A 57671-nucleotide genomic window follows, 5' to 3' on the forward strand; every position below is an offset into this window, starting at 1 on the left:
AACGCTGTTTTAGGTTGTCCTGAGCCTGCTTTTCCGGAAAGTGCGAAAAAAATCGAACGGGTTTTGTTTTTCGTTCCCGAACAGGGAGCCCGCCCTGAAAACCGGAAAAAGCAGGCTCTTTCCCTATCAGGCGTAACGGTAATTTATATTTATAAAGTAAAGTCAATTGGCCGGTGTCGCGCAGTGACTAAGGGTGGTTATTTCAAGTCGTGATTTTTCAACCGATATTCAGCCATCTGCTCGTACTTCGTTCCCGGACGTCCGTAGTTGGTATACGGGTAAATACTGATGCCTCCTCGCGGCGTAAAGAATCCGGTCACCTCAATGTACTTCGGGTCCATCAGCCGGATCAAGTCCTTCATGATGACGTTCACACAGTCCTCGTGAAAGTCGCCATGATTCCGGAAACTGAAGAGGTAGAGCTTCAAACTCTTGCTCTCCACCATGCGCACGTCGGGGATATACTCTATACGTATCTCGGCAAAGTCGGGCTGTCCGGTGATGGGACAAAGCGAGGTGAACTCGGGACAGTTAAACCGTACCCAATAATCGTTCTCTTGGTGCTTGTTCTCGAATGCTTCGAGCACTTCGGGAGCATAGTTGACTTTATATTCGGTCTTCTTTCCAAGGACCTTCAGTTGTTCTTCTTTTCGTTCCATAGATTCATCATTTTTTCGGTTGCAAAGTTACACTTTATATTTTTTTTTTATTATCTTTGTAGTAAAGAATCAAAGGGGGGATAGTCAAGGAGACTGAGATTTCCGTAGCACCTGACAGAACTCGAATCCACGTAATATATATCATGACTAAGAAAGAACTCTACACGAAAGTATTGGCATACCTGAAAGAAGAAATACCGGAGGCACGTACGGAATTGCATTTCAAAGATTCGTTCCAACTGTTGGTGGCCGTCATTCTGAGCGCGCAATGTACCGATAAGCGGGTGAATATGATTACTCCCCCCCTCTATCGCGACTACCCCACTCCCGAAGCGATGGCAGCCACCACGCCCGAAGTGATATTCGGTTATATCCGCAGCGTAAGTTACCCGAACAGTAAGGCGAAGCATTTGGTGGAGATGGCAAAGTTGTTAGTGAACGAGTTCAACGGTGAGGTACCCGATAACATGGACGACCTGCTAAAGTTGCCGGGGGTAGGACGGAAAACGGCGAACGTGATGCTGAGCACCGTATTCCATCAGGCAGTGATAGCTGTCGACACCCATGTATTCCGAGTAAGTCATCGCGTCGGATTAGTTCCCGATAGTTGCGCCACTCCGCTGGCCACAGAGAAGTATTTAGAGAAATATATCCCTACGGAAGACATAGCCAAGGCACACCATTGGCTGTTGTTGCACGGACGGTATGTCTGTCAGAGCCGAAAACCTAAGTGTGGGGAGTGTGGACTAAACGGGGTGTGCAAGTACTCACTGACTCCACACGTCAAATAAATCAGATAGAGAGCGTCAGCCCGTCGTAGGCCAAATGAATATGGTCAGGCAACGCCTTGTCCACTTCGGCATGAAGTCCCATCTTATGACTCATGTGAATGAAATACGTCTCCTTGGCACCTATTCTCCGAGCATTCTCCAACGCCTGAGCTAAATTCTGGTGTGTAGGATGTTCCTTTATGTGGAGGGCATTCATCACCAATACATCCAGATTCTTCAACTTGTCGTAGTTCGCCTCGGGCATGGTCAGCATATCGGTTATCCAAGCCATTCTACCGATACGGAACCCGAGGATAGGCATTTGTCCGTGCATAATCCGCAACGGATAGATTGCTACCTTATCCCCTTGCAGATTACTCACCATAAAGGGTATATCGGGCTGAAGCTCGGTGAGCGTAATTCGGGGAACTCCCGGATACAGATTCTCGCCAAAGCAATAAGGCATCCGTTGCTTAAGATGCTCACACGTACGGTGGTCGGCATAGATGGGAATGGTACGGAACCGGCACCACGGACGAAGGTCGTCAATGCCTCCCACATGGTCATAATGCTCATGGGTAATCAGCACAGCGTCTATCGCCTTGAAGTCGTTCAGGCGTATCATCTGCTCACGAAAGTCGGGTCCGCAGTCGATAAGGATACGCGCCTTGTTCACATCGAGAATTCCCGAACAACGCAGTCGCTTGTCGTGCGGGTCGGTACTGGTACACACCGGTCCCGTACACCCTACCTCGGGCACTCCGCATGATGTTCCTGTTCCTAAGATGGTCATTTTCATAATCTCCTGTCAATCGCTCAAGTCGTCAAATTCAATCAGTCTCCACTGACCGTTCTTCCGCTTGAAGTATAATGCATTATTAAATCCGTTTCCGTTCCCTTTCAGCTCCAAGACACGAAGATTCGATTTCGATGGCATTACCTGTCCGTAGATTACATTCGTCAGCGTATCGGGAGGCAATATCGGCGCAAAGGCAAACCATTGTCCGTCCTCCAATGTAGTCTCCAGCATCCGGAACTCATCATCAGGATCGAAGGTAATGAACTTCAACGGGTTAGCCACTCGCTCTGTTTGAAAGACACTGTCGTTCGCAAAGCGGAAATAGAAATGATAGAAGTCCTCTCCCCCCACTATCGAGTCAGTCTCACTCAAGGCACTATACGCTATCTCATGAAGCCTCCAACGCCCCTGATGGCGATTAAAGCAATACTTCTTGACTTGCTTCTCCTTCAACAGAATCCACTCTAACTGAGCAGTGACGGCTATCGTATCTTCTTCCATATCGGCATCATTATCAATAGTATGGATAACCGTGTAGGTTTCCATGTGACTGAAGATAGGATCGAACTTCCACTCGTTAGCGTTGATATACGTTTTCTTGTTTGACTTAACGCAGGTGAGAGGAAAATCGATACGCGACTTCTGCATGAGGGCATCGCGCGAGAAAGTATAGATAAAGTCGGCAAAACTTCCATCAACCGAGGAAGGAATCTTTTCCTCTTCCTCCACCCGAAATCTCGCTATGGAATCATTACTTGTCGATGACTCGATAGAGTCGCCAAGAACACCTTCCGGCTCGTTTACTTTATTTATACCTTTACACGAGGCTGTTAGCGCAACCATCACCACGCCCCATAATAATTCTCTCATTTCCCTATAAAAAACTCTTCTAAGAAAAATACGGCACAAAATTACGAATTCTTTTATTCTTTTCTACAAATAATTCCGTTTAATTCCTTAAATTTGCAGACAATAAAAAATAAGAACTATGTTAACAGACAAAATAGAGCAGTTGCTCAACGAAGTAAAAGAAATTCAAGCAGCTAACGCAGAGGAATTAGAAGCACTTCGGATAAAGTATTTGAGTAAAAAAGGCGAGATCAATGCACTGATGGCGGATTTTCGTACGGTGGCAGCCGACCAAAAGCGCGAGATAGGCATAAAAATCAATGAGCTGAAGCAAACAGCTACAGAACGCATCAATAACCTGAAGAAGCAATTTGAAGCAGCCGATGATTCATCTGCCGGCATGGATTTAACCCGAAGTGCCTATCCTGTTGAATTCGGTACACGCCATCCGCTGAGCATTGTAAAGAATCAAATCATTGATATTTTCAATCACATGGGATTCACCATTGCCAACGGCCCGGAGATTGATGATGATAAGCACGTGTTCACAATGCTGAACTTCGCTGCCGATCATCCTGCGCGCGATATGCAAGATACATTCTTCATCGAGACGAATCCGAACGACGTTACAAAGAATATCATTCTACGCTCCCATACATCAGGCGATCAGTCGCATTACATGGAGACACATCAACCGCCGCTCAGAATTATTTGCCCTGGACGTGTTTACAGAAACGAAGCCATCAGTTACCGCGCGCACTGCTTTTTCCATCAGGTGGAAGGGCTATACGTCGACAAGAACGTCAGCTTTGCCGATTTGAAACAGGTACTGTTGACATTCGCTCAAGAGATGTTCGGAAAGGACACGAAGATACGTCTGCGCCCTTCCTACTTCCCGTTCACGGAACCAAGCGCGGAAATGGACATCAGTTGTAACATCTGCGGAGGGAAAGGTTGTGCCTTCTGTAAAGGCACCGGTTGGGTGGAGATTCTCGGGTGCGGCATGGTCGACCCTAACGTTCTTGAGGCTTGCGGCATAGACAGTAAAGTGTATTCGGGCTATGCTTTCGGAATGGGTGTGGAGCGTATTACCAACTTGAAATATCGTGTCAACGATTTACGACTTTTCTCGGAGAACGACACACGGTTCCTGAAAGAATTCCAAGCTGCTTATTAACAACATCACTTTTTATAGGTAAGCACGATAAGATTCGATAACCTGCCCTCCGACTCGGATATCTGCGAGGATAGAATGAAAGGACGGAAATGTTCCATATTCCTCAGCATATACCGCGAGAAATAAGGAGTGAAGCGAAGGGTATCGTCGGCTATGATATTTCCATCGGCAACCAATATGTAAGAGGCGTCGGGCGACAATGACTTGACACACTGCCCGAACAAGAGATGGTCGGCAAAACACTGTGGAACCTGGCTCATATACGTGCTAATGGAATCATGATCGGCCGACATAACCAAACGGTCTTCCAGCACATCAGGAACGCTCCTGAAGTAACTGTGAGCCTCGTCCAGAGCCTTCCGGCTGTCTTTCCAATAACTCTCACCGGTCAGATAAATCACATCGCTGTTAACCTTCACTTCAAAGAGGCTCCACCCTGTCAGTTCATTGGGTACGGGAGTGAATGGGCAACGGGTGTACAGGCGGACATAGTTGTGCAGCGTCTTTACCGTCGGAGTCTGCCGGAATACCGGATCGTTCATGACACTCTTTTTATCCAAATAAGCATCAATCACCTTCTCTATCAGATACTTCTCATAACTCATGACAAAGACCCCGTTGCCGGAGTAAGTGGATAAGAAGCCATGGGACTTCAACGGATAAATAACAATATCTTCGTGACGGTATTTCTCTTCCCTTTCATTACCTGCTAAGAAATCACTCCTCAATATGTCGGCCAGCATATTCTTCCCTTCACGCACCGTACGGAACAATACTACGTCATCGGTCGCCTCCAAGGTGTCGTAATAACACACTACCACTCCGTTTATCACATTACTTATATTATGCAGATGTTCCGACGATTCATTGATAAGGGTTTGAATGAAAAAGTCCATTAAACTGTTCGACTGGAAAGAACGCAATTCTTTCTGAAAACTGATTTCATCAAATTCCGAAATAATGGTATTGACATTATCGCTGGCAAGGAAGCTGTTACAATCGGAGGGAACAAGTTCAAAAAGATTCAGTTCACGGCTGTGCTCCGCGTCGTTCAGGCTCATATAGGCATAAACACCCATCGCCAAACAAAATAGAAGCACACACACAACAGCACCATATTTAGTCACTAACCTCAACCGCATCTTTTCGCACTTTTATTAAAACTTATTTGCAAATATACGATATTTTTTAAGAAAATAAAACATTTTAAGTGATTTTTTTATCTTTGCATGTTAAATTTCCGTATCGTATACGGTTTCTTTCCGCTAAGTGATAAGCAAATATGCCGAATTCATAAGGAGAAACGATAATATGATATGGATAATTGGAGAAGATAACACTTATGAGTTATTTAATGACGGCCATGTTTTTCATTGTTCGACCTCTTGGAAGAGTCCGGCCATAACAATTTTTTATCAGCCGAAAGCGCTTCTTTAGTTTCCTTGTCGCACACGTACCTCCAGTTGGTAAGCGACGGGATAACAACCGGCTCTTTCGATTCCTTGAAACAGTTGATGATACAAGTCCGGATATCCTGCTGGGTAATCAGCAGACACTTAGCTGCCAGCTCTTTCAAAGTCAGACCGGCTCCATCGGTGAGAATGCCTCCGCCTCCGCTACCTATATACGAATTGACCGCCACCCGATACTCCCTGTCGTAATCGAACGGTGTTCCATCGGTCATCCTCAGGATGCTTACCTTCTCTCCCATTGGTTTATTTAAATCCACTTCATATTCTATGCCAGCGGCTGTGATGAGGAACGGACTGAACGCTCCCAAATAGAAATTCTTATGCGAGAAAGTGATATAGAATACCTTCCCCACAGATCCTTCCGCCTCAACATCGGTCAGCAAGTCGTACGAACGCTCCAGTGCTCCCCGAATCTCCTTTCCGGTAAAACGGAACACCTCTATCAGATTTTCATAACGGTACAACTTAAATATATCTCTGATACGGACATCGCCGGGAGTCACCACCTCATCGTATGTCAGAGGAGCGGAAAGAGAAATATCGGCATCCCTGTCTTTCAGCTGAACCATGTGGAGCAGATCGCCTAATGCCGAAGGACCAAAGAAATAATCGGCCGCATTGATGGGGGTAACCAACTTACCTATCTTCTGAGAAACATAATGCTTCACTTCCTTTTTAAAGCCGGCGTAACGCTTGGCGAAAGCCAAATCCACCGGATAATCGACCACAGAAACCAACTGGCCACATTTATGTTCTACCTTTACGCCCTGATCCGAAACAAAGCACACCAGCTGCGCCTCGGCAACATGAAGAGTAGCACCGCCTGCATTCAACACTAACACCTTCCGGCCGTCTACCTTATTCTCCACCTCCTGCGCACAGGGACGATGGTCGTGACCGAAAAAAATGACATCGAAACCCGGAACGTCGGTCGCAATCTCCTCGGCAGCATTCTCATTAAAGCCATTCAACCCCTCTTCTTTCAGGCCGGTATGGAAAAGGCCGATCATCACATCGGGATGTTCCTCCTCCCTGATTTTCTCCACCCAATAACGAGCAGACGCGACAATATCGTCAAAGTGAATGCCCGACCAGAACTTATGAGGAAGCCACATGGGAACAGCAGGGGTGATGAGACCGAGAACGGCTATGCGTATCCCGTCTTTCTCCAGAACGGTATAAGGCTCAGTATACGATTGATGATTGTCATCACGAACGATATTCGCTCCCAGAACAGGGAAATTCACATTCGAAATCCATTTGTCATAAACCTCATGTCCTACTTCAAAGTCGTGATTACCCAAAGCAACAACATCGTATTCCATGAAATTCATCACGTCGGCAGCCAAATGACAAAGGCTCTTATCAACAAAGTTGGCATAATGGGCACAAGGCTGTCCCTCCAAGACATCTCCTCCGTCCATCAGAATACAGTGTTCCCTGCCCCAAAGTTTCCTCTGACGACGAACATAAGCATCCACCTTGCCCAAACCTCCCTGATAAGAATGATTATTGATAAAATCATATCCCATGAAGTTGCCGTGTACATCCGTTGTTTCAAAGAACTTCAGAACTACTCTGCGACTGATATTTTTCTCCTCTTTTTCCACCTTTATAAAAGTTCACCGACCGAACCGGTTTGCAAAGATAGTCGGATTTCCGTAATATATTCTCTTTTCCCATTACAACTTTTCAAACACGTTCTTTGCTACCTCATATCCCTCTTCGTAAAGGGTGGTTAACTTTTTCGTGTCCTTACAAATCCGATCTACTTCCAATGGTTTTTGCGGACGGATGACTATGATTCTCCCCTCGTCTTCCCATCTCTCCACCATCTTCAGCTGTCTGTTATAGCTCTCGCAACGATGGCTGAGCGCCACTCTTAACCGAGGATAATCCTTATAAACCATGCGCAAGCGAAAGTCTTTCTTTTTTTTTCTGAATCCTTTATTACGAGTCAAGACCACCACATTCCGTTGACAACCCTGACTCACAGCCCGCTCCAACGGAATGGAATCGACAATTCCTCCATCCAGCATCGGTTCTCCATCGACCAGCGCGACAGGACAGGCAAACGGTAAACTTGCCGATGCACGAACGATATCGATAATCCGTTTTCTGTCGTGCTTCTCTTCCAAATAAACGGCACGTCCCGTAACGCAGGATGTGGTCACCATCTCAAAACGAGCAGGATTCTCCTCATAAGCCTTGTAATCGTATGGAAGAATCTCTTCAGGGAAATGATTATACAACAAATCCATATTCATAATGCTATGCTGAGACCAAAGATATTTTATCCCCAGATAATGGTATCTGTCCAGCATGTCAATATTACTGAACTTAGCACGCCCACGCTGGCGCGACATATACGAAAGTCCGTTGCATGCTCCTGCCGAGACACCTATCGTATAGGGGAAATATATATTCTCGTCCAACAAATAATCGAGCACTCCACAAGTGAATACTCCACGCATGCCGCCACCTTCGAGCACTAATCCTGTTTTATCATCGATTAAAAACATCATTCTTCTTTTATGGCACAAATTTAAACTTTATAAACGAAAAAAGAGATTGAAGGGTATAAAATTGATTAAATTATATTACTTTTGCGAAACAGGTCAATAAACAAATAATATAAAACACATATACTATGTTTGATACTTCAATATACAAAAACCGTCGTGCAGCTCTTCGGAAGAAGATTCAAAGCGGTATTATCCTACTGTTGGGCAATAATGAAGCACCGGCAAATTATCCTGACAATACCTACGTATATCGTCAGGACAGTACATTCCTTTATTTCTTCGGACATTCTCTTCCGGGTTTGGCCGGCGTGATAGACGTAGACGCGAATAAAGATTATTTCTTTGGCGATGATGTCACCATGGACGATATCATCTGGATGGGACCTCAACCGAGCATCAAAGAGTTAGGGATGCAGGTAGGCGTCCGTAACAGCTATCCGTTGAAACAACTCCGCAAGATGATTGCCGAAGCGGTATCCAAAGGCAGAAAGATTCATTTCATTCCCCCATACCGTTTCGATCATTACCTAATGATAGAAGAGTTGACGGGAATTCGTTCGTCGGTAGTCAGACAATATGCCTCCGTAGAGCTTATAAAGGCCATTGTAGCCCTTCGTTCCGCCAAGGAGCCATGCGAGATAGAGGAGCTGGATAAAGCTGCTCACATCGGCTATCTGATGCATACCACAGCCATGAAAATGTGTAAGCCGGGCGTAAAAGAACAACTTATATCCGGTGCATTGGACGGCATCGCTTCGCAATACGGAAGCATGGTTTCATTCCTCACCATTCTTACTCAACATGGTGAGACCATGCATAACCACGGACATGAAGCACTGCTTGAAAAAGGTAAGCTGATGTTAGTAGACGCCGGCGCGGAATCGAATACCAACTACTGTTCCGACAACACCCGAACCATTCCTGTGGGAGGCAAATATACTCCTCGTCAGAAAGAAGTTTACGAATTGGTACTCGCTTGCCACGATCTTGCATTGGAGTTGGCCAAGCCGGGTATTACCTATCAATCGGTCCATTTAGCTGTTTGTAAAAGACTGGCTCTGGGATTGAAAGATATGGGATTGATGAAAGGAAACACTGATGACGCTGTAGCAGCAGGAGCGCATGCACTGTTCCTCCCTCACGGATTAGGTCACATGATGGGACTCGACGTTCACGACATGGAGAATTTAGGACAAACCTATGTTGGTTACGATGACGAAGTACGCCCGTCCGGTCAGTTTGGGTTAGCGTCCCTGCGCATGGGAAGAAAGTTACAGGAAGGTTTTGTCATCACCGATGAGCCGGGATGTTACTTTATCCCTGCCCTCATCGATAAATGGAGAGCAACCGGACTGCATAAAGATTTCCTAAACTATGATGCTATTGACCAATATAAAGACTTCGGAGGAATCCGCATCGAAGATGATATCCTCATTACCAAAAACGGCTCTCGCTTCTTAGGTACGGAACGTATTCCTGCCGGCGTAAGAGAAATAGAAGAATTTATGAAAAATAATTAATCAACATATAATCAATAAAGATGAAAAAATTAGTATTATTAGCTGCAGCCGGACTGATCAGTTTCAGTTCGTTTGCTCAAGACGACAAAGACACAAAAGATGAAGGATTCGTCTTCACAACCGTCAAGGCTAACCCTATCACTTCAGTAAAAAATCAGAACCGTGCCGGTACGTGCTGGTGCTATTCTTCCATGGGCTTCTTAGAGTCTGAATTGCTCCGTATGGGCAAAGGAACCTACGATTTGTCGGAGATGTACATCGTTGAGAAGACTTACATGGATCGTGCCGACGCTGCTGTCCGCATGCATGGTGACGTTTCTTTCTCACAGGGTGGCTCCTTCTATGATGTAATCTATGGCATGTCTCATTTCGGATTGGTTCCTGAAGAAGTGCTGCGTCCGGGCGTAATGTATGGTGACAGCTTAAGCGACCACTCTGAGCTTTCCGTTCTGACAGACGCCATGATCAATGGTATCAACAAGAGTAAGCTCCGCAAGTTACAGACCGATAAGGATGGTAATGCCCTATGGAAAAAAGCCGTAGAAGCTGTTCACGAAACTTACTTAGGCAAAGCTCCCGAATCTTTCACATACAAAGGAAAGACTTATACACCGAAATCATTCTATGAGTCGACAGGCTTAAATCCTAACGATTACATTTCATTGACATCGTTTACACATCATCCATTCTATGAGCCGTTTGTTATCGAGGTTCAAGACAACTGGCGTTGGGCAAAGTCATACAATTTACCTATTGATGAGTTAATGGAGGTTTTCGACAACGCCATTAATAACGGCTATACCATTGCTTGGGGTGCCGATGTTAGTGAACAGGGCTTCACACGCGACGGTGTTGCTGTTGTTCCCGATACAAAGAAAATGGCTGAAGCAGCCGGAACCGACATGGCACATTGGCTGAAATTACCTGCTGAGAAACGTCAGGTAACCACCAAACCGGGACCTGAGAAATGGGTCTCTCAACAAGATCGTCAGACAGCTTACGACAACTGGGAAACCACCGATGATCATGGTATGCAAATCTACGGCATTGCCAAAGATCAAAACGGTACCGAATATTATATGGTAAAGAACTCTTGGGGAGACAGCGGCAAATATAACGGAACTTGGTATGCGTCCAAGGCTTTCGTTCGTTACAAAACAATGAATATCCTTGTTAACAAAAAGGCTCTTCCGGCAGAAATTGCAAAGAAATTGGGTGTACAGCTTTAATAAGCATCCCTCTTTTTAAGTATATTATCGTCAATTCTATAAATTTTAATATAGAATTGGCGATTTTTAGTTGTTTTTTTCTAACTTTACGGTTTGATAGGTGTAGAAGTATTCTTTCGTTACAATCTAACCTATCTTTGAGAGCAAAAAAAGAAAAAACAATATATAAAATGAATTTCAAATGGAACTATCAACCTCCAACCCAAGAACAGATAGAAGCAGCTAAGGCACTTGCGAAAGAAGTGGGAATCAATCCCATCCTCGGCAAGCTCCTGTTGGAAAGAGGCATTACCTCTACCGCAGAGGCCAAACGATTCTTCCGCCCACAGCTAAGCGAACTGCACGACCCATTCCTTATGAAGGATATGAGCAAAGCCGTAGACCGCCTGAACCAAGCCATGGGAAAGAAAGAACGTATCTTAGTGTATGGAGATTATGATGTGGACGGAGTAACATCTGTGGCTCTTGTCTACAAATTTATTCTTCAGTTCTATTCTAACATTGACTACTATATCCCCGACCGCTATGAAGAGGGATACGGAGTGTCAAAGCAAGGAGTAGATTATGCTTACGAAACCGGTGTAAAACTGGTGATTGTTCTTGATTGTGGGATCAAGGCCGTAGATGCCATCGCATACGCTAAAAAGAAAGGCATCGACTTCATTATCTGTGATCATCATGTACCCGATGAAGCATTACCCGCAGCCGTGGCCATTCTAAATCCGAAACGCAAGGATGCCACTTATCCGTACGAACATCTGTCAGGGTGTGGCGTAGGCTTCAAATTCATGCAGGCATTCGCGCTAAACAACGGTATTGATTTTCATCAGCTCACACCGCTGCTCGACTTGGTTGCCGTAGCCATTGCGTCGGATATCGTACCTATCATGGGCGAAAATCGGGTACTGGCCTATCACGGACTGAAACAATTGAACTCAAATCCGAGTGTGGGACTGAAAGCTATCATCGATATCTGCGGACTGCAGAACAAAGAAATCATGATGAGCGATATCGTGTTTAAGATCGGTCCCCGTATCAATGCGTCCGGTCGTATACAGAACGGTAAAGAAGCGGTGGAACTGCTGATTGAGAAAGATTTCGCTGCCGCTGTAGAGAAAGCAAATCAAATCAATGAATACAACGAAACCCGTAAGGATCTTGACAAAACCATGACGGAAGAAGCTACCCAACTTGTTATAGATAAAGAGGGTATGGACAAACAACGATCTATTGTCATCTATAACGAAAATTGGCATAAAGGTTTGATAGGCATTGTCGCTTCCCGACTGACGGAAACATACTATCGACCGGCCGTCGTACTCACCAGAGCAGATGACATGGCTACCGGTTCTGCCCGGTCGGTAACGGGATTCGATGTATACAAAGCCATAGAAAGCTGTCGCGACCTGTTGGAAAACTTCGGAGGTCATACCTATGCCGCAGGACTGTCCATGAAAGTGGAAAATGTTCCCGATTTCAGTCGACGGTTTGAGGAATATGTAATGAATCATATCTCCGACGAACAAACATCTCCCATACTCGATATCGATGCGCTCATCGACTTTAAAGACATTACTCCCAAGTTCTTTGCCGACCTGAAAAAGTTCAACCCTTACGGACCGGACAACCATAAACCGTTGTTCTGCACACGCCATGTGTTCGATTATGGAACCAGCAAGGTGGTAGGACGAAATCAGGAACATATCAAATTGGAACTGGTGGACAACAAGTCGAGCGTTGTCATGAACGGCATTGCTTTCGGACAAAGTTCACAAGCACGCTACATCAAAACCAAAAGAGCGTTCGACATCATATACTCCATTGAGGAGAATACACATAAGCACGGAGAAGTACAATTGCAGATTGAAGACATCCGGCAGACGGAAACAGTATGACTTATCAAGAAATTTTAAAAGCATACTGGGGCTATGACAGCTTCCGAGGAATACAAGAGGAGATCATCAACAGCATCGGCTCCGGACACGATACGTTAGGATTGATGCCAACCGGTGGAGGAAAGTCCATCACCTTTCAAGTACCTGCTTTGGCCAAAGACGGCATCTGCATCGTCATAACACCGCTCATCGCTCTGATGAAAGATCAGACGCGCAATTTACGCGACCGTAACATCAAAGCTATAGCTGTCTACTCAGGCATGACGCATGAGGATATTGTAATCGCCTTGGATAATTGCGTCTATGGCGATTACAAGTTTCTTTATATCTCACCCGAACGCTTAGGTACCGATCTGTTCATCACCAAACTTCGCAGCATGAAGGTGAGCATGATTACAGTAGATGAATCGCACTGCATCTCACAGTGGGGGTACGACTTCCGCCCAGCTTATCTGAAGATTGCCGATATACGGGAACTTCTTCCCGATGTTCCTATCCTTGCACTTACCGCAACAGCTACCCCGCAGGTCGTTAAGGACATTCAGGAGAAGCTTCGGTTTCGTACCGACGGACAAGTGTTCCGCATGAGCTTCGAAAGAAAGAATCTGGCTTACGTGGTTCGCAAAACGGAAGATAAGCGCGAAGAGCTGCTTCACATTCTCTCCGCCATGAACGGATCTGCCATCGTCTATACCCGAAACCGAAAAAGAACGAAAGAAATCTCCGACTTGTTAAACCGACAAGGCATTACGACCACATTCTACCATGCAGGACTCAATAACGATGTGAAAGACAGTCGCCAGAAGGCTTGGGTTAACGATGAAATTCGAGTGATGGTGGCTACCAATGCTTTCGGTATGGGCATAGATAAACCCGATGTACGAATTGTCGTTCATGTCGACCTCCCCGATTCTCCCGAGGCTTACTTCCAAGAAGCGGGAAGAGCCGGACGGGACGGAAAGAAAGCATACGCCGTACTACTCTATGCCAAGAGCGATAAAAAAGCGCTGAGCAAACGTATCCCCGACACTTTCCCTGAGAAAGACTTCTGCCGAGATATCTATGAACATATCAACTACTACTTCGAAATGGCTATGGGAGACGGTGAAGGATGCACCTTTGCCTTCAACTTGGATGACTTTTGCCACAAGTTCAGGCATTACCCCGTTCAAACAGACAGTGCCTTGAAGATTCTTACCCGTACCGGCTATCTGGAATATACCGAGGAACAAGACAATGCCTCACAACTGATCTTTACGATACGAAGAGATGAATTGTATCTGTTGCACGATTCAGACGGAGAAACCGATAAGCTAATCAGTATTATCCTCCGATCTTATACGGGATTGTTCTCCGACTATGCTTATATCAATGAAGACTCTCTCGCCATTCGCAGCGGACTGGAGCGGGAACGGGTGTACCAAATCCTCATCAATCTGTCCAAGCGTCATATTGTTAACTATATACCTCACAAACGGACTCCTTTCATCATCTATACAAGGGATAGGGTGGAGAAAGAAAATCTGCCTATCACCAAAGAGGTGTACGAAGACCGAAAAGAGAGCTATGCCTCACGCATCCACGCGATGATTGAATATGCCGATTCCGATGACAAATGCCGTAGCAGAATGCTGTTGGAATACTTCGGAGAGAAGAACGATCACGACTGTGGCCTGTGCGATGTATGCATCGAAAAAAGAAAAGACATACCTTCCGACCGTTTCAAACAACTGGAAGCGCAAATAAAAGCATCTTTAAAAGAATCGCCATTAAGTGTCGAAGCACTGATGAAACACTTTACAAAGAATAAAGACGAAGCCCGACAAGTGATTCAACATCTGCTTTCGGAAGAGGAAATTCAGTTGAAAGGCGACACTCTTTCCTTGTAAATTATGGTAAATATACTAACTTTGCACCCATTAAAACAGAAACAGTATGAGCTTTTTAAAATCCTTGTTCGGTGGCGTCGATAAGTCTGCTCCCGAAGATAAAGAAAAAAACAATCAGAAGAACTTCGATATCTTGAAATACGATGGTATCCGTGCCCTCCACATACAGCGGGCCGACTATGCCATAGAATGTTTCAAGCGTGCCCTCGATATTCGTCCCGACAGGGAGGTGTACGATAACTTAGCGCATGCTTATGCCTCAACAGGGAAAACAGAGGATGCCCGACGGACACTGGCAACGTGGATTGAATTTGAGCCGCAAAACCCTCAGGCCTATACCTTTTTGGCCAATATCGACTTCTTATTGGAAGATTATGAATCGATGGAGGAGGCCTGTCAACATGCGTTGGAGTACGAAACGAACAATCCAATCCTCGATTATCTCACTGCCCGGGCAAAAATCGGACTGGGAAAAAACACCGAAGCCATCGAGTATTTAGATAAAGCCATCGTTCTGAAAGACGATTATCAGGACGCTTACCTGCTCCGTGCCCATCTGCTTATTAAAGCAGAGGATAAAAAAAGGGCGTTGTCCGACATCGACAGAATGCTGACCTTAGACCCTACACACGAGGAAGCTGCTCTGATGAAAGCAAACCTGATGATGAACGAAGGCAATAAGAAAGAGGCGGAAGAGAGCATCAAAGGCGTGATTGCCGCCAACCCGTTCAACAGAGACGCTTACTTGCAATTGGGCAGCTTGTATCAGGAAGAAAAGAACTACGAGAAAGCTATCGTCGTATATGACGAAGCCATCGAGGTACTGCCCGAGTTTGTTGATGCTTACGAGGAACGGAGTAAAGCTAAAGCGGCAGCAGGCGATGAAGCCGGAGCCGAAGAGGACAGAAGGAAAGCTCAAGAACTACATCCGGACGAACCAACCGATACCGCTCTTCCCGATTATGAAAAGATGAAACAGAATATTCCTTTCTAACAAGAAAGATATATGAACCGTAAAATACTTTTCTTACTACTCATTGCCGGACTCTTCAGTACGGCTTGCATCCGCGAAGAAGCGCTGAACGCAGAGGCAGACATCACCGCTTGTACGGTGAACGGAGCCACTGTGCTTACCACCGACATCGACTACTATCGCACGTTCGATGAAAGTCTGAACGCTTATCCTATTTATATAGAGGTGGACAACCATACCAACCTCTCCGCGCTGGCTCCTGTCTTTGAACTTACGCCGGGGGCTGCCATATCGCCCGAAAGCGGAACAACTCATAACTTCAACACTCCGGTTCGTTACACCGTTACATCGGAGGACGGCAATTGGCATCGCACCTATGCGCTCATCATTCGCCACCAGCAGACAAAGAGCATTCCTACCACTTACCATTTCGAGACTGCCGACACACAGAATAAGTATCACATCTTGTACGAAAAGGCTGACGGATACACTACCCTTACGTGGGCAAGCGGCAATCAAGGCTTCGCTTTAACCGGCGGAGGCAACCGACCATCCGACTTTCCTACTTTCCTCAGCGATGAGGGACGATCGGGTAATTGCGTGAAGTTGATCACACGCAGCACCGGAAGTTTGGGACAGATGGTGAACAAGCCTATCGCTGCCGGCAACCTGTTCATGGGAAAGTTTAATATGATTAATGCCCTGACCGACGCGTTAAACGCCACCAACTTCGGAACCACGTTCTATTATAAGCCTCTTACGCTGAGCGGCTACTATAAGTATAAGGCTGGAGAGAAATTCTACGATAAAGGAAAATATACCGACCGGAAAGACAACTTCGAGCTTTATGCCATCTTCTTCGAACAGACCGATTCCGTGAAATATATGGACGGACACTTGGCAGTGAACAACTTCCAACACAGCCAGATGGTAGCATTGGCACGAGTAACCGACCGGAAAGAGAGTAACGAATGGGTACATTTCAGTATCCCTTTCGATTACAACAGTTACGGTAAGGTTGTCGATGCCGACAAGCTGCGCAACGGGCAATACAGCATAGCGGTCATCATGTCGTCAAGTCAAGAAGGCGACCGTTTCCGAGGCGCGCCGGGAAGTACCCTCATGGTCGATGATTTGGAAATAACATACGAGCATCTTACTAATTATTAAGTTATGAAACAAACTATCATCAGTATATTGTTTTGTCTGCTCATCGCTCCTGTGGCAGCCCAACAGACCACTTTCGAAATTCGCGGAGGATTCAGTGTCGGAGGAACTTCTCCACTTCCCATGCCTAAGGAAATACGCCATATCGACGGCTTTAATCCTGATGTCAATCCAACGGTGGAACTGAATATCACTCATTGGGTTAAGCAACATTGGGGTATCACCTCGGGCATACGTTGCGAGGTAAAAGGCATGACCACCAAAGCGAGGGTGAAAAATTACAGCATGGAAATAGTCGGCAGCGACGGAAACCGGATGAAAGGTAACTGGACCGGCGGTAATCAAACTCGTGCGCGTAACATCTACGCTGCCGTTCCGTTGCTGGCCACCTATCGCCTCAGCGATCGGGTGAACGTCAGAGGAGGACTGTATGCCGCCTTTCTGATGAATGGAACGTTCAAAGGAAAAGTGTATGAGGGATACCTCAGAAAAGATAATCCTACGGGCGATAAGGTTAACTTCACCGATGAATCTATCGCTACTTACGACTTCAGCAACCATTTAAGCAAATTCTCATGGGGAGCAGAAGTAGGTGCCGGTTGGAAAGCTTCCCGTCGCTGGAACGTGTACTCCGAACTCACTTGGGGATTCAACAACATCTTCGAAAAAGACTTCGACACCATCACCTTTAACATGTATCCCATCTATTTGAATATAGGTGTGGGATATGACTTATAAGCCTCAACAGACAAAGTCATCAAACGAATCCGGTAACTCATGCGTATGAGTTGACCGGTTCATGCGTATGAGTTGAGCAGTTCATCCGCATGAGTTGAGCGATTCATCCGCATGAGTTGAGCGATTCATGCGGATCACTTTTCCTCCGTCTCTTTATGACCATATTAATGAATCAAACAAAAGGGAAAAATACCTCACCACCATACTATACGACCGTATTCTACCCCCGTACGTCCTACACAATCTCCCTGTTATTTCATCAAACTTATCAAAGTTACAAAAAATTATCACCCTTTTCTTGAATATAAACAAAATAGTTGTATATTTGCCTTTAATAATCAAATTTATCAATCTTTAAATTATCATCAAAATGAAACACAACGTGATCTATGAAGCACCTCGGGCGCAAGTATTGGAATTGGAACTTCAAAGTTCCGTGCTGGAAGCCAGTACCGGCGCAGGATTCGGCACTCCGGGTTTGGAAGAAGACGACTGATATCCTCCCTCATCCGCATACGCCGGACAAAGAAACTTAAATGACAAAACCAATTAACAAAACAAACATGAGAAGAATTTTCAGGACCCTACCAACGGGCATGCTGTTCTTTGCTGCCCTACTGATGTGCGCTGCTTCGTGCAGCAATCAAGATGATGTATCCATGCCACCTTCGCAATCCGAAGTAAAAGGCATTCCCTACAGTGTGACAGTGACCAAGAATGTCAACGCTCAAACTCGCGTGACGATAGCCGACGATAAAACTTATCGCTTTGAAGAGGGCGACAGCCTGTATATCTGTGTACCTAACTTTAAAAAGCCCAAACTATGGGGCACACTGACCGTGAGCAAATTAACGAATGGCGGTACCACTGCCACTTTCTCGGGCGAGTTAAAACCGATAAGCGCCACGAATCCTTACACACCCAAGCCCGACGACAGGATGGAAGCTCGATTGTTAAGCGCAAGCAACAAGGTGATTCAAGTACAAGCCACTCCGGGAAAACTGAAACACGATTATCAACATTGCATAGCCCCCTCCCTGAAAGAGGCGGTGGAGCAGTACAGCATTTTCACAGCGTTGGATCTCACTACCGGTTCCGGTCTCCCTACTTATGGTTCGAAAAACATCAAACTGTATAATCTGAGCATGGCATTCATGCAATTCCATGTGACGTTCAAGGACGGTACGCCTACCGATACTTCACTCGACATTAACATAGATAACCAGATTAATAATTCCAAACAAGAAATCAAGACCAAGACGCAAAACGACGGCAACGTAGTGGCAGACTTTGTGGCAGCCGCGTTCTTTTCATTCAACCCCAACGCTAAGCTGATTATCGGGCCTAAAGGTGGAGAAAGTAAAGAGGTAACGCTCTTCCCCGGAGAGAAATACGGCGTACAATTAGAATCGAACAAGCTCTACACCTATAACATGACAGTAGACAATTACGATGATATAAGCTCTTTAGGAACAGCAAACTGCTACATGGTAAACGCTCCCGGCAACTACAAGTTCAATGCCACGATAAAAGGTAACGGCGGCATCGACCCGTTGACGGGCACCACTGCCACCCGCATCAAGGGCATAGCGGACGTAAAAGTGCTGTGGGAACTAAAGGAACAAGGGCGTGCCATCAAGCATAACGGAACGGCTTACGACATCCGTTACGAAAACGGTTATGTATACTTCTCTACCCCCGACACCTTTAAGGAAGGCAATGCCTTGATAGCTGTTACCGACGCGGAAGGCAAGATACTCTGGAGCTGGCACATTTGGGCTACCGAGCCGGTAAGCAAGGAGACACACAACGGGCTTGACTTCATGGACCGTAACATCGGTGCCATGACTCACGAGACGGAGACCTTCTACAAAGGAGGCTTCAGTTACCAGTGGGGACGCAAAGACCCGTTCCCATCGGGCACCCAATATGCTTCTCCTACAGGGTATGTGTATGTTCCTGCCATAGCAGAGGCATTCAGCCCTTACGATGTAGGAACAGAAGGAATCAGTGTGGCAGAAGTCGCGGCTCGCCCCACAGAACTCTTTACTCCTTGGGATAAAAGAATGTGGGCAAAAGAAGACCTTGAGCTCTGGTGCTACGAAGGAAGAAAGACCATTTACGACCCGTCGCCTGCCGGTTGGAGAATTCCCACCAAAGAAGAGATGGACGACCTTATAGCCGATGGAAAAGATATGCTTTGGGGATCCGGATTCATTGGAACTTACGGCCCTTCGTTCGGTTACGGTAATGCAGGCAATCCCGGTAAAAGATACTATTGGACAAGTACCGGCACAAGCCGAGGAGCAGTATATTCATTATGTGAAGGTGTTGCTGCTTCAGATAACCATCAAATGTCCGGCATGCTTATCCGCTGTGTCAGCGAATAAAAGTCCATAGAATAGTCGTATAGGTATAGCATTATCATCGCACAGTAAAACAAATGGAGGCAGGTATAAGTCCTGCCCCCTTTTTTATTTGCATAGGGAAGCTCCCATAAGAAAACAGGATGTCGCTGAGATTCCGCGACATCCTGTACAGTTACCTTGGTAAGGAAAAAGTATTGATTACTCCTCCCATCCCGGTGTGGTTTGTTTCAACTCAGGATTAGCATTCAGCTGACGCTGAGGAATCGGGAAATAAGTCCGTTCCTTTCCATCACCGAACTTAGCGTCATCCTGTTTTGCCCACCATGCCTTACCGAACATTCCCCAGCGGATAAGGTCGGTACGACGGCGACGCTCACCAATGAACTCACGTCCCCACTCTTTCAACATCTCTGCGTCGGTCAGTCGTTCCGGATGGTTAGCGTAACTCTTGCTCGACCATACCTCCGGCGGGAAGTTACGCTCACGCACTGCGTCCAACAACTCGGCAGCCTTCGCGACATTTCCTTCTCGATAATAGCACTCGGCAAGCGAATAATATATCTCCGCCAAACGGATTTCAGGTGTACTTTGCGAACGGAACTGTCCGGTCACTTCCGGCAGATACGGGAACTTATTGAAACGGATTCCCGAATTCTCCTCTCCCAAGAATACGTTCGATCCTCCATCTTCCGGATGATCTTCTCCCTTTCCGGTCACTTCGGGCGCGTTGGTAACGAAGTATCCGCGCTTGTTCACCTCCATAAGCAACTCAGCACGCTGAGCCTGATTCATAGCTTTTACAGCAGGATCCTCTGAGAATCGTCCCACCTGATCGACAAATACCAATGGTGATCCGCTCCACTCCTCCTGTCCGTTAACATTCGTAGCGTTGTTCAAGTCGCTCATGTCGTATGCTATGTATCCGTCGCCCGAACCGTTAACCGACCGCATCAGTCCTTTCAAGAAGAAGCCATCGTAGCGGAATCCCTTGGAATCGGTTGCATGTACACGGAACGGCTGACGGCGATAGTCTGCCTCATCATAATTCTCGAATGGCGTTCCCAATCCGCTTTCAAACTCATAGACTACACCCTGAAGGTTACGTGACGGTTGCATAAGAATAGCATTCCATCCTCCACCACTGGCACCGATATACTTATTGGCTGCATAGTGTGAAGCATGATCCCACCAAGTGTATTGTTGAAGCTGTCCGTACTGATGTTTAAACTCGAACAAATTCTCGGGAGACTCATAATTGTCCACTCCCGAAGAGAACGGTCCGCGGTAGTCGGGATCGAGTCTATACGCTCCATACACCCCATTGATAATGTCTTCGCACACTTTCTTACAATCGGCATACTTGCTCTCGCCAATCCACACATTCGCGTTCAGGTAAAGGCGAACGAGCAATCCGGCCGCAGGTCCCTGCGTCCAACGTGACAGACGCTTCTCTTTCGGCAAGTCGGGAATAGCGGCTTTCAATTCCGATTCGATAAACTCAAACAACTGTTTAGCCGTTCCTTGCGGCACCAGTTCTGTTTCTCCTGTCTGCTCTGTAGCGATAGGCACGTTACGGAAATCGTTGAGCAGGAACATATAATACCAAGCACGCAACACACGCAGTTCTGCCTTATAACCCTTTTCCTGTGCTTCCGACACTCCGATGGAACGAAAATCTACCGTATTGAAATCACGCAATACGACATTAGCTTGCGATATTCCCTGAAAAGCACCTGTCCATGCGCCATTTATATCACCCTGAATATAATTCCAAGTATGACGATGCAAACGGTCCCACTGTCCGTCATCGTATCCGTGACGTCCCTTTTGAGTCCACACGAACTGGTCGGCAGTCAATTCCTCCAGCAACATGATAGATCCTCTCCACGTTACATTATCGCCATGTTCGTGCGCACGTAACACAGCAGCTTCAACCGACTGCTGGTCAGTATAGTAATTATTCTTTGCCAACTGCGAATACAGCGTTTCATCAAGATTCGTACACGATGGCATTGCCAAGGCCACACCCAATATGGCACATAGCATTATTTTTATCTTTTTCATACGTCGTCTGATTTAATAAGTAATTTGTACACCGAATGTTAGATTTCTTGCTGACGGATAAACTTCCATGCCTCCAATACCCGGCCATATTCCGTTGGTGTTTACATTGGTAACATCCAGTCCGGTATAACTTGTCAAAGTAAATACATTCTTCATAGATGCATACAGTCTCATGTTGGATATCCATTTAGTTTTAAGATTTGGATTCCATCCTAATGTAATATTCTCCAAACGGAGATAATTACCATTCTGCAAGAAGCCATCGTAATCGCAAATCACCTTCGCTCCTTTAATATGGTTGTTCTTCCCGTAAGTCGATGATAATTTATTATCGCCTGAGATAACCTGCAATCCGTAGTACATCTCATACTGATTCATGATTTTATAGTCAAAACGTCCGTGGAAGAAGAGCGAAAGATCGAAATTTTTATAGGTAAAGGTATTCCCCCATGAGAGTTCCCACTTAGGAACACCCGAAGCCTTGAGATAAACCTTATCGTTCTCATTGATATCGGATCCAAGTTTCTTCTGTCCGTTTACTTTTCCACCTTCCCATACCTGAATGTTTCCGTTCTCGTCGACACCGGCATAGCGAGCCATATAGAATACACCTATTTCCTTTCCATCCTCAAGACGTTGAGCCGAACCCGGATTACCCGGTGAAGGGAAACCGTCGCCTTCAATATACGACAACTTATACTTATCGTTAGAGAATGATTTCAACTTAGTCTTCATATAAGAAAGAACCACATTGGTAGAATAAGAGAATTTCTCTGTTTTTACAGCGTCCCAATTGAGCAAAAGCTCAAATCCTTTAGATTCTGTGGTTCCTACGTTGGTAGTAATGGATGAATGCAGGTATGGAGGCAATGGAACAGCGTAATCGCTGATAAGGTCGCGACCTTCACGGATAAAGAAATCGAGATTTCCCGACAAACGCGAGTTGAACAGAGTGAAATCGAGACCTAAGTTATATGAATACTGTTTCTCCCATTTCAAATCCGTATTCGGATTGTTGCCCGGACCATAACCCTTAATGTATTTTCCATACGTATCGCTCCAGTACATTCCGTAACCCGTATATTTAGCCAGAGAGATATAGCGGTTGAATCCGGAACGTCCGGTTACACCATACGACGCACGAATTTTCAAATCGTTGACCACCTTGCTATCCTCGAACGCAGAAAGGCGCGACAGACGGAAAGCAGCAGAAGCAGCAGGGAAGAGTCCCCATTTGTTCTTGTCACCGAATTTTGAATTACCTTCATAACGCATTGATCCGGTAAACAGAATCAGGTCGTCATAGTTATAATTCAAACGGCCAAGAAAAGCAATCGTCTTCTCTTGAGTTTTTTCCGAACTCATTCCGTTTCTTCCCTGTACCTTCATATAATCGCCCGCGTCCAAATTATTAGTTTCAAACACATCGGTAGGAAAGTTTCTGTTCTCTGCGCCAAACTGCTCATAATTGAACTCTTGGTATGAATAACCCGCCATAAGTTTGAAATCATGCTTATCGAGTTTGAGGTTATAATTTCCTGTCCATTCCAATGTCCAATCGGTATTGTCATACTGGTTGATAATAGCACGTCCGTTATATTTGTTGACAATACAGTCGCGTGAGTATTTGTTATAATATTCTTTCTTCTTCTGCCCGTGGAACTGACGTCCTAACTTAATCTCGGTATTCAAATTATCAAGGATATTCAACTTGACATTCAAGTCGATGGTAGCATATTCGTGACGACTTGACTGCTTACGATTCTTCAAGTTGGTAACCGGATTAAAGTTGTAATGATCATATCCCATCTCTTCCGAATCGACAGCATAAGTCGGGTTCTGTTGAATAGCCATCTGGAACGAACGGTAATCCGGGGTTCTCATTGGTATCGGCTATACGATAATTAATATTACCACCTATCTCAAGAAGTCCTTCAAGAGTGGTATGCTTAAAGTTGGCACGTAATCCGTATTCCTCTCTATCGGCAACGATATCCATGGATTTCTTATTCCTGTAGTTGGCAGAAACACGAAAGACAGAATGCTCACTACCACCAGAAATAGAGACATTATGGTTCTGTCCGAAGTTATCCTTATTGAGTAACGCGTCATACCAATCGGTATCGGATCCATGATCGACGGCACCATTCACTTTGGCCATATAATCTTTCGCTCCAAGGATGTCTGGACGTCCGGCAATGAAATCGTGCTCCACATAACTGTCGTAAGTAATTGTCGCTTTTCCTGCCTTTCCCGATTTGGTAGTAACCAAAATGACACCATTGGCACCACGTGATCCGTAAATAGCGGCAGCCGAACCATCTTTCAACACTGTGATTGATTCAATATCTTGCTGAGCAAGGTTCTTAAGATCACCTCCCGGCATTCCATCAATGACTACCAACGGAGTATTTCCAGCGTTCAATGATCCTGCGCCACGTACCTGTATGCTGGAGCTGGAGTTAGGGTCGGCTGCAGCTGTACTGCTCACAGAAACACCGGCCACCTTTCCGTCAATCATCTGCATGGCATCATTAGATGCTCCCTGAATGAAATCTTTACTCTTCACGCTGACAACAGCAGTGGTCAAATCTTTCTTAACAGAGGTTCCGTATCCGACAACAACAACTTCTTGAAGTGCTTCGGTATCTTCTTCCAAGGTAATATTTACTGTAGATTTCCCTGCAACAGAAACACTTTGTGATTTATAACCGATGTAAGACACTTCGAGTACGGCATTGGGAGCTACACTCAGGCTGAAGTTTCCATCCAAATCGGTAATGGCTCCGTTTGTTGTTCCTTTCTCCACAACATTTGCTCCGATAACAGGATCGCCTCTGCCATCAAGCACTTTTCCGGACACGGCGCGTTTATCTTGCTGAATACCGTAATTCTGTCCGTTCATGTTGGCATTCAACGCATACGACGGTACACTGCAAAACGCCCATATTATGATACCAATAACAAAAATGGGGATGTTGTAAAACGATTTCTTTATGGAATGAATCGTTCCAACATGTGGGGTTAAAATAAGTTTAAACATAACATGTTCTTTTAAGTTTTAAATTTAAAATAGTTGTATTGAAAATACTCGGACTATCCAGCTATCCATAGTAGATAATCCGCTTCTTTTTATGGGGGTCTGGCATATAACATAGTTTTAATTATTAAATTAAACAATAAGAAAAGTCGCTAATAATAAAGGCAATTACAAGCAATTTCCGCTATGTGTGCCGATAACAAAGCTACAAAAAATATCTTTACGATAAGTCAATTCCGTAAAGATTTTGAAACAATGAAAACAAAATACATGTTAAAACATCGCAAATAGAATTTACATTCGATATTTATTCATTGACAGAACACTACTTACAACCAAATACTCATATTATTTTATCGTATCTTTTTTGATTAAAAATCTATTCTATGATGATTTTTCATGGATCATCAGATTTTATAAACGAAGGAAAGAAAGGGCATGTCGGACCTAATAGAAACGTGATTACAGTATAATTTAAATGACGTTTTTATTTCTTCGTCAAGTGAATTTAATTTATCGTCAAGAAGATTGAAAAAAGTGACGCGGATGAGTTCTCTAACTCATACGGATGAACCAAACAACTCATGCGGATGAACCGGACAACTCATCCGCATAAAATGAAGAAGTCATACGTATCACTTTTGCAACTCATACGGATGACTCTATAAAGACTTTTGATGACTACGGGAACTTAACCGTATTTCATTACACATTCGTAAGCAGCGGAACAATAACCGGTTATGATTAGTCAACAGAAAAGCCCGATATCCATCGGAAACAAAAAAGAAAAGAGCTCGTCATCGCGACGAACTCCTCTCCCAACAATATTTAAAAAAACATTATACTGACGTTATATTTGTCATACTACTTGAAATAGAAACCAAAGCCAATCTTAAAACCGAACTTGCTCCAGTCGGAGAAGTCGGTGGTAGCCAAATCATAATACAAAGCAGGCTCAATAGTCAGATTCCTCCCAAGGAAGAAAGTGTAACCGGCTTCGGGCGCAATGAAGAATAAAGTCTTATTCTTTACAATGTCACCCGAAAGATATTTAAGTTTCACTCCGAGTGCACCATAAAAGCCACTCTCCTCCAAGTAATAACGAAGTTGGGCCAATGCGCCGGTCTCATCAATTCCATATTTACGATAGTCCCCTTTCACTCCTACCATCAGGGCCAAATCATCCGAAAGAAATGTTCCACCCATGGCTTCCAAACCTAACCGAGTTCCTTCGTTCTTACTATGCGACAAGTTCAGACCGGTGACAGAGGCATTGAAATACCACGTATCTTTCTCAAACTGCGCATGAGCACTGATAACCATCATGATTGTCAGCATCAACAAAAATATTTTCTTCTTCATAATTCTTTTTTTATATGAATATAATTTACTCATCTCACTCCATCCATTTTCACTTCTTTACGATACCATCTGAAGAACCATACCCCTGCGATGACCAAGCAAACGGCACCGAGAGCATATCCGATAGTTCCTAATCCCATAGCCTGATTCGACACGAAGATGAACGTAGTACAAACCGTCGTCATAAATAGAGCCGGAATCAAGGTGATGATAAACGTTTTCTTCTGCCGCGTCAAGTACACCGTAACAGCCCACAACGCAAAGACCGCCAACGTTTGATTAGCCCATCCGAAGTACTGCCAGATGACATTAAATCCATTAGGATTGGACATTTGCCAAGCTAACAGAGCTATAGCGCCAAGGAACATCGGTATGCAAATATACAAACGTTTTGGAATACTTCGCTGTTCCAAGTGAAGAAATTCCGCGACAATCAGTCGGGCACTGCGGAAAGCTGTATCGCCACTGGTGATAGGCGCGGCCACTACTCCTAACACCGCCAAAATACCTCCGATAATACCCAGCCAGTTTTCACATACCAATTTGACAACAGCAGGCGCGCTAAACGACTGTATCAAAGTCTTCGGGTTCTCGGCATCGAGCTGGTTTATAAAAGCCTGAACGCTCTGGGCATCGACCACTTCACGCCAACCTCCGTAATAAAAGAAATACATGGAAACGCTCGCCCAAATCAGAGCAACAATTCCCTCGGCAATCATCGCTCCGTAGAAAATATGACGACCGTAACGCTCATTCTTCAAACAACGTGCCATCAACGGGCTCTGTGTAGCATGGAACCCGCTGATAGCTCCACATGCTATGGTGATAAACATACACGGAAAAACAGGGTTGACATGCTTAAACGTGCCCTCGCCAAGCATATCGGCAGGATTATTCAAGTTCATGGTTGCCGGGCTCTGCCAAAGCTCAGGAATAGTCGGCCACTTAATAAACAAGCCAATCATAAGAGCCATAGCCATAAACAGCAAAGCGAATGCAAACAAAGGATAAATCTTACCAATAATCTTATCAATAGGAAGAGTCGTTGCAATGATATAATAAATGAAAATCAATATAATCCAGAGCATCTCTGTTCCACCGAAATCCTTTAAAATAATAGCCGGACTATATACAAAGACAACTCCCACCATCATAAGCAGCAACACGGAAAATACCAACATCACTTTCTTTGTGGTACCTCCTAAGTAATCTCCCACCAATTCGGGAAGACCTGCTCCGTTATGACGGACGGAAAGCATACCGATAAAATAATCGTGTACGGAACCTGCAAAAACACATCCTAATACAATCCATAAATAGGCATACGGCCCATACCAAGCTCCCATAATGGCTCCGAAAATAGGTCCTGTGCCTGCGATGTTAAGAAACTGAATCATGAAAATCTTCCAGTTAGGAAGAACAATGTAATCTACTCCGTCAGCTTTAGCCACTGCCGGTGTAATACGATCGTCCGGTTTAAAGACATGCTCTACAAATTTTCCATAAAGGATATATCCTAAGATCAGTGCAATCAAAGCCAAAATAAAACTAATCATCTTTCTCGCTTATCTATTGATTTGTCTCTTTTAACGTGACAAAAGTAACAAATTATATGATAAGTTTTTATCTTTGCAACCAAAATATAACAGAAATGTATAAACATCTTACCATCATATTATTCTTAATACTAACATCACTTCCGCTGCCAGCCCAACCAAAATATGAGATACGAGCTACGTGGCTCACTACGCTGGGAGGTATGGACTGGCCGACAACGAAAGCAAATGGGAAAGAAGGCATACGTCGTCAGAAACAGGAACTCATAGATATTCTCGACCGTTTACAAGCTGCTCATTTTAATACGGTACTCTTTCAAGTGCGTGTCCGCGGTAGCGTAATTTACCGATCGAACATAGAAACGTGGAGTGAGTGCCTGACAGGACATGTAGGAAAAGACCCCGGCTATGACCCGTTGGCCTTCGCCATAGAAGAATGTCATAAACGCAATATGGAACTGCACGGTTGGTTCGTAACTATTCCATGCGGTAACGACAGACAAGTACGCTCATTAGGGAACAAATCGGTAGCACGTAATCATCGGTTTATTTGCAAACATTACAAAGGGGCATGGTTCTTGGACCCGGGAAATCCGATGGCAAAAGAATATCTGTCAAGTCTGGTGACCGAGGTAGTGCGCAACTATGACATAGATGGCGTACACTTCGATTATATACGTTACCCTGAAAATTCGAAGTTCCCCGACAACGATACATTTAAACGACTGGGTAAAGGAAAGAATCTGGCACAATGGCGTAGAGACAATATCACAGAAATAATAAGGAAATTATATAAAGATGTCAAAGCCATCAAACCTTGGGTGAAAGTAAGCAGCTCACCTGTAGGCAAGTATCAAGATTTAAAACGCTACTCTTCACATGGATGGAACGCACTCAACGCAGTCTATCAGGATGCACAGCAATGGATGCGCGAAGGCATTCAGGACGCGCTGTTTCCGATGCTTTACTTCAAAGATAACAACTTCTATCCGTTCGCTCTCGATTGGAAAGAAAACAGCCACGGACGATGGATTATTCCCGGATTAGGCATCTATTTCCTGACCGAACAAAATTGGCCGCTCGAAGAAATTATACGTCAGGTTCACTTTATTCGCGATGTGAAACTCGACGGAGAGGCATACTTCCGAAATAAGTTCCTACTCGACAATACCAAGCAATTATTGGACGAGATACAGGAATGTATATACGTTACTCCGGCACTTGTTCCGCCGATGACATGGATAGACGACAAAGCTCCTTCCACTCCCGGTAACGGAAGTATAAAGAATCAAGATAACGGACAGATGCTCAACTGGTCGGCATCGGTCGATAATAGTGATCAGCCGGTAGTTTACCATTTGTACGGATCGAACACCTATCCCGTGGACATTAACGATGTAAAGAATCTGATAGAAACCAATCTGAAGACTACAAACTACCTCTATCAACCGGTTCAACCTTGGTTGCGGAAGCGCTATCTGTGCGTAACAGCTGCCGACCGGTATGGCAACGAGAGTGCTCCGCTGGAACTGAATAAAAGCGGTAAAAACGATCTGCCGATACTAAACAACGGAGACAGCCTGACACTTCCTGAGGAAGCAGAAGTGAAATACGTATCCGTCACTACGGCATCGGGCATTGAAGTAATTCGCTACATCTATGAGCAAACACTCGATATTCAGTCGATAAAAAAAGGCTTCTACATGGTGCGCTTTATTTATAGCAACGGAAAAGACAGCTTGATAGGAACAATCTTGAAATAAAGGGATGCAATTCTTGGTAAATTCCAAGGTCAGAACGAAAAATATCATTAAATTTGCATTCTAAAGAAATTTATATACTTACTCATGAGTAATCAACGATATATGGCAAGAGGTGTTTCTGCCTCCAAAGAAGACGTGCATAACGCTATCAAGAACATTGACAAGGGTATCTTTCCCGGAGCTTTCTGTAAAATTATTCCTGACATTTTGGGCGGTGATCCTGAGTATTGTAACATCATGCATGCCGATGGAGCCGGAACCAAGTCGTCCTTAGCTTACGCTTATTGGAAAGAAACAGGCGATATGAGTGTATGGAAAGGTATCGCTCAGGATGCGCTCATCATGAACATTGACGATTTGATCTGCGTAGGCGCAGTAGATAACATCTTGGTTTCTTCCACGATAGGACGAAACAAAATGCTCATTCCGGGAGAAGTAATCTCTGCCATTATCAACGGTACAGACGAGTTATTGGCCGAGCTTCGTAACTTAGGCATCGGAGTTTATGCTACCGGTGGTGAAACCGCTGATGTAGGCGATCTGGTTCGTACCATTATTGTAGACTCAACAGTGACCTGCCGTATGAAACGAAGTGATGTCATTGACAACTCACACATCCGTCCGGGCGATGTTATCATAGGCTTGGTATCGTATGGACAGGCTTCGTACGAAAAAGGATACAATGGAGGGATGGGCAGCAACGGTCTTACTTCAGCCCGTCATGACGTATTCGCCAAATACTTGGCAAAGAAATATCCGGAAACTTTCGATCAAGCTGTTCCCGAAGAATTGGTATACTGTGGTGGGTTACGATTAACCGACTCTGTAGAAGGCAGTCCGTTAGACGCAGGCAAGTTGGTACTCTCTCCTACCCGTACGTATGCACCCGTAGTAAAACAGTTGCTTGAAGCCATTCGCCCGCATATACATGGCATGGTGCATTGTTCAGGCGGCGCACAAACCAAAGTGATGAACTTTGTAGGTGAGAATTGTAAAGTGATCAAGGATAATCTTTTCCCTGTTCCCCCGCTCTTCAAAACTATTCAAGAACAAAGTAAAACCGATTGGGCGGAAATGTATAAAGTATTCAACATGGGACACCGTTTGGAAGTCTACACTTCGCCCGAATACGCAAAGGAAGTAATCGAAATCAGCGAGAGTTTCCATATTGACGCGCAAATCATCGGACACATTGAAGAGAGTAAAAAGAAAGAATTGATTATCAAAAGTGAATTTGGAACATTCAAATATTAATGGCAAACGGGAATAACATACTTGAGAAATTGAACGGATTGGTTCCACGTTATGAGGAGATGACCACATTGATTACCGATCCGGCAGTAATAGCCGACCAGTTACGTTATGTAAAGCTTACCAAAGAATATAAGGATCTGGGGAAGCTGATGGACATGCGGAAAGAATATATGCAGTATTTGGACGAACTGCAAGAGGCAAAGAACATTCTGCTTAACGAACAGGATGCCGACATGAAAGAGATGGCACACGAAGAAGTAGCAACATGTGAAAAGCGTATTCCCGAACTTGAAGAAGCCATCAAGCTGCAACTGATTCCTGCCGACCCTACCGACGACCGCAATGCTTATCTGGAGATTCGTGCCGGAACCGGAGGTGATGAAGCAGCTCTCTTTGCCGGTGATCTGTTCAGAATGTATGCCAAATACTGCGAAATGAAAGGTTGGAAACTGGAAGTGTCAAGTGCCAGCGAAGGAGCTGTAGGAGGCTATAAAGAAATTATCTGCTTTATATCGGGAGAAAAGGTATATGGAACCTTAAAATATGAATCGGGTATACACCGAGTCCAACGAGTACCGGTCACCGAGACCCAAGGGCGAGTACATACATCGGCCGCATCGGTAGCTGTCCTTCCCGAACCGGAACCATTTGAGGTATCCATCAATGAGGGAGAAATAAAATGGGATACCTTCCGAAGCGGTGGTGCCGGAGGACAGAACGTGAACAAAGTAAACTCAGGAGTACGTTTGCGTTATAATTGGAAAAACCCTAATACCGGAGTGGTGGAAGAGATTCTGATAGAATGTACAGAGACTCGCGACCAGCCGAAAAATAAAGAAAGAGCTCTGGCACGTCTGCGTACATTTATCTACGATAAAGAACATCAGAAGTATCTGGATGACATCGCCAGCAGAAGAAAGACGCTGGTATCGACAGGCGACCGCTCAGCAAAAATACGCACATATAATTATCCGCAAGGTCGTATCACCGACCATCGGATAAACTATACCATATATAACCTGAACGCGTTTATGGACGGAAGTATTCAAGACTGCATCGATCATCTGATTGTAGCCGAAAACGCGGAACGAATGAAAGAAAACGAACTTTAAATCAGTTGAAGTATGAATAAAGAAGGCTTATTTGAACAGATAAAACAGAAGAAATCTTTCCTGTGTGTAGGACTGGATACCGATATTAAAAAAATTCCGGAATATCTGCTGCACGACGAAGATCCTATCTTCACTTTCAATCGTGAAACTATAAATGCTACAGCACCTTACTGTATTGCCTACAAACCTAATCTGGCTTTCTACGAGAGTATGGGAGTGAAAGGATGGAGCAGTTTTGAAAAGACTATCAAATACTTAAAGGACAAATTCCCGAGTCATTTTATCATAGCTGACGCAAAACGCGGAGATATAGGCAATACATCGGCACTGTATGCACGCAGCTTCTTCGAAGAGATGGACATTGATGCCGTCACTGTAGCTCCGTATATGGGAGAAGACAGTGTATCTCCATTTCTGACATACGAAGGCAAATGGGTTGTTTTATTGGCTCTGACGAGTAACCAAGGTTCTCACGATTTCCAACTGACAAAAGATAAAGATGGTGAATATCTGTTTGAGAAAGTTTTACGCAAATCACAAAAATGGGCTGACAACGAGAAAATGATGTATGTAGTAGGAGCCACTCAGGGTAAGGCGTTTGAAGATATTCGCAAGATAGTCCCAAATCACTTTCTGTTGGTCCCGGGCATTGGAGCGCAGGGAGGCTCGTTGGAAGATGTATGTAAGTACGGCATGAATAAGCAATGCGGACTGATAGTTAATTCAAGTCGCGCCATTATCTATGCCGATAAGTCGCCCTGTTTTGCCGAAGCAGCAAGTATAGCAGCCAAGAAGGTTCAAGAACAGATGGCAGATCAGCTAAAAGCTATCCTTTAATTGCCAAAAAGACAGATAATCTGTTTTAAAAGTTAGTATTACTTAAATAAAAAGATATTATTACGAAAATCTTAAAAAAAAAGATTTATTTTGCATAGTTAACAAAAAAGCCCTATTGATGGGTTAAAAAACGACTTGTCATTATAAGTTTTATTGGAATTATGGAGTTTACAGCCAAACAAATTGCTACATATCTTCAGGGAACCATTGTAGGAGATGAGAACGCAAAGGTTCATACTTTTGCAAAGATTGAAGAAGGTATCCCCGGAGCTATCTCTTTCTTAGCTAATCCAAAGTACACCCATTATATTTACGAGACCCAGTCCACCATTGTGTTGGTTAACAACGATTTCGTTCCGGAACAGGAGGTGAAAGCTACACTCATCAAGGTAGTCAATGCATACGATAGTCTGGCACAACTACTAAACATGTATGAAGCAAGCAAGCCAAAACTGAAAGGAATCAGTCCGTTGGCATCTATTGCCGCAAGCGCAAAGATTGGCAAGGATGTATATATTGGTCCGTTTGCCTCTATCGGTGAAGGGGCTGAGGTAAGCGATAATACACAAATCTATCCGCATGTCACTATTTGCGAGAACGCAAAAGTAGGCAGCAACACCATACTTTATCCGAGTGTAACCATCTACCATGATTGTCGCGTGGGAAACAATTGTATTCTTCATGCCGGCTGCGTTATCGGATCCGACGGATTCGGATTTGCTCCAAATGAGAAAGGATACGATAAGATTCCTCAGATTGGAATTGTCATAATAGAGGATGATGTGGAGATTGGCGCAAATACATGCGTTGACCGTTCAACAATGGGCGCGACAGTCATTCACAAAGGAGTGAAACTGGATAATCTTATTCAGGTGGCTCACAATGTGGAGATAGGCAGCCATACCGTTATGGCCGCTCAAGTAGGCATCGCAGGCTCTACTAAGATTGGAGAGTGGTGTATGTTTGGAGGTCAAGTAGGAATGGCCGGACATATCAAGATAGGTGACAAAGTGAACTGCGGGGCGCAAGCCGGCATCACCGGAAATACAAAATCGGGAGTAACCATCATTGGCTCTCCGGCTATTGAGGCGAAGAATTTTGTAAAGTCATCTATTTATTTCAAGCATCTTCCTGAAATGGCTCAAGAAATAGCCGATTTGAAAAAAGAAATAGATACATTAAAAGAACAAATAAAAAAATGAACCCCATGTTGAAACAGCAGACGTTGAAAGGAAGTTTTTCTTTAAACGGGAAAGGACTTCATACGGGAGTGAACTATACGGTGACCTTTAATCCGGCACCGGACAACCACGGGTATAAGATTCAACGAATTGACCTTGACGGTCAGCCTACTATAGATGCAGTAGCCGAAAACGTAGTAGATACTACCCGCGGCACTGTAATTGAGAAAAATGGAGTAAAAGTCAGTACCATCGAGCATGCCATGGCTGCACTTTATGCCTTAGGCGTAGACAACTGCCTTATTCAAGTAAATGGCCCGGAATTCCCTATTCTGGACGGTAGCGCAAAATACTTCGTAGAAGCTATCCAGCGCATCGGACTGGTAGAGCAGAGTGCTGTTAAGGACTTCTATATTATCAAATCGAAAATTGAATTTCGAGATGAAGAAAAAGGATCTTCCATTATCGTCTTACCGGATGACAGTTTCAGTATCAATGCATTAATCTCTTACGACTCAAAAATACTTTCAAACCAATACGCTACCTTGGAGGATATGAAAAAATTCCCTACTGAGATAGCGGCTGCACGTACCTTTGTCTTCGTTCGTGAAATAGAACCGTTGCTAAATGCCGGTCTTATCAAGGGTGGAGACTTGGACAACGCAATTGTTATCTACGAGAGAGAGATGACGCAGGAGAATTACGATAAACTGGCCGACGTGATGGGGGTTCAGCATAAAGACGCTACTAAAATAGGATACATCAATAATGATCCTTTGGTTTGGGATAACGAACCTGCACGTCATAAATTACTTGATATCATCGGTGATATGGCACTGATAGGGAAGCCTATTATCGGACGAATCATAGCAACCCGCCCCGGACATACCATCAATAATCAATTTGCCCGTCGTATGCGTAAGGAGATTCGACTGCACGAGATTCAGGCACCTATATATAATATGAACGAATCACCGGTAATTGACAACAACAGAATTCGTCAGTTACTGCCTCATCGCTACCCATTCCAATTGATTGATAAAGTCATTGCTATGGGTGCTAATTATATTGTAGGTGTGAAAAATGTCACTGCCAACGAACCATTCTTCCAGGGACATTTCCCCAACGAACCTGTCATGCCGGGAGTGCTTCAAATAGAAGCGATGGCACAATGTGGTGGCGTACTCGTATTGAATTCTCTCGACGATCCCGAACGTTACTCTACTTACTTCCTGAAAATTGACGATGTCAAGTTCCGCCAGAAAGTAGTACCGGGGGACACTCTCCTGTTCCGTGTTGAATTATTAGCACCTATCCGTCATGGCATTTCCTCGATGAAAGGCTATGGATTTGTAGGAGAAAAAATAGCATGTGAAGCAACATTCACTGCTCAGATTACTAAAAAATAAAATAGATATGTAATGATTAGTCCTTTAGCTTATATTGATCCGGACGCAAAAATCGGGCAAAATGTAGAGATCGGTCCTTTTTGTTTTATTGACAAGAACGTTGTCATCGGCGACAATAATGTTATAATGGCCAATGTTACCATCCTTTATGGTGCCCGAATTGGAAACGGAAACACAATCTTCCCCGGCGCAGTCATCAGTGCCATTCCACAAGACTTAAAGTTCAAAGGTGAAGAGACAACTGCAGAGATTGGCGATAACAACCGTATCCGTGAAAACGTGACCATCAACCGTGGTACTGTCGCTAAAGGTAAAACAGTAATTGGCAGCAACAACTTACTCATGGAAAGTGCTCATGTCGCCCACGATGTCATTGTAGGGAATCGTTGTATCATTGGCAATTCTACCAAGATGGGTGGAGAAGTTATTATTGACGACGATGCCATTGTTAGCGCCAACGTGCTCATGCATCAGTTCTGCCATGTAGCGAGTTTTGTCATGATTCAGGGGGGATGCAGATTCAGCAAAGATATTCCTCCTTATATTATTGCAGGGAGGGAGCCTATTGAATACTCAGGCATTAACCTGGTAGGATTACGCAGACACGGTTTCTCTAACGAACTGATTGAGAATATCCATAACGCTTACCGACTGATCTATCAGAGCGGACAAAACGTATCGGATGCACTCCATGAGGTACGCCATGAAATTCCGATGAGTAAGGAAATAGAATATATCATTTCATTTATAGAAAAATCAGAAAGAGGCATTATAAAATAACCTAAAACAAACAGATAACGTATTAAAGTATGGTTTACAAATTTACAATACTCTCCGACGAAGTTGACGATTTTGTCAGAGTAATTAAAATAGATGCTGATGCTACTTTCTATGACTTTCATAAAGCCATACTGAAAGCATGTGGTTACAAAGATGACCAGATGACTTCCTTCTTTATTTGTGAGGACGACTGGGAAAAACGTGAAGAAATTACCTTAGAAGATATGGGAAAAAGTTCTTCAGAAGAGGATGTATTCATTATGAAGGATACAAAAATCAATGATTTGGTGGAAGATGAAAAGCAAAAACTGATTTATGTATTCGATCCGCTGACCGAACGTTCACTCTTTATTGAACTTTCTGAAATTATCCCCGGAAAAGATCTTCTTAAAGCTGAAATAGCCCGAAAGGAAGGCAAAGCTCCCATTCAAACCGTTGACTTTGAGACCGCGATGGAAAAAACATTAAAGAATCGGATGGATAATGATGATCTGGATGACAGCCTTTACGGCGACAAGGATTTTAATGATGATGAGCTTGATTTGGATGGCTTCAATATCAGTGAAGGTAATCCGTATGATGATTCTAACTATTAATTAAGAACGACATAAAAAATCTTATTGTTCTTATAGGACCTACAGCGGTTGGCAAGACTGATCTCAGTCTGACAATCGCTGATACTTTTCAAACCGATATCATCTCTGCCGACTCCCGACAGATTTATAAAGATTTGAAAATTGGAACAGCTGCGCCCATGCCCAAACAATTGGCCATGGCAAAGCATCACTTTGTGGGAATACTCGACTTAAAAGACTATTACAGTGCCGCTCAATACGAATCGGATGTACTAAAACTTCTTGACAACCTATTTAAAGAACACGACATACAACTGCTTACCGGTGGTTCCATGATGTATATTGACGCAGTATGCAAAGGTATTGATGAGATTCCTACTGTTGATAATGAAACACGACAAATGATGATGAAGAAGTATCAAAAGGAAGGGCTGGAAAAACTGCGTGATGAACTGAAACTTCTTGACCCGATACATTATAATAAGGTAGATTTAGAAAATCAGAAGCGGGTAATCCATGCGCTGGAAATTTGTTATATGACAGGAAAACCATATTCTTCCTTTCTCACTGGTCAGATAAAGAAACGTCCGTTCCGCATCATTAAAATCGGACTCTACAGAGAACGTGCAGAACTGTTCAACCGCGTCAACCGGAGAGTAGATGAGATGATGGATGATGGTTTACTTGATGAAGTCAAACGCGTTTATAAATATAAAGAATTGAACTCACTGAATACGGTAGGATATAAGGAACTCTTTGCTTACTTGGACGGGCAATGGCCGTTAGAAACCGCAGTTGAGAAAATTAAACGAAATACCCGCATTTATGCCAAAAAACAAATGACATGGTTTAAACGCGATGCGGACATTCATTGGTTCCATCCGGAACAGAAAAAAGAGATTCTACAGTATATAAAAGATACTATCCACTAACTTATATAACAAAAAACAGGACCTTCACAAGTCCTGTCTCCTTCATATTCTATTACTAACTTCTTAAACCGCTATAATTCCTTTTATACAGATTATCAGATATAGTTTTACTCTTACTTTATGAACGATAAAACTGAAAATGATAATCGAACAAGGATTTATTTTCCTCTTACAATTCCCATCGTCTGTAGATATTCCGCTAACGGAATCATGCCGACTGACTTTCTCCATTCATCCACTTTTGCAGGATTCTGCAATTTGTAAAGACGCATCTTTCCATCATTGCCCTCTTTCAGTTGAGATCCATATTTCTGCGGTTTTCCTTCAAACACATTGATACGATCCTCCATCATGGCCACATGAGCTTGTGCAATTTCACCTTTATCTGCTGCAATACGAAATTGCGACAAGTATTTCTTCTGCAACTCAACCGGAGAATGTTGTATCACCAACCAGAATACTTCACAGGCTTCGCCCACTTTATCTTTTCCTACGAATCCTCTGGTATCCAAAATATTACATATTTTCTTCTGATTCAAACTATCCACTCGCAAAAGTACTTTGAATAAAGAATCTGCCATAGCCTTGTCATCAGCGTGCCGCTGAGAATGTGCCATCAATTCATAACGGATACACTGATCTGATCTGCCTATCTCCAATAATTCTTTACGCAAAGGGATATCATAATCAGCTTCATGCTTAGTTTTACGTATCAGCATTTCATTGGCAAATACAGCCCACCTGCTATCCTCATGAAGAGACATCAAGTCCTTGTCTGCGTCAAAATCGGATATATACCATTCCGTATCCCTTTTCAGTCTCTCATTCAAAAAGTAATAAGCTCCATCCTTATCGTCCGTCAACGCATAAACACAGGCCGCATTATATAAATGATTGTTCTGAACGCAATTTTCTATTTGAAATGCACTGGCAAAGAAACGCTTAGCATCTTCATAATTCTGTCGCATATAACATGAATCAGCCTTGGCAATCAATATAGTATATTGCTCATTATCTCCTAATTGCTTCGTGCTCTGTGCCGGTATAGCGACAGAAAAAGAAAAATATAAAAATATTGCGCTGATTATAAAACGTATATTATGCATATATTCTAATAGTATAGCGACCAAAATTATTACAAAACATTCCTATTGCAAGCTGAAAGTAACCGGCATGGTATATTTTACCCTCACGTTCTGCCCTCTTTGCTTTCCCGGTTCCCATTTAGGCATGCTCTTTATCACGCGAACAGCTTCAGCATCGAGCAGTGGATCAACACCTCTTACAACCTTCACATTACTGATACTGCCGTCTTTTTCTACCACATACTGAACAATCACTCGTCCTCGGATACCTTTGTTATAGGCCTCAGCAGGATACTTCACATTCTTTGCCAAATATTCCTGCGCAGCAGATGGTCCACCCGGAAATTTCGGCATCTCCTCTACTACTGTGAATTCCTGATCGGGGGAAACAACCTGAGGAGTAGAGCCGGAAGTCTGTCTATTCACAGCATCACTGTTTTTATTTAAACGGAAAGTGACAGGAATAGTGTAATATACTCTCACATTCTGCCCTCTCTGCTTCCCCGGTTTCCACTTAGGCATCATAGCTATCACCCGTTTTGCTTCTGCGTCTATCTCCGGGTCAACACCTCTTACAATCTGAATATTCGAAATTTCACCATCTTTCCCCACGATATACTGAGCTATTACCCTGCCTTCAATGCCATTCTTCTTCGCATTCTCAGGATACTTAATGTTATCCCCAAGGAATTTCATACACGCGTCCGTTCCTCCGGGATATTCCGGCATTTCCTCTACAATCCGAAAAACTTGTGAGGTATCTTCTTTAACTACTTCATTTTTTACACTCTCCGACTTGATTAAATCGGAAATTTCACTAACTTTGCTGTTGGAAATTTCATTCAGACTTGAAGAAACCTCCGGACGGGCGAAAGCAGTCACAGCAAGAGCTGCCAATGGAAGTACATATAAGCACTTCAACATAGCCCATTTGTTTGATTTTCTTTTACACATCATAGTAATTCGTTTTTTTAATGAATTATGATTGAAGCTGTTGGCCATAGAGTAGAGCCTTGTGCCGACAGCTTTTTCTATTAATAATAATTGATATTTTCTTGCGTCCACCCCCTTACGAATCACCGCTTCATCGGCTTCGTACTCATGAATATTCTGCAACTCCTGCTTTAACAACCAAATGGCCGGATTAAACCACTGGAGTACAATACAAATGTCGATTATCAGAATATCAATAGAATGACGCATGTGGATATGAGCTTTCTCGTGTGTGATTACCGTCGATGCATTCTCTGCATAATCCTTACGCGACAAAACGACGTAATTCATCCAACTAAACGGAGAAAAACGTTCGTCATTGTAGACTAAAACTTTCACCCCATCAGCATCGCTCATACATTCCCCTTTCCGGAACAGACGAAACATCTGAATCAAGGAAATCAGCTTATATACAGCAAAAAACACTACACCCAAAAAGTAAACAGACAGCACGATGCTCTGCCAATGAAAGACAGGAGTCTCCTCTTCTATCACTTCAGTATGCTGAAACTCCATCATTTCTTCGAATGTAAGAAGCGACCGATTCAAGTCGGTGGAGTAATATGCTGTCAGCTCTATACAAGGAATGATACACGAAGTCACCACCATTGCCAACAGTACAACACGATTGAACCGATGGAACGTTTCCTTGCTGAGCAATAACCTGTAAAACAGATAAAATACAACAAGGCAGACAGCTGTTTTCAGCATATATACAAAGAATGCTCCCATCGTTTTACTTCTTTTTATTCGACTCTTCTACCTCATGAATCAACTGTTTCAAATCATCCACCGATAAATCTTCTGCCTTCACCAGCGATGACACAGCTCCCAAATAAGAATTGTTGAAGTACTTACTAATGACATTCTTCAGCGTACCTTTCTTGAACTCATCGCGTGTAATGGCCACCTCGTACAAATAAGTATTGCCATATACACGATGCTTCAGAAATCCCTTCTCGTCAAGTCCGCGAACCACAGTAGATGCCGTATTTACATGTGGTTTCGGGTCGGGATATAACTGAACCAAATCTTTCACAAACATGGAACCTTTCTCCCAGAAAAATTCCATTGCTTCTTCCTCTTTTGCTGTTAATCTTTTCATCTTTCCATATTTTCTCTTTGCAAATAAACTAAATAATTTAGTTTGTTAGCTAAATATTTTAGTTAATAAACTATAAAATCTCATTTGCTTTTATTTAAAGCATACTGACCGATATAGAAAAGCTGATCCGGTGATTTGATAATCGGATGAAGTAATACCGACGAACGAGCTAATTCATCAGAAAATTTTTTCGTTTCACCTATGTGATTCATTTGTTTCACCTATGTGATTCACTTGTTTCACCTATGTGAAACAAATAAATTATCCGCATGAGTTAAACGATTCATCCGCATGATTTCATCTACTCATAAGTTGCTTATGCCTTTGTTCCCTTTCCGGCACAGAAAACACCGGCAAGAATAAGAAAACAACCAATATAAGAAATAATATTCATGGGTTCGTGAAGAAAAATAGCCGAAGCAATCATCGTACTGACAGGGTTTAAATAGATGTAATTGGTTACGCGAAGGGCTCCTAACTTTTTAATCACCCAACTCCACACTAAAAAACAGATGAAAGAGGCTACGACCGCCAAAAACAGATAATTGACCAACGTTGACGGACGAAAGAATCCAGACAAAGGAAACTGCCAAGGCATAAAAATAAAAATAGGCAATACAGACATAATGCCGTAGAAAAACACTTTCCGAGTGATAAACACAGCACTGTAACGACCAGATAACTTCTTGATAAGCAGACTGTACACCGCCCAAGCAACAGACGCCGTAAGTGCTAAAACATCTCCTATCGGATTCAATTTCAGCACAAAATGCCCGTTAAAAATAACCATTCCCACTCCTATCAACGCAATAACAGAACCTACCATCAACATAACAGTCGCCTTTACCTCTTTATATACGGCGATGGCCATGAGCGTAGCAATGAGTGGGGAACTACATACGATAAACGAGACATTATTCACGAGCGTATAAGTGAGAGCCGTATTTTCGGCTACGAAATAAAGCGACCCACCGGTTATTCCCAGCAAAAATAGTAAAAACTCATCTTTTAAATTGACAGCAAAAAGCTTTCTTGGAGAAATAAACCAAATACAGATGTATGCCAGAAAGAAACGAGCAAGAAATAGTTCGTGTGCCTGAAGACCCTGATTCAATAGAATCTTCGAGTTGATAAACGTAACACCCCAGATGACAACCGTGAGTATGGCAATGATATGATATAATAGTGCCTTGTGCTTCATTTTGTCCGTTAAAGTGTTGCAAAATTACAACAAAAAACAGAAAGTATATCCTATACCACTCTCAAATAGTAGGACTTTTTTATTTATTTTTTAATTGAAGATATTGTTAAACAACAATTAATATAACATCTTGAATTTTATAAATTAAAATAATTACCTTTGCAGCGCGTAAAAGAATGAAATTCAAAGTACTGCATAAAATACTACTTGTAGGGCTTCTCTGCCTAACCGCTTCACTTCATTGTTCAACAGCTGAAGCAAAAGATTTTGTTGTCGTCATTGATGCCGGCCATGGAGGTCATGACCCCGGAGCAATAGGACGTAAAGGAAAAGAAAAAGAAATCAATCTGGTAGTCGCTTTAAAGTTAGGTAAGCTCATTGAACGCAATTGCAAGAATGTGAAAGTAATCTATACTCGTAAAAAAGATGTGTTTGTAACCCTGAACGGACGTGCCGACATTGCCAACAAAGCAAAAGCCGACTTGTTCATATCCATTCATACCAACTCCATGCCCAAAGGACACCAGTCAACACAGGGCGCAGAGACTTATACTCTCGGTCTGCATCGCACGGCCGACAATCTGAATGTGGCAAAGCGTGAGAATTCCGTTATTCTTATTGAAGACAACTATCAGCAACGATACGCCGGCTTTAATCCGAACTCTTCGGAAAGCTATATCATCTTCGAGTTCATACAAGACAAATATATGAAACAAAGTGTCCGATTGGCCACACTTATTCAAAAACAGTTCCGTAACTACGCGAAACGACCGGACAAAGGTGTCCATCAGGCTGGCTTTTTGGTGCTACGCGAAACGTATATGCCAAGCGTACTGATAGAATTAGGCTACATCTCTTCTCCCACAGAAGAAAATTATTTGCTTTCCGACGCAGGGACATCAGCTTTAGCCAACAGTATATATAATGCTTTCGTGAGCTATAAACAGGAACATGACGCAGAATCACATGATAAATCTATCCCCGACGCAATCTATGTTCCTGTACAGCCGGAGACTGTGGAAAGCCCAACCAACGACAGCACAACCGAAATCATCACTCCCGATACCGCTATAGACCGGTCGGCACAAAAGAAAATTATCAAAACGACTCCGGTTGCCGTATCGGATACAGACAGACCAATTTTCAAAATACAATTTTATATTTCATCGGAAAAACTTTCAAAGGGAAATCCCAAGTTCAAAGGCCTTTCTCCGGTGAACTATTATAAAGAAGATGGCATATATAAGTACACATACGGTGAGAACGCCGATTATAATAAAGTATATAAAGTTTTCAAGGAAGTACGTGCCAAATTCAAAGACGCGTTCATCATTGCCACGAAGAACGGAAAGAAGGTGAATGTGCACGAGGCCATCAATGAATTCAAAAGAAACCGAAATAAATAAGTATATATGAGAAAAGAAATTAAGATAGGATTACTTGCCATCGTAGCATTCGCCTGTCTCATTATCGGCATCAATTATCTGAAGGGCATCAACCTCTTCAAGGTGACGAACCATTACTATGTTTCATTCGACAATGTTGCCGGTGTCACCCTTTCCAGTCCGGTTTTCGCCAACGGCTACCAAATTGGTCTGGTGCAAAGCATCAACTTCGATTATAAAAAACTTGGCAAGACATACATTGAAGTAAAATGCGATAAAAGTGTACGCATTCCGGAAGGAAGCTACGGAGAATTAGTAACAGAGCTACTGGGTGGTGTAAAAATGAATATCATTGTAGATCCGGCTAATCGCAGTAAATACCTTGCAAGCGGTGATACGCTGACAGGCAGACTGAACCAAGGACTGATGGACATAGCGCAAAAAGAGCTGGTGCCGAAGTTGCAGGTGACGATGGAAAGACTCGACACACTGTTGGCATCGTTGAATACGTTGATCAATGATCCGGCACTGTCGGGAACGCTAAAGAATGCCAATCAGATTACATCAAACTTGACTGCCACAACCATCAAACTAAACACATTACTTTCGAATGATATCCCTGCCATTACCGGTAACCTGTCGCATATAACCAACAATTTTGCGGCCATTTCGGATAATCTGAAAAAAATAGATTACGCTTCCACCCTTAATAAGGTAGACGCCACGTTAGCCAACGTGCAATTACTCACAGAAAAAATGAACCGTCAGGATAACACATTGGGATTACTTTTAAATGATACCGGCGTATACGATAATTTAAACAGGACAACAGCTAATGCGGCCTCCTTACTTCAGGATTTGAAAAACCATCCGAAACGTTATGTCCATTTCTCACTTTTCGGGAAAAAAGACAAACCTGCTAACGATATAAAATAGAATTAATCTAAATAACGATTTTATTTTATAAAAGGAAGAAGCATGTAATATCAAAGCATTTAAGGACGTTTCTTTGTTTCGAACAAAGAGCGTCCTTTTTCTTTTTCATTGACAACAGAGTTCGCCAAACACTTTAAGATCAGTACCTTTGAAAATAACAAATCTTTTTTTCACCCCCCTATTACATAATCAATTAATAAACAACTGAAAGTAAACGACTTATTCTTTTTCTCTTATTTGCAAGGAAAAGAACATTTTTATTTTTCAAAAAACTTTCCGTCATTTGTAGTATAGAAGTTTCGTTTATTAGAATTTAGATAGTAATATGAATGATAAAGAACACGTCGCACTCTGGAACCGCTGTTTACAGTTTATAAAAGATAACGGTATCAATGAGACGGCTTTTAATACATGGTTCAATAACATTCGCCCTTTGAAGTATGAGAACAAAACCTTAACACTTGGGGTACCAAGTCCATTCTTCATCGAATATTTAGAGGAGAATTACTTAGGGGTATTAAGTGAGGCATTACATAAGGAGATTGGAAATGATGCCAAATTAATGTACCATGTATTAACCGATAGTACAAGTAATCAATACGTTGATTACCCGGGGAGTAACCGTTCGGCAGCTGTAACAGTGAAGCCTATAAAAGATGTCAATAAATCTCCCGACCCTTTAAAATCTCCGGAAGTTCAGGATCTGGATTCACATTTGAATCCGGACTATAATTTCGAGACTTTCATTAAAGGTACGAGCAATGAGCTTTCGCGTACAGCAGGAGAAGCCATCGCACAGCATCCGGCAAAATCATTTAACCCGCTGTTCCTATTCGGGCCATCGGGGGTAGGAAAAACTCATTTGGCCAATGCTGTTGGAACACGCATTAAAGAGCTGTATCCGGAAAAGAGAGTATTGTATGTATCTGCACATCTTTTCATGATTCAGTATACCGATGCTGTCCGCACCAATAACTCGAACAATTTCATCAACTTCTATCAGAGCATAGATGTTCTGATACTCGATGATGTTCAGGAATTTACAGGGAAGACTCAGACCCAAAACACGTTCTTCCACATCTTCAACCATCTACACCAGAACGGAAAGCAGCTGATAATGACTTGCGACCGCCCTCCGATGATGCTTCAAGGTATGGAAGACCGCCTTTTGACTCGCTTTAAGGGTGGATTGGTCGCCGAAATGTATAAACCTGATCTGGAGTTGAGAAGAAATATCCTGCGTAATAAAATCTGTCGTGACGGTTTGACCATCCCCGATGAGGTAATAAACTACATTGCCGAGAACGTGGAAGAGAGTGTACGTGAGCTGGAAGGAATCATCAACTCCCTCCTCGCACAGTCCATCATCTTTAAACGTGATATTGACCTCAGTTTGGCTGAACGGATTGTCCACAAGGCTGTCAAGATGGTAAACAAAAACATTACTATCGAGGAAATTATTCAGAAAGTATGCAGTCACTTCGGCATGGAGGAATCTGCAATTCATGCAAAGAGTCGTAAACGCGAACTGGTACAAGCCCGACAGATAGCCATGTATTTAGCAAAGAAACACACCGACAACTCTACGTCGAAAATCGGTTTAATCATTGGCAGAAAAGACCATGCCACTGTTTTACATGCGTGCAGAATGGTTGAGAATCAAGCACAAGTTGACAAGGTATTTAAGAGTGAACTGGATGAAATTGAATCATCTTTGAAGAAATAAATGACTTAGTCGTAGACCTAATAATAAGAGAGTATGCCCGAACAGACATACTCTCTTATTTATTTTAACAGGAATTCGATGAAACAACAAAACTATGAGAATACCCGCGAAGGTAAAATACGTCCTTATGGAATGTTTAAACGATGTCTTTCCTCTTTCGTCAAATTCATTAAATTTATCATCAAGATGACCGGTAAAAGTGATATGCGCCAATCGTTCAACTCATGCGGATGAATCGTTCAACTCATACGCATGAACCGTTCAACTCATACGCATGAACCGTTCAACTCATGCGGATGAACCGTTCAACTCATACGCATGAATTGATCTACTCATACAGATGACTTTAGCAACTCATACATATCGCGCCAACATTTTATTTTGACATGCCTCTCTGCTGATTATTTTAAAAATCCCTGCCTTTTAAGTGTCTTTATAAACTGATCGGACATAAATTCATTGTCCGATTTCTTATAACGTACATCGGTAAACACTTGAGCCAATGTCGCTTTATCGTTTTCTTTCATAAATTGATGGTTCTCAGGAAGTGACTCCTTATAAGCATAAATACGATTTATATCTTCACCGGTGTAATCATGATAAGTCTCCTGATGAATAAGTCCTTCGACAGGCAAACGATCTGTCTGAGCAGGATTCTCAGCCGGATAGCCGACCGTGATAGTTGATATCGGCATAACCAGTTTGGGAAGTTTCAACAAATCAATAATCGGGTCAGGATTATAAATAGTGGTACCTAAATAACATAGTCCCAGCCCATTTGCCTCTGCTAACGTACAGAAATTCTGAACGACAAGTAGCGCGTCTGACATAGCGTTAAGGAAAGACAATAAATTATCATAACCGGGAACTGCATCCCGTTCGGCACACCATTGACTAAAACGATTAAAGTCGGCACAGAAAGTAAGCACTACGGAAGCTCCGGTAACCATCGGTTGCCGGAAATGAGCAGGGGCTAATTTCTCTTTCATCTTCTTATCGCGAGTAACAATAACACTATAAAGTTGCATATTACCCATCGTAGCTGCCCTAAACGATTCTTCAAGCAAATCATTCAACAAGTCATCGGAGATTTCCTGATCGGAATATTTTCGTATACTTCGACGATTTTGAATAAAATCCAAGTGTTTCATATCTTCCATATTTTTCACAAAGATAATGACAATCAAATATAAATTCAAAAAAACAAGAAATCTTTTCGGCATACAAGTTTTCAAAAAGAGAAACAATCGGCCAGAAGTAAAATTCATTTCGCTTTGACAATCAAGTTAATAACTCTCTTTAATAGAAAACTTTCAAATTGTTGATAACTTTTTAATGATTTGTTTTGTAAAAATCAAAATCGTCTATAGCTTTGCAAAGTCATTCAGAAAAACATAAACGAAACTTCTATTATTATAGTTTATGTTTTATTTTCTTTATATATAAAAAGTGGAAAAGCAAAGTTATACTTACGATGAAGCTTACGAAGCTACACTAAAATACTTCGATGGTGATGAACTTGCGGCACGTGTCTGGGTCAACAAATACGCTCTAAAAGATTCTTTTGGACATATTTTCGAAAAGACTCCGACTGACATGCACTGGCGTATCGCTAATGAGCTCGCACGTATTGAAAAGAAATATCCTAACGGGTTGAGTGCTCAAGAGCTCTTCGACCTGATGGATCATTTCCGTTATATTGTTCCTCAAGGAAGTCCGATGACCGGCATTGGCAATGAATACCAAGTCGCTTCCCTTTCCAACTGTTTCGTTATTGGTATTGAGGGGGCTTCCGATTCTTACGGAGCCATCATGAAGATTGACGAGGAGCAAGTACAATTAATGAAACGTCGTGGCGGTGTAGGTCACGACATGTCGGATATTCGCCCGAAAGGTTCGCCGGTAAAGAACTCAGCGCTTACCTCTACAGGATTAGTTCCATTCATGGAACGCTATTCAAACTCAACACGGGAAGTCGCGCAAGACGGTCGTCGCGGAGCATTGATGCTAAGTGTATCCATCAAACATCCGGATTCCGAATCGTTTATCGACGCAAAGATGACAGAGGGAAAAGTAACCGGTGCAAACGTTTCAGTTAAGTTGGATGATGAGTTCATGGAAGCAGCCATCGAAGGAAAGCCATACGTACAGCAGTATCCTATTGACTCTCCGATGCCTGTTTATTCAAAAGAAATAGATGCTCAAGCATTATGGAAAAAAATTGTTCACAATGCATGGAAGTCGGCAGAACCGGGAGTACTCTTTTGGGATACCATCATCCGCGAGTCGGTACCTGATTGCTATGCCGACCTCGGTTACAAGACTATTTCTACCAATCCGTGTGGTGAAATTCCGCTTTGCCCTTACGACTCGTGCCGTCTGTTGGCTATGAACCTCTACTTTTATGTTCAAAAACCATTTACCAAGGATGCATACTTCGATTTCGATTTGTTCAAAAAACATGTTATTCTTGCTCAGCGCATTATGGATGACATCATTGATTTGGAAGAAGAGAAAATTGATAAGATTCTCGCTAAGATTGAGGCAGATCCGGAAAGTGATGAAGTAAAATATACAGAGCATCATCTGTGGGAAAAGATAAAGAAAAAGACTATTGAAGGCAGACGTACCGGTGTAGGCATCACCGCCGAAGGAGATATGATTGCCGCAATGGGACTCCGCTACGGAACAGAGGAAGCTACCGACTTTGCGGAAAACGTTCATAAAACAGTTGCGCTATCAGCCTATCGTTCATCGGTTGAGATGGCTAAAGAACGGGGGGCTTTTACTGTCTATGATACTAAACGAGAAAAGAACAATCCTTTCATTATCCGGCTCAAGAATGCCGACCATGAATTGTATGAAGACATGGTTAAATATGGACGGCGTAACATTGCCTGTCTGACCATTGCTCCTACCGGTACCACAAGTCTGATGACTCAAACCACTTCAGGCATAGAGCCGGTCTTTATGCCTGTCTACAAACGTCGTCGTAAAGTTAACCCCAACGACGAGGAAGTACATGTAGATTTTGTCGATGAAACAGGTGACGCATTCGAAGAATATATCGTTTATCACCAGAAATTCCTGAAATGGATGGATGTCAACGGATACGATAAAACCAAACGTTACACCCAAGAAGAAATTGACGAACTGGTTGCCCAATCTCCTTATTATAAAGCTACTGCCAACGATGTCGATTGGATGGAAAAAGTAAAGATGCAAGGACGTATCCAGAAATGGGTTGATCATAGCATTAGTGTTACTATTAATCTGCCGGCAAACGTAGACGAGGACTTAGTTAACCGACTATATATTGAAGCATGGAAATGCGGATGTAAAGGATGTACCGTTTATCGTGACGGATCGCGTGCCGGTGTTTTAGTCGCAGCCTCAAAAGAAGAAAAAAAAATGATTCCGGAATGTAAACAACCGGAAGTTGTCGAAGTCCGTCCGAAGTCATTGGAGGCTGACGTTATCCGTTTCCAGAATAACAAAGAGAAATGGGTTGCTTTCGTCGGTCTGTTAGATGGTCGCCCTTACGAAATCTTTACCGGTTTGCAGGATGATGATGAAGGAATCCTTCTTCCAAAATCTGTCACCAAAGGACGTATAGTCAAAAACATCGACGATGACGGTTATAAGCATTACGATTTTCAGTTTGAGAACAAACGCGGATACAAAACTACGATTGAAGGTTTGTCCGAGAAGTTCAACAAAGAATACTGGAACTACGCCAAACTCATTTCCGGCGTCCTCCGTTGGCGCATGCCTATCGACCGTGTAATCAAGTTAGTCGATTCATTACAACTCGACAGCGAGAGTATCAATACATGGAAAAACGGGGTTGAACGTGCGCTGAAGAAATACGTGATGGATGGAACAAAAGCGGAAGGAATGACTTGTCCTAATTGCGGACATGAAAGTCTGATTTATCAAGAAGGTTGCCTGATTTGCAAAAATTGTGGAGCATCAAGATGTGGTTAATTACTATCTAAAATAAGTGGAAAGGCTGTTTCTCCCTCGGGGGAGGCAGCCTTTTTTCATCACCTCCTTTATTTATACAATATATGAAAGCAAAAGATATGTATATCACGCTAAGCGGATTACGCATTCATGCTTCCCATGGCGTCGATGAACAGGAGCAAACTGTAGGCGCGGACTTTCTTATCGACTTACGGATAAAAACAAACTTTACAGAAGCTGCCCGTACCGATGAGTTAAAAGGAACCATCAACTACGCCACAGTGTATGATATTATAAAAGATGAGATGAGCATTCCTTCAAAACTGTTGGAACATGTATGTAATCGTATTGCAGAACATTTATTCTGTAAGTTCAACAAAATAGAAGAAATAGAAATCAAACTTTTCAAAGAGAACCCTCCCATGGGTGCTCAGGTAAAGAGATGTGGAGTGGAGATAAAATATACCCGTTAACTGTTTATCTTCAACTGAGAAAAACGTTTCTTTCTCCCAATATAATATTTAAAGAGAATACTGAATTTAGCCTGCTCAGGTATAGGTTCATCAACCATGGAAATCATATTCTTAGCTCGCTCTGAAGCATAGCCATAACGTGTTTTATAAAAATCACGACGAGCATCAAACAATATGGAAGCATTATCGGTATGCCCCTTCAAAAAGAATACCAATGCAGCCAAACGGTCGGCAAACCAACGAAAACACAATACCTTATGCAGTTCGAAATTATCCAAATTCTTATAAAGCATCAACAGATTATTTCGAAAATTAAGATACGTTTTCTTCGGATTCTCTTTCTTTAATGTAGCAGCCCCTACATGATATACCACACTTTCGGGGATGCAAACGATACCTTTTCCTCTACTGCGCAATCGCCAACAGAAATCAATCTCTTCCATGTGAGCAAAGAAACGGCCATCCAAGCCACCAACAGCCCAATAATCGGACAAACGAACAAACAATGACGCCCCCGAAGCCCAGAATATCATAGCTGTAGTATTGTACTGACCATGATCTTCCTCCACCGTATTAAATATACGACCACGGCAAAAAGGATAACCATACTCATCAATATATCCTCCGGAAGCACCGGCATACTCAAATACTTCTTTACCCTGTTCATGAGCCAACTGTGAAAGAATCTTCGGCTGACAAGCTGCCACGTTCGGATGAGAATCCAAATACTTCACCATCGGCCGAAGCCAACCCACTGTTACTTCCACATCACTGTTTAAAAGGACCACATATTCCGCGTTAATCAATTGAAGAGCCTTATTATATCCTTCGGCAAATCCATAATTTTTATCGAAAACTATCTGACGGACTGATGGGAATTCTTTCTCCAACATAGAAAGCGAACCATCTGTTGAGCCATTGTCAGCGACACAAATTTCCACATCCCCCTGCTCTACTTCAGAGTTCTTACAAACCGATGGAAGAAAACTACGGAGCATCTCTTCTCCATTCCAATTTAATATGACTATCGATACTTTCTTCATTGTAATTCACCTATTAACGCAGTTCCTTCGACATTAAATTGCCCCAAGCGAACTCGCACTAACTGATTGTCTATTGCGTTATTATGCGGTAGCTCTACACGTATATAATTATCTGTAAAACCGTGCATCGGCATTCCTGCCTTAGCTCTCTCAGCCAGCACTACAACTTCTTTCCCAATATGTCGCTCATAAAAAGCATGCGTCTTCTTTTCAGATAAATTAAGCAACAATTGGCTGCGCCGATGCTTTTCATCGGGAGAAACCATATAATCTATCTTCAGTGCCATTGTGCCGGGGCGTTCTGAATAGCTAAACACATGAAGTTGTGTCACATCCAGACTATCTATAAAATGATAAGCATCCTCAAAATATTCCTCTGTCTCACCGCGAGTACCTACCATCACATCAACACCAATGAAAGCATCAGGCATCTCTTCCTTTATCCGTTGTATTTTATTCGCAAATAGTGCCGTATCATAACGACGATGCATCAGTTTGAGCACCGGATCACTTCCACTTTGCAATGGAATATGAAAATGTGGCATAAAGGCACGCGACCGAGCAACAAAATCAATGACTTCATCTGTAAGCAAATCGGGTTCAATGGACGAAATGCGATAACGGCGAATGCCCTCTACTTTATCCAGTTCCTTTATCAAATCGAGGAACGTCTCATGGGTGGTTTTGCCATAATCACCTATATTTACTCCGGTAATTACTATTTCTTTTCCTCCCTCATCAGCAGCTTGTTGTGCTTCTTTAACCAACGATTCTATCGTCCCGTTTCGACTTCTTCCACGAGCAAACGGAATAGTACAATAAGTACAAAAATAATCACATCCGTCTTGTACTTTCAGAAAGTAACGGGTACGGTCGCCACGCGAACAAGAAGGGATAAATGTACGGATATCCTTCAGCGGAGAAGTCACCGCTGTACCCGTCTGACGTTTTTCCAAATTATCCAGATATTTCAGAATATCTCCTTTCTGATCGGCTCCGAGAACCACATCAACCCCGGCAATATGCGATACCGTCTCCGGCTTTAATTGAGCATAACACCCTGTCACCACGACATAGGCTCCGGGATGCCTGCGAGTAAGTTTATGAATGGCCTGACGACACTTGTGATCGGCAACTTCGGTCACCGAACATGTATTCACTACTATTATGTCTGCCTTCTCACCTTTACGAGCAGTTCGAATACCGGCATTCCTCAACGTGCGACCAATCGTTGAGGTCTCTGAGAAATTCAGCTTGCAACCAAGTGTATAATAAACCGCCGTCTTGCCTTCAAATATAGTAGAATCAACCATTCACATGAACTTTTACGTTGCAAAGGTAAACATTTTACGCAAAATTCTTTTTATTATAGAATAATTATCTATACTTTTGCACATTATTTGTTTTTTTGTGCAATGATAAAAGAGAATTTCATTAAATTATTCGAAAATAGCTTCAAAGAGAATTGGGATCTGCCATGTTATACCGATTACGGTGAAAATAGGACTTACACTTATGGCCAAGTTGCCGAACAAATTGCAAAAGTTCATTTGGTATTCCAACATTGCAGTCTCCGCCGTGGAGAACGAATCGCAGTGATTGGAAAGAATACTTCGCACTGGTGTATCGCATATTTGGCGACTGTAACATACGGTGCCATCATCGTTCCCATTTTACAAGACTTCAAGCCAAACGATGTGCAACACATTGTCAACCATTCCGAAGCGACATTCCTTTTTGTCAGCGATAATATATGGGAAAATCTGGAACAAGAAGCGATGGAAGATCTTCGTGCCGTATTCTCTCTGAGCGACTTTCGTTGTCTGTATCAGCGTGATGGAGAAACTATTCAGAAATTTATCGGATCTTTACCACAAACCATGCAACAAACTTATCCGAAAGGCTTTCGGAAAGAAGACATCGTCTATACGGAACTGTCGAATGAAAAAATAATGGAAATAAATTATACTTCGGGAACGACAGGGTTCAGTAAAGGAGTTATGCTTACGGGAAATAATCTGGCAGGTAATACGGTATTCGGTTTAAAAACGAAACTGCTCCAACGGGGTGAAAACGATTTGTCTTTCCTTCCTCTGGCTCATGCCTACGGATGTGCATTCGACTTCCTTGTCGCTACCGCCGCGGGGACACATGTCACACTGCTGGGAAAAACTCCGGCTCCAAAAATTCTGCTCAAGGCTTTCGAAGAGATTAAACCCAATCTGATTATCACAGTTCCACTGGTACTCGAAAAAGTGTATAAGAATGTTATTCTACCGCTTATCAACAAGCGACAGATGAAGTTTGCGCTCAATATTCCTTTGCTGAATAATCAAATTTACGGACAGATTCGTAAGCGACTGATCGATGCATTGGGAGGACGGTTCAAAGAAGTCATCGTAGGTGGCGCTGCCATGAACCCTGAAGTAGCAGCATTCTTCACAAAAATCAAATTTCCTTATACCATCGGTTATGGAATGACTGAATGTGCCCCTCTCATCAGCTATTCATGGTGGGAAGATTTTGTTCCGGGATCATCAGGGAAAATACTGAATACCATGGAAGTACGAATAGATTCTGACGATCCATATAATGAAATCGGAGAGATTCAGGTACATGGCGAAAATGTGATGAAAGGCTATTATAAAAATGATAAAGCAACAGAAGAAGCCTTCACGGAGGACGGTTGGCTGCGTACCGGTGATTTAGGTACCATCGACCATAACAATAATATTTTTATCCGTGGACGTAGTAAAACCATGATTCTGAGTTCAAACGGTCAGAACATATTCCCTGAAGAAATAGAAGCTAAACTGAATAACCTACCGTTTGTCTTAGAGAGTCTGATTATAGAACGCAACAAAAAATTGGTAGCACTGGTGTATCCCGACTATACCAGTCTGGACGAAGTAGGGCTAAACACACCGGATAACGTCAAAGCCATTATGGATGAGAACTTAAAGACATTGAATACATTGGTAGGAAACTACGAACAGGTTAATAAAATTCAGCTCTACCCTACGGAATTCGAGAAAACTCCCAAAAGGAGTATTAAACGTTTTTTATATAATAGTATCGCAGACGAATGATATAGATGTTATCAAACATACTAAATTTGTATTATTTAACTATTCAACCCCTAAAAAATCCGTTTAATGTGAACAAGATATATCAAAAAGAATATATCTTTGCACCGTTTTAAAAAGCACATTATTATTACAAGTTTTTAAAAGCAAAAGAAAATGAAAAAATTAGTTTTTATGTTCGTGGCATTCGCAGCTATTTCACTTGCATCATGTGGAAATAAAACTGCCGGTACAGAAGAAAGCGCAGACTCAGCTGCTGTTGTAGAAGAGGCTGCTCCTACTGAAGAAGTTGTTGTTCCTACCGATACAGTTGCTGCTCCTGCAGATTCAACTACACAGGCTGCTCAGTAATCTAACGAGCAACAGAGAGAATTGAAGTCCTGTCGGGCATTGCTCAACAGGCTTTTTTTATGCCCAAAAATTACAATAAGACGATATAAAAAGAGAACTGAAGAAAGAAGAAAATGATACGCATGACCGTGCCAAAGCATCAGAAGTTTTTGACGATTCACGCGTATCAACCGGTATGATGATACGTATCACTTCATCTGTTTATAAGTATCTCTTGAAGGAATTATATACAATGACTCTAAAAACAACAAGCCCGACTCATTTGAGTCAGGCTTGTATTTATATAGCATCCTACTATTGTTATTCAGCTTTTGGAGCTTCTTCTTCAGTACCTTCTGCTATAACCTTGAAAGGAATCTCTACAACAACTTCTTTATGCAATTTAACGGTTGCAACATAGTTGCCGACTTCCTTAACAGGAGCAACAGTAATAAGCTTACGATCAATCTTGTGACCAAGTTTCTCAAGTTCGTCAGCAATCTGAATGTTAGAAACAGAACCAAAGATAGTACCTGTGGAGCTTACCTTTGTAGCAATTGTCAGAGCAACATCTTTCAACGAATCAGCAATTGCTTCAGCGTCTTTCTTAATCTTTTCCAACTTGTGAGCACGCTGTTTCAACTCTTCTGCTAATGATTTTCTTGCAGAAGGAGAAGCGATAACAGCTTTGCCGGAAGGAATAAGATAGTTACGACCGTAACCAGATTTTACTTTTACGATATCATTTTTATAGCCCAAATTAGCTATATCTTCTTTCAAAATAATTTCCATACTTATTTCTCCTTATTATTTCAACATATCCGTAACAAATGGAAGTAAAGCCAAGTGGCGTGCTCTCTTAACTGCAGTAGCAATACGGCGCTGATATTTCCAAGAAGTACCTGTGATACGGCGAGGAAGAATCTTGCCCTGCTCATTTAAGAACTTCTTTAAGAATTCGGGGTCCTTATAGTCAATATACTTGATGCCATTCTTTTTAAAACGGCAATATTTCTTCTTCTTAACGTCTACTGAAGGCGGAGTTAAATATCTGATTTCTGATTGATCCTGTGCCATAATTAAGCCTCCTTATTTGATTTTAAATTTCTTCTCTTAGCAGCATATTCTGCAGCATATTTCTCCATACGTACGGTTAAGTAACGGAGGACGCGTTCGTCACGGCGATAATTAACTTCTAACTTTGCAATCGTCTCCGGATTTGCATTAAACTCTATCAGTTGATAGAATCCTGTTGTTTTTTTCTCAATGGGGTAGGCCAATTTCTTAAGTCCCCAATTTTCTTCATTGATAATCTCAGCGCCTTCGGCAGTAAGAATACCTTTGAACTTTTCTACCGTCTCCTTCATCTGATCATCAGACAAAACGGGAGTTAAAATGAAAACGGTTTCGTATTGATTCATACTATGTTAATTAATTTGTTAAATAAAAATTTAATTGCGATCGCAAAGATAGTGATTTTCTTATTACCGACAAACTCATTAGCCTGTTTTTTCTTCTTTTTCAAAGAATTATCTGTTTTTCATATTTTTCTTCGAAATTATTTCCTTATTTATAAAATTATGCTTTAATTTGTGGCTCAGAATATAAATCAATAAAAATATACGAACATGAAAGGTTTACTGAAAAACTTAGGATTGATCATGATTATCGTTGGTGCTGTCATTTTAATGTCTCTCTTCTTCACAGGTAGCGCAGCCATCAATAACAACAACGTTCTGTTGTTATCTGCTGCTCTCATTGTTTTCGGCATCATCGTTTACATCATTCTCAACAAGAAATTTACTGAATAAGTAAAGATCAAAGCATAAAAAAGCCCGGGATCATTCGATTCCGGGCTTTTTATATTCCTATCAGTTACTTACTCTGCCTCAGGAGTAATAAGCTTATAACCTTTACCGTGGATATTGATAATCTCAACCGACTCATCTGCACGCAGATGCTTACGCAACTTGGTAATATATACATCCATGCTACGAGCATTGAAATAATTATCATCAATCCAGATAGTCTTCAAAGCAAAATCGCGCTGAAGAATCTCATTTGCATGAGCGCAAAGCAAACCAAGAAGTTCTGACTCCTTAGTAGTCAGCTTAGTACTCTCATCACCGATAGAAAGCAACTGCTTCTGGGTATCGAAAGTAAACTTACCAATCTTATATACATTGCGTTCCTTAGAGCGTTTTCCACGTACACGACGGAAAATAGCTTCGATACGGAAAGTAAGTTCTTCCATGCTGAACGGCTTGGTGATGTAATCATCTGCACCAATCTTGAATCCCTCGAGAATATCCTCTTTCAAGGTCTTCGCAGTAAGGAAGATAATAGGGACTTCAACATTAGCCTGGCGTATTTCCTGTGCTAATGTAAAGCCGTCTTTCTTCGGCATCATAACATCCAGAATACATAAATCATACTTATTCCTCAG

At 42.8% G+C, this 57671-nt stretch carries 52 protein-coding genes (1 of these 52 running past the window's edge); 30 read left to right on the plus strand and 22 right to left on the minus strand.

Annotated elements, in window-relative coordinates; translation table 11 throughout:
- A partial coding sequence (locus tag LO761_RS04365; protein ID WP_272817114.1) for a hypothetical protein occupies positions 1 to 213 on the plus strand: 213 nt, incomplete at its 5' end.
- Here LO761_RS04365 and queF read toward each other — a convergent pair.
- The gene (gene queF, locus LO761_RS04370; protein WP_272817115.1) at positions 198 to 659 is read right to left on the minus strand and encodes a preQ(1) synthase; all 462 of its coding nucleotides are present in this window, start codon (positions 657 to 659) and stop codon (positions 198 to 200) included. The genes LO761_RS04365 and queF overlap by 16 nt on opposite strands.
- Before the next feature lie 143 nt (positions 660 to 802).
- Here queF and nth point away from each other — a divergent pair, with 143 nt between their 5' ends.
- On the plus strand, positions 803 to 1450 hold the full coding sequence (gene nth / locus LO761_RS04375) for an endonuclease III (protein WP_272817116.1): 648 nt from the start codon (positions 803 to 805) through the stop codon (positions 1448 to 1450).
- A gap of 1 nt (position 1451) precedes the next feature.
- Here the strand turns inward: nth and LO761_RS04380 are convergent, their stop codons facing one another.
- Positions 1452 to 2228, minus strand: a complete 777-nt coding sequence (locus LO761_RS04380) for an MBL fold metallo-hydrolase (RefSeq protein WP_272817117.1) — start codon at positions 2226 to 2228, stop codon at positions 1452 to 1454.
- A gap of 9 nt (positions 2229 to 2237) precedes the next feature.
- On the minus strand, positions 2238 to 3098 hold the full coding sequence (locus LO761_RS04385; protein ID WP_272817118.1) for a DUF4348 domain-containing protein: 861 nt from the start codon (positions 3096 to 3098) through the stop codon (positions 2238 to 2240).
- Positions 3099 to 3216: 118 nt separating this feature from the next.
- Here LO761_RS04385 and pheS point away from each other — a divergent pair, with 118 nt between their 5' ends.
- Entirely contained in the window at positions 3217 to 4254 is a 1038-nt protein-coding gene (pheS, locus tag LO761_RS04390) for a phenylalanine--tRNA ligase subunit alpha (RefSeq protein ID WP_272817119.1), read from the plus strand.
- 5 nt (positions 4255 to 4259) lie between these two features.
- On the opposite strand, the gene LO761_RS04395 is transcribed toward pheS, so the two are convergent.
- From LO761_RS04395 to LO761_RS04405, 3 genes are all read right to left on the minus strand, one after another.
- Positions 4260 to 5396, minus strand: coding sequence for a hypothetical protein (locus tag LO761_RS04395; protein ID WP_272817120.1), 1137 nt, complete (start codon positions 5394 to 5396; stop codon positions 4260 to 4262).
- Between the two features lie 209 nt (positions 5397 to 5605).
- Positions 5606 to 7336, minus strand: a complete 1731-nt coding sequence (locus LO761_RS04400; RefSeq protein WP_272817121.1) for a bifunctional metallophosphatase/5'-nucleotidase — start codon at positions 7334 to 7336, stop codon at positions 5606 to 5608.
- Positions 7337 to 7408: 72 nt separating this feature from the next.
- The gene (locus LO761_RS04405; protein WP_272817122.1) at positions 7409 to 8251 is read right to left on the minus strand and encodes a patatin-like phospholipase family protein; all 843 of its coding nucleotides are present in this window, start codon (positions 8249 to 8251) and stop codon (positions 7409 to 7411) included.
- A gap of 125 nt (positions 8252 to 8376) precedes the next feature.
- Here LO761_RS04405 and LO761_RS04410 point away from each other — a divergent pair, with 125 nt between their 5' ends.
- The 9 genes from LO761_RS04410 (at position 8377) to LO761_RS04450 (ending at position 20052) form a co-directional block, all read left to right on the plus strand.
- Positions 8377 to 9771, plus strand: a complete 1395-nt coding sequence (locus LO761_RS04410) for an aminopeptidase P family protein (RefSeq protein ID WP_272817123.1) — start codon at positions 8377 to 8379, stop codon at positions 9769 to 9771.
- Positions 9772 to 9791: 20 nt separating this feature from the next.
- Positions 9792 to 11000, plus strand: a complete 1209-nt coding sequence (locus LO761_RS04415; protein WP_272817124.1) for a C1 family peptidase — start codon at positions 9792 to 9794, stop codon at positions 10998 to 11000.
- Between the two features lie 170 nt (positions 11001 to 11170).
- A complete protein-coding gene (gene recJ / locus LO761_RS04420) occupies positions 11171 to 12895 on the plus strand; it encodes a single-stranded-DNA-specific exonuclease RecJ (RefSeq protein WP_272817125.1) in 1725 nt (574 codons plus the stop codon).
- Positions 12892 to 14784, plus strand: a complete 1893-nt coding sequence (locus tag LO761_RS04425; RefSeq protein ID WP_272817126.1) for a RecQ family ATP-dependent DNA helicase — start codon at positions 12892 to 12894, stop codon at positions 14782 to 14784. The genes recJ and LO761_RS04425 overlap by 4 nt, the downstream gene beginning before the upstream one ends.
- Positions 14785 to 14830: 46 nt before the next feature.
- Complete coding sequence (locus LO761_RS04430) at positions 14831 to 15778, plus strand: tetratricopeptide repeat protein (RefSeq protein WP_272817127.1); 948 nt, start codon at positions 14831 to 14833, stop codon at positions 15776 to 15778.
- A gap of 12 nt (positions 15779 to 15790) precedes the next feature.
- The gene (locus LO761_RS04435; RefSeq protein WP_272817128.1) at positions 15791 to 16927 is read left to right on the plus strand and encodes a PCMD domain-containing protein; all 1137 of its coding nucleotides are present in this window, start codon (positions 15791 to 15793) and stop codon (positions 16925 to 16927) included.
- 3 nt (positions 16928 to 16930) lie between these two features.
- Positions 16931 to 17662 (plus strand): porin family protein, encoded by a 732-nt coding sequence (locus LO761_RS04440; protein ID WP_272817129.1) that lies wholly within the window; start codon positions 16931 to 16933, stop codon positions 17660 to 17662.
- Positions 17663 to 18032: 370 nt separating this feature from the next.
- On the plus strand, positions 18033 to 18158 hold the full coding sequence (locus LO761_RS04445; RefSeq protein WP_272817130.1) for a hypothetical protein: 126 nt from the start codon (positions 18033 to 18035) through the stop codon (positions 18156 to 18158).
- 67 nt (positions 18159 to 18225) lie between these two features.
- Positions 18226 to 20052 (plus strand): fibrobacter succinogenes major paralogous domain-containing protein, encoded by a 1827-nt coding sequence (locus LO761_RS04450; RefSeq protein WP_272817131.1) that lies wholly within the window; start codon positions 18226 to 18228, stop codon positions 20050 to 20052.
- Positions 20053 to 20229: 177 nt separating this feature from the next.
- On the opposite strand, the gene LO761_RS04455 is transcribed toward LO761_RS04450, so the two are convergent.
- The 5 genes from LO761_RS04455 to LO761_RS04475 all read right to left on the minus strand — a co-directional run bounded on the left by LO761_RS04455 (position 20230) and on the right by LO761_RS04475 (position 28053).
- Complete coding sequence (locus LO761_RS04455; RefSeq protein ID WP_272817132.1) at positions 20230 to 22095, minus strand: RagB/SusD family nutrient uptake outer membrane protein; 1866 nt, start codon at positions 22093 to 22095, stop codon at positions 20230 to 20232.
- A 12-nt stretch (positions 22096 to 22107) separates the two neighbouring features.
- Positions 22108 to 23979, minus strand: coding sequence for a TonB-dependent receptor domain-containing protein (locus tag LO761_RS04460; protein ID WP_272817133.1), 1872 nt, complete (start codon positions 23977 to 23979; stop codon positions 22108 to 22110).
- On the minus strand, positions 23894 to 25138 hold the full coding sequence (locus LO761_RS04465; protein WP_272817134.1) for a carboxypeptidase-like regulatory domain-containing protein: 1245 nt from the start codon (positions 25136 to 25138) through the stop codon (positions 23894 to 23896). The genes LO761_RS04460 and LO761_RS04465 overlap by 86 nt, the downstream gene beginning before the upstream one ends.
- A gap of 861 nt (positions 25139 to 25999) precedes the next feature.
- Positions 26000 to 26497: a hypothetical protein gene (locus LO761_RS04470; RefSeq protein ID WP_272817135.1), complete on the minus strand. Its 498-nt coding sequence runs from the start codon at positions 26495 to 26497 to the stop codon at positions 26000 to 26002.
- Between the two features lie 29 nt (positions 26498 to 26526).
- The gene (locus LO761_RS04475) at positions 26527 to 28053 is read right to left on the minus strand and encodes a carbon starvation CstA family protein (RefSeq protein ID WP_272817136.1); all 1527 of its coding nucleotides are present in this window, start codon (positions 28051 to 28053) and stop codon (positions 26527 to 26529) included.
- A gap of 95 nt (positions 28054 to 28148) precedes the next feature.
- Here LO761_RS04475 and LO761_RS04480 point away from each other — a divergent pair, with 95 nt between their 5' ends.
- The 9 genes from LO761_RS04480 (at position 28149) to miaA (ending at position 37896) form a co-directional block, all read left to right on the plus strand.
- Entirely contained in the window at positions 28149 to 29816 is a 1668-nt protein-coding gene (locus LO761_RS04480; protein ID WP_272817137.1) for a glycoside hydrolase family 10 protein, read from the plus strand.
- Between the two features lie 84 nt (positions 29817 to 29900).
- Entirely contained in the window at positions 29901 to 31070 is a 1170-nt protein-coding gene (locus LO761_RS04485) for an AIR synthase-related protein (protein WP_272817138.1), read from the plus strand.
- Entirely contained in the window at positions 31070 to 32182 is a 1113-nt protein-coding gene (gene prfA / locus LO761_RS04490; protein ID WP_272817139.1) for a peptide chain release factor 1, read from the plus strand. The genes LO761_RS04485 and prfA overlap by 1 nt, the downstream gene beginning before the upstream one ends.
- A 12-nt stretch (positions 32183 to 32194) precedes the next feature.
- Positions 32195 to 33019 (plus strand): orotidine-5'-phosphate decarboxylase, encoded by an 825-nt coding sequence (gene pyrF, locus LO761_RS04495; RefSeq protein ID WP_272817140.1) that lies wholly within the window; start codon positions 32195 to 32197, stop codon positions 33017 to 33019.
- Between the two features lie 161 nt (positions 33020 to 33180).
- Positions 33181 to 34221: a UDP-3-O-(3-hydroxymyristoyl)glucosamine N-acyltransferase gene (gene lpxD, locus LO761_RS04500; RefSeq protein ID WP_272817141.1), complete on the plus strand. Its 1041-nt coding sequence runs from the start codon at positions 33181 to 33183 to the stop codon at positions 34219 to 34221.
- 5 nt (positions 34222 to 34226) lie between these two features.
- Complete coding sequence (locus LO761_RS04505) at positions 34227 to 35609, plus strand: bifunctional UDP-3-O-[3-hydroxymyristoyl] N-acetylglucosamine deacetylase/3-hydroxyacyl-ACP dehydratase (RefSeq protein WP_272817142.1); 1383 nt, start codon at positions 34227 to 34229, stop codon at positions 35607 to 35609.
- Positions 35610 to 35621: 12 nt separating this feature from the next.
- Complete coding sequence (lpxA, locus tag LO761_RS04510) at positions 35622 to 36389, plus strand: acyl-ACP--UDP-N-acetylglucosamine O-acyltransferase (protein ID WP_272817143.1); 768 nt, start codon at positions 35622 to 35624, stop codon at positions 36387 to 36389.
- A 29-nt stretch (positions 36390 to 36418) separates the two neighbouring features.
- Complete coding sequence (locus LO761_RS04515) at positions 36419 to 36985, plus strand: IS1096 element passenger TnpR family protein (RefSeq protein ID WP_272817144.1); 567 nt, start codon at positions 36419 to 36421, stop codon at positions 36983 to 36985.
- An 11-nt stretch (positions 36986 to 36996) separates the two neighbouring features.
- A complete protein-coding gene (gene miaA, locus LO761_RS04520) occupies positions 36997 to 37896 on the plus strand; it encodes a tRNA (adenosine(37)-N6)-dimethylallyltransferase MiaA (protein ID WP_272817216.1) in 900 nt (299 codons plus the stop codon).
- A gap of 158 nt (positions 37897 to 38054) precedes the next feature.
- Here miaA and LO761_RS04525 read toward each other — a convergent pair whose 3' ends face one another.
- From LO761_RS04525 to LO761_RS04540, 4 genes are all read right to left on the minus strand, one after another.
- Entirely contained in the window at positions 38055 to 39002 is a 948-nt protein-coding gene (locus LO761_RS04525) for a DUF6624 domain-containing protein (protein WP_272817145.1), read from the minus strand.
- 42 nt (positions 39003 to 39044) lie between these two features.
- Positions 39045 to 40706, minus strand: a complete 1662-nt coding sequence (locus LO761_RS04530; protein ID WP_272817146.1) for a M56 family metallopeptidase — start codon at positions 40704 to 40706, stop codon at positions 39045 to 39047.
- A gap of 4 nt (positions 40707 to 40710) precedes the next feature.
- Positions 40711 to 41079: a BlaI/MecI/CopY family transcriptional regulator gene (locus tag LO761_RS04535; protein ID WP_272817147.1), complete on the minus strand. Its 369-nt coding sequence runs from the start codon at positions 41077 to 41079 to the stop codon at positions 40711 to 40713.
- A gap of 316 nt (positions 41080 to 41395) precedes the next feature.
- Positions 41396 to 42280 carry a DMT family transporter gene (locus LO761_RS04540; protein ID WP_272817148.1) on the minus strand — a complete coding sequence of 295 codons (885 nt, stop codon included), beginning with the start codon at positions 42278 to 42280 and terminating at the stop codon, positions 41396 to 41398.
- Positions 42281 to 42456: 176 nt separating this feature from the next.
- Here LO761_RS04540 and LO761_RS04545 point away from each other — a divergent pair, with 176 nt between their 5' ends.
- The 4 genes from LO761_RS04545 to LO761_RS04560 all read left to right on the plus strand — a co-directional run bounded on the left by LO761_RS04545 (position 42457) and on the right by LO761_RS04560 (position 46561).
- On the plus strand, positions 42457 to 43686 hold the full coding sequence (locus LO761_RS04545; RefSeq protein ID WP_272817149.1) for an N-acetylmuramoyl-L-alanine amidase family protein: 1230 nt from the start codon (positions 42457 to 42459) through the stop codon (positions 43684 to 43686).
- A 6-nt stretch (positions 43687 to 43692) separates the two neighbouring features.
- A complete protein-coding gene (locus LO761_RS04550) occupies positions 43693 to 44601 on the plus strand; it encodes an MlaD family protein (RefSeq protein WP_272817150.1) in 909 nt (302 codons plus the stop codon).
- A gap of 325 nt (positions 44602 to 44926) precedes the next feature.
- On the plus strand, positions 44927 to 46327 hold the full coding sequence (dnaA, locus tag LO761_RS04555) for a chromosomal replication initiator protein DnaA (RefSeq protein WP_272817151.1): 1401 nt from the start codon (positions 44927 to 44929) through the stop codon (positions 46325 to 46327).
- 78 nt (positions 46328 to 46405) lie between these two features.
- Positions 46406 to 46561, plus strand: a complete 156-nt coding sequence (locus LO761_RS04560) for a hypothetical protein (RefSeq protein WP_272817152.1) — start codon at positions 46406 to 46408, stop codon at positions 46559 to 46561.
- A gap of 167 nt (positions 46562 to 46728) precedes the next feature.
- Here LO761_RS04560 and LO761_RS04565 read toward each other — a convergent pair whose 3' ends face one another.
- The gene (locus LO761_RS04565) at positions 46729 to 47487 is read right to left on the minus strand and encodes an NADPH-dependent oxidoreductase (protein WP_272817153.1); all 759 of its coding nucleotides are present in this window, start codon (positions 47485 to 47487) and stop codon (positions 46729 to 46731) included.
- Positions 47488 to 47776: 289 nt separating this feature from the next.
- Between LO761_RS04565 and LO761_RS04570 the strand changes: the two genes are divergently transcribed.
- Together LO761_RS04570 and folB are read left to right on the plus strand one after the other, a co-directional pair.
- Positions 47777 to 50314, plus strand: a complete 2538-nt coding sequence (locus tag LO761_RS04570; protein WP_272817154.1) for an adenosylcobalamin-dependent ribonucleoside-diphosphate reductase — start codon at positions 47777 to 47779, stop codon at positions 50312 to 50314.
- Positions 50315 to 50397: 83 nt separating this feature from the next.
- Positions 50398 to 50766 carry a dihydroneopterin aldolase gene (gene folB, locus LO761_RS04575; RefSeq protein ID WP_272817155.1) on the plus strand — a complete coding sequence of 123 codons (369 nt, stop codon included), beginning with the start codon at positions 50398 to 50400 and terminating at the stop codon, positions 50764 to 50766.
- Here folB and LO761_RS04580 read toward each other — a convergent pair.
- Both LO761_RS04580 and mtaB read right to left on the minus strand, forming a co-directional pair.
- Positions 50763 to 51809, minus strand: a complete 1047-nt coding sequence (locus LO761_RS04580) for a glycosyltransferase family 2 protein (protein WP_272817156.1) — start codon at positions 51807 to 51809, stop codon at positions 50763 to 50765. The genes folB and LO761_RS04580 overlap by 4 nt on opposite strands.
- Positions 51806 to 53122, minus strand: coding sequence for a tRNA (N(6)-L-threonylcarbamoyladenosine(37)-C(2))-methylthiotransferase MtaB (gene mtaB, locus LO761_RS04585; RefSeq protein WP_272817157.1), 1317 nt, complete (start codon positions 53120 to 53122; stop codon positions 51806 to 51808). Before mtaB ends, LO761_RS04580 begins: the two co-directional genes overlap by 4 nt.
- 102 nt (positions 53123 to 53224) lie before the next feature.
- On the opposite strand from mtaB, the gene LO761_RS04590 reads away from it, so the two are divergent.
- Together LO761_RS04590 and LO761_RS04595 are read left to right on the plus strand one after the other, a co-directional pair.
- Positions 53225 to 54898, plus strand: coding sequence for a long-chain fatty acid--CoA ligase (locus tag LO761_RS04590; RefSeq protein ID WP_272817158.1), 1674 nt, complete (start codon positions 53225 to 53227; stop codon positions 54896 to 54898).
- A gap of 153 nt (positions 54899 to 55051) precedes the next feature.
- Entirely contained in the window at positions 55052 to 55246 is a 195-nt protein-coding gene (locus tag LO761_RS04595) for a PG1828 family lipoprotein (RefSeq protein WP_272817159.1), read from the plus strand.
- 300 nt (positions 55247 to 55546) lie between these two features.
- Here LO761_RS04595 and rplI read toward each other — a convergent pair whose 3' ends face one another.
- From rplI to rpsF, 3 genes are read right to left on the minus strand one after another with little or no spacing between them, the layout of a single operon-like run.
- Complete coding sequence (gene rplI, locus LO761_RS04600; protein WP_272817160.1) at positions 55547 to 56017, minus strand: 50S ribosomal protein L9; 471 nt, start codon at positions 56015 to 56017, stop codon at positions 55547 to 55549.
- 15 nt (positions 56018 to 56032) lie between these two features.
- Positions 56033 to 56302 (minus strand): 30S ribosomal protein S18, encoded by a 270-nt coding sequence (gene rpsR / locus LO761_RS04605; protein ID WP_272817161.1) that lies wholly within the window; start codon positions 56300 to 56302, stop codon positions 56033 to 56035.
- A gap of 2 nt (positions 56303 to 56304) precedes the next feature.
- The gene (gene rpsF, locus LO761_RS04610) at positions 56305 to 56646 is read right to left on the minus strand and encodes a 30S ribosomal protein S6 (protein ID WP_272817162.1); all 342 of its coding nucleotides are present in this window, start codon (positions 56644 to 56646) and stop codon (positions 56305 to 56307) included.
- Positions 56647 to 56853: 207 nt separating this feature from the next.
- Between rpsF and LO761_RS04615 the strand changes: the two genes are divergently transcribed.
- Positions 56854 to 57036: a hypothetical protein gene (locus LO761_RS04615; RefSeq protein ID WP_272817163.1), complete on the plus strand. Its 183-nt coding sequence runs from the start codon at positions 56854 to 56856 to the stop codon at positions 57034 to 57036.
- A 68-nt stretch (positions 57037 to 57104) separates the two neighbouring features.
- Here the strand turns inward: LO761_RS04615 and rprY are convergent, their stop codons facing one another.
- Positions 57105 to 57671: the 3' portion of a response regulator transcription factor RprY gene (rprY, locus tag LO761_RS04620; protein ID WP_272817164.1), read on the minus strand. It continues 141 nt past the right edge of the window; only the last 567 of its 708 coding nucleotides appear in the window; its start codon lies off the right edge, out of view; the stop codon is at positions 57105 to 57107.

Source organism: Phocaeicola oris, from assembly GCF_021295095.1.
GTDB lineage: Bacteria > Bacteroidota > Bacteroidia > Bacteroidales > Bacteroidaceae > Phocaeicola > Phocaeicola oris.

Coding starts and splice junctions, on each gene's coding strand:
- queF (WP_272817115.1), bottom strand. CDS start 659: ATGGAACGAAAAGAAGAACAACTGAAGGTCCTTGGAAAGAAGACCGAA.
- nth (WP_272817116.1), top strand. CDS start 803: ATGACTAAGAAAGAACTCTACACGAAAGTATTGGCATACCTGAAAGAA.
- LO761_RS04380 (WP_272817117.1), bottom strand. CDS start 2,228: ATGAAAATGACCATCTTAGGAACAGGAACATCATGCGGAGTGCCCGAG.
- LO761_RS04385 (WP_272817118.1), bottom strand. CDS start 3,098: ATGAGAGAATTATTATGGGGCGTGGTGATGGTTGCGCTAACAGCCTCG.
- pheS (WP_272817119.1), top strand. CDS start 3,217: ATGTTAACAGACAAAATAGAGCAGTTGCTCAACGAAGTAAAAGAAATT.
- LO761_RS04395 (WP_272817120.1), bottom strand. CDS start 5,396: ATGCGGTTGAGGTTAGTGACTAAATATGGTGCTGTTGTGTGTGTGCTT.
- LO761_RS04405 (WP_272817122.1), bottom strand. CDS start 8,251: ATGATGTTTTTAATCGATGATAAAACAGGATTAGTGCTCGAAGGTGGC.
- LO761_RS04410 (WP_272817123.1), top strand. CDS start 8,377: ATGTTTGATACTTCAATATACAAAAACCGTCGTGCAGCTCTTCGGAAG.
- LO761_RS04415 (WP_272817124.1), top strand. CDS start 9,792: ATGAAAAAATTAGTATTATTAGCTGCAGCCGGACTGATCAGTTTCAGT.
- recJ (WP_272817125.1), top strand. CDS start 11,171: ATGAATTTCAAATGGAACTATCAACCTCCAACCCAAGAACAGATAGAA.
- LO761_RS04425 (WP_272817126.1), top strand. CDS start 12,892: ATGACTTATCAAGAAATTTTAAAAGCATACTGGGGCTATGACAGCTTC.
- LO761_RS04430 (WP_272817127.1), top strand. CDS start 14,831: ATGAGCTTTTTAAAATCCTTGTTCGGTGGCGTCGATAAGTCTGCTCCC.
- LO761_RS04435 (WP_272817128.1), top strand. CDS start 15,791: ATGAACCGTAAAATACTTTTCTTACTACTCATTGCCGGACTCTTCAGT.
- LO761_RS04440 (WP_272817129.1), top strand. CDS start 16,931: ATGAAACAAACTATCATCAGTATATTGTTTTGTCTGCTCATCGCTCCT.
- LO761_RS04445 (WP_272817130.1), top strand. CDS start 18,033: ATGAAACACAACGTGATCTATGAAGCACCTCGGGCGCAAGTATTGGAA.
- LO761_RS04450 (WP_272817131.1), top strand. CDS start 18,226: ATGAGAAGAATTTTCAGGACCCTACCAACGGGCATGCTGTTCTTTGCT.
- LO761_RS04455 (WP_272817132.1), bottom strand. CDS start 22,095: ATGAAAAAGATAAAAATAATGCTATGTGCCATATTGGGTGTGGCCTTG.
- LO761_RS04460 (WP_272817133.1), bottom strand. CDS start 23,979: ATGAGAACCCCGGATTACCGTTCGTTCCAGATGGCTATTCAACAGAAC.
- LO761_RS04465 (WP_272817134.1), bottom strand. CDS start 25,138: ATGTTTAAACTTATTTTAACCCCACATGTTGGAACGATTCATTCCATA.
- LO761_RS04470 (WP_272817135.1), bottom strand. CDS start 26,497: ATGAAGAAGAAAATATTTTTGTTGATGCTGACAATCATGATGGTTATC.
- LO761_RS04475 (WP_272817136.1), bottom strand. CDS start 28,053: ATGATTAGTTTTATTTTGGCTTTGATTGCACTGATCTTAGGATATATC.
- LO761_RS04480 (WP_272817137.1), top strand. CDS start 28,149: ATGTATAAACATCTTACCATCATATTATTCTTAATACTAACATCACTT.
- LO761_RS04485 (WP_272817138.1), top strand. CDS start 29,901: ATGAGTAATCAACGATATATGGCAAGAGGTGTTTCTGCCTCCAAAGAA.
- prfA (WP_272817139.1), top strand. CDS start 31,070: ATGGCAAACGGGAATAACATACTTGAGAAATTGAACGGATTGGTTCCA.
- pyrF (WP_272817140.1), top strand. CDS start 32,195: ATGAATAAAGAAGGCTTATTTGAACAGATAAAACAGAAGAAATCTTTC.
- lpxD (WP_272817141.1), top strand. CDS start 33,181: ATGGAGTTTACAGCCAAACAAATTGCTACATATCTTCAGGGAACCATT.
- LO761_RS04505 (WP_272817142.1), top strand. CDS start 34,227: ATGTTGAAACAGCAGACGTTGAAAGGAAGTTTTTCTTTAAACGGGAAA.
- lpxA (WP_272817143.1), top strand. CDS start 35,622: ATGATTAGTCCTTTAGCTTATATTGATCCGGACGCAAAAATCGGGCAA.
- LO761_RS04515 (WP_272817144.1), top strand. CDS start 36,419: ATGGTTTACAAATTTACAATACTCTCCGACGAAGTTGACGATTTTGTC.
- LO761_RS04525 (WP_272817145.1), bottom strand. CDS start 39,002: ATGCATAATATACGTTTTATAATCAGCGCAATATTTTTATATTTTTCT.
- LO761_RS04530 (WP_272817146.1), bottom strand. CDS start 40,706: ATGGGAGCATTCTTTGTATATATGCTGAAAACAGCTGTCTGCCTTGTT.
- LO761_RS04535 (WP_272817147.1), bottom strand. CDS start 41,079: ATGAAAAGATTAACAGCAAAAGAGGAAGAAGCAATGGAATTTTTCTGG.
- LO761_RS04540 (WP_272817148.1), bottom strand. CDS start 42,280: ATGAAGCACAAGGCACTATTATATCATATCATTGCCATACTCACGGTT.
- LO761_RS04545 (WP_272817149.1), top strand. CDS start 42,457: ATGAAATTCAAAGTACTGCATAAAATACTACTTGTAGGGCTTCTCTGC.
- LO761_RS04550 (WP_272817150.1), top strand. CDS start 43,693: ATGAGAAAAGAAATTAAGATAGGATTACTTGCCATCGTAGCATTCGCC.
- dnaA (WP_272817151.1), top strand. CDS start 44,927: ATGAATGATAAAGAACACGTCGCACTCTGGAACCGCTGTTTACAGTTT.
- LO761_RS04560 (WP_272817152.1), top strand. CDS start 46,406: ATGAAACAACAAAACTATGAGAATACCCGCGAAGGTAAAATACGTCCT.
- LO761_RS04565 (WP_272817153.1), bottom strand. CDS start 47,487: ATGGAAGATATGAAACACTTGGATTTTATTCAAAATCGTCGAAGTATA.
- folB (WP_272817155.1), top strand. CDS start 50,398: ATGAAAGCAAAAGATATGTATATCACGCTAAGCGGATTACGCATTCAT.
- LO761_RS04580 (WP_272817156.1), bottom strand. CDS start 51,809: ATGAAGAAAGTATCGATAGTCATATTAAATTGGAATGGAGAAGAGATG.
- mtaB (WP_272817157.1), bottom strand. CDS start 53,122: ATGGTTGATTCTACTATATTTGAAGGCAAGACGGCGGTTTATTATACA.
- LO761_RS04590 (WP_272817158.1), top strand. CDS start 53,225: ATGATAAAAGAGAATTTCATTAAATTATTCGAAAATAGCTTCAAAGAG.
- LO761_RS04595 (WP_272817159.1), top strand. CDS start 55,052: ATGAAAAAATTAGTTTTTATGTTCGTGGCATTCGCAGCTATTTCACTT.
- rplI (WP_272817160.1), bottom strand. CDS start 56,017: ATGGAAATTATTTTGAAAGAAGATATAGCTAATTTGGGCTATAAAAAT.
- rpsR (WP_272817161.1), bottom strand. CDS start 56,302: ATGGCACAGGATCAATCAGAAATCAGATATTTAACTCCGCCTTCAGTA.
- rpsF (WP_272817162.1), bottom strand. CDS start 56,646: ATGAATCAATACGAAACCGTTTTCATTTTAACTCCCGTTTTGTCTGAT.
- LO761_RS04615 (WP_272817163.1), top strand. CDS start 56,854: ATGAAAGGTTTACTGAAAAACTTAGGATTGATCATGATTATCGTTGGT.